Raw genomic sequence first — 52020 nt, forward strand, 5'->3', positions numbered from 1 at the left:
TCTCGTCTTTGTGTAGGAAAGGCGAGATTTTTTTGTGCGCGGGAAACATGACAAAAATGAGTTCATTACAAGGAGTGCATTGTGGCTGGAGGAGCGTTCACGGCAAAAACCCGCAAATATTTGTGGTCGTTGGATGCTGTCGATTCTGTAACTCAGACTCGAATTTCTTATTCAAACGCTTTTCGCGATGATTGCATGCGCCGTTACAATGCCGGTGAATCTCCCGCTGCGATCTTCCGTGAGGCCGGACTGGATCCCAAGATCATTGGATACAAACGAGTGGAGCGCTGCATTTCGCGTTGGAAGCAGGCTTGTGCGAACAAGGTAGCCCAGCCGGTGGCTGTGGAACAGTAGTCCAGACCAACCTGCGTTCCCAACTGCAGTACCAACAATAGAAACAGGGTCGGTGTTAGGTAATTCGCTTACGTAACACCGGTCCTGTTTTTGTATTTTCGATTGGCTACAGTGATGATCGGATACGCAAAGGAGAGCATATGAACTTACCGCTGAAAGCCGTGTTCTGGGACATGGACGGCACGTTGATCGATTCCGAACCGTTGTGGCATGCGGGAGAAATGAAAATCGCCGCGGATCATAGCGGATATTGGGATGAGGACTTGGCGTGGGCCGGTTCCGGCACTCCCGTTCCCGACGTAGCGCGCCGCATGATCGAACAAGGCTGCAAGCTTCCAGCCGAGGAAATTGGCGAACAGTTGATCCAGTATGTGACGGACGCGGAAATGCTGTCGCTGCCGTGGACTCCTGGCGTGCTCGATGTGCTTATTTCGTTGCGTGACGCGGGCGTTCCGTCCGTACTCGTCACGTCCTCTCCGCGCGAGCTCGCGGAAAATTTGATTGCGCAGGCGCCTACGGGCTGCTTCGTGGACTATGTGTGTGGCGACGACGAAGTGACGAAGAAGCCGGATCCGGAGCCGTATCAGTTGGCGGCGCGCAAGCTCGGGATTGATCCCGCCGACACGGACGCCATGGCGTCCACCGTGGCCATTGAAGATTCCATCAGCGGACTGCGTGCGGCGGCGGCTTCGGGCGCCACGACGATCTGCCAGACCGCGTTCATGCGCGAAGACCAGTCCGACGGCCCGCAGTTCGCCTCGATCGACGGCTATGACGGCGTGGACGCCATGCTGCTCGCCACCTTCGTGATGGCGCGCAAAAGCGGCAAGTAATTACTTTTTGTAAGGAACAAGCGTCCCGCGGGCACGATATTCCACGGGCGTGAATTCCACCGAACCCTTGGGGTAGGGTTTGCCTGACAGCACCTCGACCATGACTTCCACCGCGCGCCGGCAGGTGGCGTTGGGATTCATGGGCATCTCGTCGGGACGCAACCGGCCGGCCATGCTCGGATTGCCCGCGGCCGCGCACACCATAAGCGAGACGTCCTCGGGCACGCGAAGTCCACGTTCCGTCAATCCCATCGTGAGCGGTGAGGCCGTGGAAGCCGACGACTCCACAATCGCCAACGAAATCTTGGGATCGGCGGCGAACGCCTCGTCGAGCATGAGACGGATGTCGGCCATCGTGTCGCGTGCGGTAAACCCTACCGTCAGCTCAATGCCGAGTTCCTCGCAATAGTCGCGAATCGATTCGGCAATGCGAACAATGAAATTGGAGCCGTCCACGAAGGCCGGCGCGACCAAACCCGTGAGCAAAATATGGCGATGGCCCAACGCATAGGCCTTGTCAAGCATGTTGCGCGCCATGCCCTCGAAATCCGAATCCACCGAATATACGGCTTCGCGATTGACAGGAATGCCGATGCTGACCACGGGAATCGGCAGTGTCGCGTCAATGTGCTTGCGCCCTCGGCTGTGATCCATGATCGCGCCAACACTTTGAACTTGCCCGCGTTCCAAATTGAACTTACGGCTCCCGCCGAAGGTGTGATCCGCGTACGTGCCACGCATTGGGCCGGCGCCATTCCCGAGCCGGGATTCCCGCTCAACACTGATCCCCATGAAGGCAAGGGCCGCGATTATGTGACAGTTAGCGCTGAAGGCAATGGTGATGGCGAACTTGGCGAGCCGGGCGCCAGCGTCACGCTTGCGTCGGGCGGCCTGTCCGCAACGGTCGTCAAAGGATCGCCCTGGAATCTGACATTCCGCGGAGCGGATGGCCGCGAATTGACACGCTCGTTCGGCAAATCGCTGGCGCGTTTCGCACTGAACTCGCTATCCACGGTTGCCGCACAGCCTGTCGGAGAGTTCGGTGTCACGACCACGAGACTGGCGTACGACGAATCTGCGGTATTCACCTCGATCCAGCTGTCGCTGGGAGTGGGCGAGACCGTATACGGCATGGGGGAGCGGTTCGGCGCGTTTGTCAAGAACGGCCAGACTATCGACATCTGGAATGAGGACGGCGGTACCGCCTCCGAGCAGGGATACAAAGATATTCCGTTCTATATGACGTCGCGTGGCTACGGAGTGCTCGTCAACAACCGCGGCCATGTCTCGTTCGAAGTGGGCACGGAAAATACGGAAACTGTACAGTTCTCCGTTCCGGGAGAAGAGATCGATTTCTGTATTATTTACGGACCGACTCCGAAAGAAATTCTCAACCGCTACACGGCCCTGGTCGGGCGTCCCGCCGACGTTCCGGCATGGAGCTACGGACTGTGGCTTACGACGTCGTTCACTACTGAATATGATGACGCGACAGTCAACTCGTTTATTGAGGGCATGGAAGATCGTGGCATTCCGTTAAGCGCGTTCCATTACGACTGCTTCTGGATGCGCGGTTTCCGCTGGACCGATTTCGAATGGGATACGCGTTTCTTCGACGATGTGGAAGGAACGCTGGGCAAACTGCATTCCGATCATGGACTCCATGTGTGCGCATGGGTCAACCCCTACATTGCACAAGCCGGCACCATGTTCCGCGAGGGCAAGGAGCGCGGGTATTTGGTCAAGAAGGCCGACGGCGCGATTTGGCAGTCGGACTTGTGGCAAGCCGGCATGGCGCAGTCGTTGCGCGGCGGATTGTCGCTGACGTCTTCGGGATTCGGATTCTGAAGCCATGATATTGGCGGATTCGAGGGCGCGTTCCCGGATCCGGCCGTGTACAAGCGCTGGTTCGCGTTCGGCATGCTGGGTTCGCATTCGCGTCTGCATGGTTCGACTGCGTATCGCGTGCCCTGGCTATTCGACGAGGCCGACGAGGCCGCCGGCAACGAGCTGGTTCCCGGGCAGACGGCCGTGGATGTGGTGCGCCAGTTCACGCGCTTGAAACTGTCGTTGATGCCGTATCTGTATGAGGTGGGCTTGCTGCCGCACCGTACGGGCATTCCCGTAATGCGGTCGATGTTCATGGAATTCCCCGATGATCCGGCTTGCCGTACGCTAGACCGCCAGTACATGCTGGGTCCGTCGCTGCTTGTGGCGCCTGTGTTCACCTATTCAGGCGAGGTGGAGTATTATCTACCGGCCGGCCGCTGGACGAACTGGTTCACGGGTGAAGTAGTGGATACCGACGCCGGCTGTTGGCGCCATGAAACGCACGCGTTCGATTCGGTGCCGCTGTGGGTGCGGTCGGGATCGATTATCGTGACGAATCCGGAGGCCATGCATCCCGACTACGATTATGCGGACGATCCGCTTGTGCGCGTGTATCTGGACGAGAAAGCGGGTTCCGTGGCCGATGCGACGGTGACGCGCATGGATGGTACATCAGTGCGGTTCCATGCCGAGCGTCTCGCGGACGGTTCCGTGGATGTGACGCGTTCCGATGGGGCGCCCGTTCGCGTGGAGGCGTGCTGACAGTTCTTGACGCTTTACGCTCCGCTTTGGCTTCCCCTTCTGCATTTTGAGACGTGAACCGCGGCGTGTCTGTCTCATTTTGCAGAAGGGGAAGCCATTTTTGTGCTCTTGACCTTGTCTTTGGCTTGTTCCTCTGCATTTTGAGACGTGAACCGCGGCGTGTCCGTCGCAAAATGCAGAAGAAGAAATAAGGAATAAGGAAAGCGTAAGAAAAAGAAAAGGGCCACTGCGGTGGAATGAATGCAGTGGCCCCAAGTGGAGCTAAGGAGATTCGAACTCCTGACCCTCTCCATGCCATGGAGATGCGCTACCAGCTGCGCCATAGCCCCAAACTGTTTGTGATTATAGTCAACAGGTGTCGACTTCGTGGAGCTGATGGTAATCGAAACCACGACCTCTTCGATGCGAACGAAGCGCTCTACCAACTGAGCTACAGCCCCAAAGGTTTGGTTATCTTGCGACAACTCGACCTACACTAGTCCAACCTCTGCCCGAATGCAAATATGTGGCACACATAATTGCGTGTCGCGAACAAAAATTTTAATTTTCCTCTTCCTCAACTGCCGATTCGGCCGCCACATGCGCGCCGGTCGGCTTCTTTTTGCCCATTTTGGCCTTGACGAGACCGATAATCGTTGGCAGCAGCGAAATGACGAGGATGCCCACAATCACGAGCTCGAAATTGTCTTGCACGACGGGAATGTTGCCGAAGAAGTAGCCGAGCAGCGTGAACAGTGTGGACCAGCACAGGCCGCCAAGCACGGAGAATGGCGTGAATCGGCTCCAACGCATGCCCGTAATGCCCGAAATGAACGGCATGAACGTACGGATGAACGGGAAGAATCGGCCCAGGAACACGGCAAGCGGACCCCACCTGTTGATCATGCCCTCGGTTTTCGCCAGACGTTCCGGAGTCATGGCTTTTACTTTGCCCGATTCGACAATGCGGCGTCCGAAGAAGTGGCCGATGAAATAGTTGCACTGGTCGCCAATAATCGGAGCGAGCCAGACCACGGGAAGCAGCGCGGCAAGCGGCAGCGCGGACTTGCCGGTCACGGCGTCGGGCGCCGCGAAGAAACCGGCTGCGAACAGCAGCGAGTCGCCGGGCAGGAACGGGAAGAAGACGACACCGGTTTCCACGAATACGATCAAGAAAATGAATCCGAGTGTCGGGGCCACGCCCATGGCAATCCAACTGGCGATGGCGGTACGCGGATCTTTTAGCAATTCCGCAAGAAAATGAATGATTCCCATAAAAATCCCTCTACCACGTCGACCGCGCTATATATCAGTGAACCGCGGTACGTTGCGTGAAACTGATGTCACCTTACCAGCAGGCGTATCTATTTACCATGCAATGTACAAAAGGTAGAGGGATGAGGAGATGGATTGTTAAGTATTACCAGCCGGAATTCGCGTTGACGTAAGTCGGCTGCTCGATTTCGCCGTAGCCGCCATATTTTTTGAATCCCCAGAGCAAGACGAGCGATTTGGCGTACGCCACCCAAGCGAAACCGAAAATGAGCATGAGCACACGGATGAACGGTACGACCCACGCCAAGGTGAGGGACACCAAATCAATGCCGACCAAGGTGAGTGAGCGCGGGAACGCGCACCACGGCTGACAATATTGCCGCATATGTCAACCAGGGTGGCGTGTTCCTCACGGGATACATGACAGGCATGCATGACGAGAACGATCTGATAGTGACGGGCGGATATCCGGGATATTTGCGCGAATTGTGCGGCATATGGGTCGAGGAGATCGACGCATATGCGGACGGCGAGCGCATCCCCGTCACGTTTGCGGACGGAACCGGCGCCCACGGGCAGATGGTGGCCAGCATTGTCGAACTCGAAGGAGCGCGGTCGCTCGCACAGTACGGCGGCACATCGTTTTATGCGGGAACGCCGGCCGTGACCGTGCGCCACACGGGCCGCGGCGCCGCATATTATGTGGGCACCGCGCTCGACAACGCCGCGATGGGACATCTCGTCGACACGATAGCCCGCGAGTATCATATTGATACGGTCGAATCCGCCGAAGATGTGGAAATCGTGAGGCGCCATAGCGAAGATGGCGGCGAAATGTTTATCGTGCTCAACACATGCGCCGAACCGCGCACCATGGTGAACCCGTATACGGGCCAACCGCTTGCGTTGGACGCGTTCGACGTGCGCATATTGACGCGCCAGTAGTCGATAATGGTGTGATCACGGGGCGGATCCCCGTTTGCTCACATTGGATACGGGCTTGGGTGGCGCGCTGTTCCTTAACGGCAAGATTCGCCGTGGCCGTGTTCAATGTGGTCGTTACCGTCGATCCGCAGGCCGTGCTGATCGGCGGCAGCGTCAGCTGCGAGCCCGCGCTTATTCCGATGATCGAGGACGAGCTCAATAAAAACGAGAATTGGAAAGATTTCAAAACCGACATCAAGCGCTGCCGTTACAGTGCCAACGCCGGTCTGATCGGCGCGTATTACGCGTGGACGACGGAAGCGGTCGCGCGCTAAGTTCAGTTTGTCATGCTTTCGCGCTGCGAGAGCGTCAGATTGAACAGGCAGGCCGAATCGTCGCCTTCGCGTTCCGTCGGATCCCTGAATCCCGTCCATTCATGTTCGGGGAAAATGATCTGGGAGAAATTGATCCATTCCTCGATCGGATTGATGGAATCGTCCGCCAACCAGCGGTTTTCGATACCGTCCATCGCGCTTGTCACCAAGGTGTAGAGGTTGTAGAACTGTTCCTCGTTCACCGATGGCGGCACGATCCAGTTCATTGATCCGATCATTTCCCAGTTGCGCATGTGCCGTCCCGCGAAGAATTGGTGCGCGGGATGTTCGGGATTGAGCGCCTCGCCGCTGAGAACGCAATACAATTGTGTCAATTCCGGACGCTGCACGTCGTGCATGAGCATGTTGAGCATGTAGCGCGGGAAGAAATAGACGCAGTGCCCGTCACCGTCCACCAGTGACGCGTTCAATGCGTTGAATTCCGTCATTTCCGTAGTGTCGTAGCTTTCCGTGAGCACCATGTTGAGCAGATGCTCTTTGGAATCGATGTAATGGTATAGCGCCGGGTTCAATGCCGTTGACACCTTGCCACGCCGTCTCTGTAGTGCCCAAGGACAGGCCGTGGCCGCCCATGGGATACAGGTGCGCTTCCACGGGGACGCCGGCCGCATGGCATGCGGAGATAAGCATCAGTGAATTTTCCACGGGCACTGTGTCGTCGGTCATCGTATGCCATACAAATACGGGTGGCGTGTTCCCGTCGATATGTTCCTCAATGGACACGGCGCGCAATGCGCGGTCATCATTGCGGTCAGGACCGAGCAGATTGTCGAAACTGCCGCGATGCGCGAATTGGCCTGACGTGATGACGGGATAGGCGAGCATCAACGCATTCGGGCGTAATTGGGCGCTGTCGAAATGGTGGGCGGCGAGTGCATTGTCTCCGGCACTCGTGGCCATATTCGCCGCCAAATGGCCGCCCGCGGAGAAGCCGAGTATGGCGATACGGTCCGTGGCCACATGCCACTCCCGGGCATGCTCGTGAATAAGGCACAGCGAGGCCGCGACCTGCGTGAGAGCTTCCGGATAGACGGCCGGTGCGCATGAATAGCGCAATATGAACGCGTTATAGCCGGCGGCCACATATTGGAGTGCGATAGGCTCGGCTTCACGGTCGGAAGTCATCGTATAGCCGCCACCCGGAATAATGAGGATAGTCGAACGTGTACGGGCGAGATCCACTTCCTCGCTATTGTCCGGCACATATCCGAATAATGTCGCTTGCGCGCCCTGCGCGCCCGCAATGGTCCATTGAGAATACAGCATCGTTGCCTCATCCGTCGAAGTCATACAGGGAGTTCCATATTTCTCTATATCCACGACTGCAGCCACATATGGGACAGCCAGAAATGGTATGGAACGGGCATGGCCGTCCAGATCGGATAGAAGAACACGGACACGGCCGAGCAGACGATGATCAGGCAGGCGAGTGTCGTATTCCACAGCGCACGGTCGGCGGCGCGACGGATCTCGTTGAACACGTAACAGATCGCGAGAATCATCCACGGCAGGATCACCACGGAATAGAACGTGAATGTAGTGCGATGGATATACTGCGCCCACGGCAGCCATCCGCCGATCAGTCCGATCAGCACGGCCCAAATGCGCCAGTCGCCGCGCTTGATAATGGCGATAATAATGCCGAGAATTACGCACAATGATGCGAGCCACCAGATAAGCGGATTGCCAAGCGAGGTGACGGCCGCCACGCACTGCGAATCGGGAGAGAGGGCGCACAGTCCCGGATGTCCCGCCAATTTTTCCCAATAAAAACTCGTGGGACGGATTTGCAGCGGCCAAGTGAGCGGATTGGCCTTGTATGGATGCCATGAATCGAGCGTGGTGTGGAATCGCCACATTTGCGCATGGTATTGCACGAAGGAACGCAACCCTTCGGGAAGCCAGGTGACGCCTTCGCCCGGATGTGTCGCGGCCCAATTGTGCATATAGGAGTCGGAATGCATGAACCAGGACGTCCATCCGGCCACATAGGTGGCGAACCAAATGGGCACCATGTAGCAGGCTGTAAGCAGCGCCTGAACGAAACCGTTGGCGAACCAGCGCCCATAGCCGAACTCGCGCACGAGCAGCGCGTCCCAAACCACCGTAAGCACGCAGAACGCCGCCAAAAAGTAGATGCCCGACCATTTGACGCCCGTGGCCAAGCCCAGCAACACGGCCGCGCCCACGCGATACCGCGAGAACCAGAGTCGGGGAGGCTTGGGCGAAGCGGAAGCGTTGGCGGACGGGAGCATACTGGTGCGCATGAGCAGGCGCCGTGAACGGTCGCGATGAAGCAGCAGCAGCGCGAACGCGCCAAGCGCGAGCACCATGATGAAGTTGTCGAGCAGGCCCGTGCGGCTTAGCGTGATGCCCACGCCGTCTATGCTCATGAGCACGCCCGCGAGCACGGCGACGGAAAGGTTGTGGAACAGGCGCAACGTGACGCGCATGAGCAGCACAATGGCGATTGTGCCCGCAATGGCTACGGCGGCTCGCCACGCGAACGGATTTGACGCGCCTCCGAACAGTTTCAGTCCCAACGCGATAAACCATTTGCCCACGGGCGGATGCACCACGTATTCGGCCGAAGGCAGCCACTGGTTCGTGTCGCCTTGGGCAAACAGCTGGTCGGGCGTAAGGTCGCCGCCGGGCGCCGCTATGGATTCAGGCCAATTGCGCGGTTCGCCCGTCATGAGCATCGTCCACGCGTCCTTGACGTAATAGGTTTCGTCAAAAATTACGGCGTGCGGTTCGTCCAGCCGGAAGAACCTCAAGAATCCACCGAGCAGCGCCACCAGACAGGTGGCGATCCATGTGCGGTGATGACGCCAGAAGCGGGTCGGCGCGCTTTCGTGATTCGGGAGGCTCCTGTTGTCGTCTCCCGCATGTCCCCAGGAATTTCGCGCGGGCTTCGCGTGGCGCGGCTGGTACCGTGATGATGATGCGCGCATAGGCATTCCTTTTGACGTTCAACAGGTTCCTTGTACTACCTTACGATGCCGCCGCACCCGCCGGCCGGCGCTGCCGAGACGATTTTGTATGCTGGGCGTATGAGTGAAGCGAGTGAAGCGAACGTATTGGAAGACGTGGCGGCGAACGTTGAGGGGTCGGACAGCATCCATAGCGCGCCGCTCGTGCCTGCGGGCACGGTGGTGTTGGCGGCCACGCCGATCGGCAACGCGGCCGACGCGTCGGCGCGGCTGGTGGCGCTGCTTGAGCATGCGGATGTGGTGGCCGCGGAAGATACGCGCCGCCTGTATGCGTTGGCGAACCGCCTGGGCGTACATGTTGGGGGCCAAGTGGTGGCCAACCATGACCACAATGAGCATGGCAAGGCCGACAGCCTGCTTGACCGCGTGGAGCAGGGCGCTACGGTGCTTGTCGTTTCCGATGCGGGCATGCCCACCATCAACGATCCGGGGCTGGCCATTGTGCGCCGCGCGATTGAACGCGGTCTTCCCGTGACGTGCGCTCCGGGACCGTCCGCCGTGCTTGACGCGCTGGCCCTCTCGGGACTTCCTACTGACCGGTTCTGCTATGAAGGCTTCCTGCCGCGCAAGCATTCGGAACGCATGCAATACCTGCGTTCCATGAAAGGCGAGCGTCGCACCATCGTGTTCTATGAAACCTTGCACCGCATTGCCGATTCGATGGACGATTTGCTTGCCGCTTTCGGTCCCGACCGTCCCATGGCGCTGTGCCGCGAGCTGACGAAGGAATACGAGCAGATTCGTCGTGGCACGATTGGCGAGATTCATGAAAGCGTGGTCAACGATCCGCCGCGCGGCGAAATGGTGTTGGTTATTGGCGGCGCTTCCCAGGAGGAGGCGCAGCAGGCCGCGCCGCAGTCGCTGAGCGTGCAGGAGCTGGCGCAGTTGGCCAAGGAGCGTTCCGAAAGCGAGCATATGCGCATCAAGGACGCGATCGCGGCCGTGATCAGCGAGCATCCGCTTCCCGACGGTTCGCTGGCCAACAAGAAGGCCGTGTACGCGGCGGCGCTTGAGCTCAAGTAACTTGAGCTGAAGTAACAGAGGCCAGCGCTTTACCTCGCCTTACGTTCACTGTGCCGCGGTTCTTCTAAGACATCCAGCAGCATTTGCAACGCCTCTTTGACGCCCGGACCGCCTTGTTGCGAGATGTATTCGAGCAATAGCGGGGAAGCCGCCGTGTTCGCAACCACCCATTTGCGCAAGGTGGGCGCGTAGCGTGCGATATGCCAGAGGATTTCCTCGCTTGTTTCAGGGTCGCACGCCACAAGCGGTGTGAGGCGTATGGGCGCGGGCGGGGGATTGAGCCGCGCCTGCCGTTTGCGGGTGGCTTCATTACCTTCCGCACAGCCCTGCCGCGTCTGGTCGCCAGCCGTGGGATCCGTATGATTAAGGCGCGCCGCGACGGGATCTTCCTCGGCTTCCGTTTCGCTTTCCTGTTCGGTTGCATCTTCGTCTTCGTCCCGCTTCTCGCTGATACGGATATGCCGCAAACGACTCCATATGCGCAATCGTCCCATTATTATTCTTGCGCTCCTATCCCTGCTCTTGCTGTGCTCGCCGAGCCGGTTGCACGGCCAATTGGCGTGAAAGGCCGTTCTCGAGCGCGCTGGCTTCGCATGAAGCGTTGTGGAATCGTTCTCTGGCGGCCTGGGTGCGGTGTTCCAAAGATTCCATGCGCGCTTGATGCAGCTCATAATCTTGGAAAAATTCGAGAAGCGAACGCGCATGGTGACTGTTGTGCATGTATTGCAGTTCGTCGAGCATGGCGAGACACTGCCCGCTCGTGATGTTGTACTGGTGCATGAGCGCGTAGGCGGTTTCGGGCAGACCTTGGTTGGCGCGTTCGTCGAACGGCAGCAACGCCAAGTCGCACACGGTACGCAACGGTTTCGTGATGCGCAATTGGGCGAGCGTAATGATGTGGGCGGGCGCCACTTTGCGTGCGAACGCGCGGATCGGCCGGCCGTGGACGGCGGAACGGAAATGCGATTTCGAGAGCAGGTCGAAAGTGTCTGGGAAATCGCCACCTATCCACACCCATGCGGCCGCCGTACAGCATACTTGCGCTCCGAGCGGCAGCATGCGTGCCATAATCGCGGCCCTTCCATATAGTGACGCGCCATCTTCGCTACGGTAGGCCGACTGGGAGTCGAGTTCGCAAATCGCTCGCGTACGCTGCAGATAAGCGAAACTCAACGGTCCGGGAAGATCCTTTTTATGGATCAGTTGCGCCCCGTCCAAATCAGATTCGCGGATGGGCGGCGGATTTGGCTCGCACAGTCGGCTGTCGCGTTCCGTACGGGGAGCCGTGCCGGATTCCGGAGCGAACGAAAACAGTGTCGGTTGCGTATATGATTGCTGTTCCATGCGAGCAGCATAGAAACCGCGCATTCGCCTGTCCAGTACCAGCGCGCGGATTGTGGATTTGTGGATAATTACGTGCGGCCGCGCGAGTTTTCCACACCCCGCGCCCGGCCCGTGTGGATAACGTGCCGACTGTCCGCGCTGAGCCAGATAATCGGCCTATGAGTCATATTATGGTGAACGTTGCTTGGCCGTACGCAAACGGCCCGCGACACATTGGTCATGTTGCCGGATTTGGTGTTCCTTCCGACGTCTACGCACGCTATGAGCGCATGAAGGGCAATGACGTGCTTATGGTGTCTGGCACCGATGAACACGGCACGCCGATTCTCGTCGAAGCAGACAAAGAAGGCATTAGCCCGCAGGAACTTGCCAACCGTTACAACCGCGTCATCGCCAACGATTTGTGCAATCTGGGCCTGAGCTACGATCTGTTCACGCGCACCACCACGAAGAACCATGAACGCGTGGTGCAGGAAATGTTCCGCCAGTGCCTGGAGAACGGATACATCTACAAGGGCACGCAGAAGGTGGCCATCTCCCCGTCCACGGGCCGCACGCTGCCCGACCGCTATATTGAAGGCGAGTGCCCGATTTGTCACGCGCCGGGCGCACGCGGCGACCAGTGCGACAACTGCGGTAACGAACTCGACCCGGACGAACTGATCAACCCCGTTTCCAAGATCAACGGCGAAACGCCGATTTTTGAAGAAACCGAACACTTCTTCCTCGACCTGCCGGCGCTCGCCGCGGCCAACGAGGCTTGGCTGCGCACGCATGAGGATTGGCGCACGAACGTCATGAACTTCTCGCTGGGCCTGTTCAAGGAAGTCAAGCCGCGCGCCATTACGCGTGATATCGACTGGGGCATCCCGATTCCGGTGCCGGGCTGGATCGACAGCCCGAACAAGCGCCTGTACGTGTGGTTCGACGCCGTGATCGGCTACCTGTCCGCATCCATCGAATGGGCGCGCCGTTCAGGCGACCCGGAGGCATGGCGTGCATGGTGGAACGATCCGAAGACGCCGGGCTATTACTTCATGGGCAAGGACAACATCACGTTCCACTCCCAGATCTGGCCTTCGGAAATCCTCGCCTACAACGGCCAGGGCTCCAAGGGTGGCGAGCATGGCGAACTGGGCGAGCTCAACCTGCCCGAGCAGGTCGTGGCTTCCGAGTTCATGACGATGGAAGGCAAGAAGTTCAGCTCTTCGCGCGGCATCGTCATCTACGTGAAGGACATTCTGGCCAACTATCCTGTAGACGCCGTGCGCTACTACATTTCCGTGGCCGGTCCGGAAAGCTCCGACGCCGACTTCACGTGGAGCGAATTTGTGCGCCACAACAACGAAGAGCTTGCCGCTTCGTGGGGCAACCTCGTCAACCGCGTGGCTAACCTCATCCACAAGAACTTCGGCGAAATCCCGCCGATGGTCGAATCGGAAATGACCGACCAGGACCGTGAGCTGCTGGCCGAAGCCGAACGCGCATTCGACGAAGTGGGCGACCTGATCGAGAACCACCACCAGAAGAACGCGCTGAACACGGCCATGCGTCTGGTGGGCGACATCAACAAGTACATTTCCGCCACCGAACCGTGGAAGATCAAGGACAATCCCGAGCGCCTCGGCACCGTCCTGCACGTTGCCGCACAGGCTGTTTCCGACGCCAACCACCTGCTCGCGCCGTTCCTGCCGCACTCCGCGCAGAAGGTGTGGGAAGCGTTGGGCGGTACGGGCACGTTCTCTCCGCTGCCGCGCATCGAAGAAGTGACGGATCTGGACGATCCGAGCTTCCGTTACCCGGTTATTACGGGCGACTACGAACTCGGCAAGACCGTGCACCCGTGGCGCCGCGAGGACATCGTGGTCGGCACGCCTGTCGCCAAGCCGACGCCGATCTTCGCCAAGATTCCGCCGGAGAAGGTCCAGGAGGAACTCGACCGTTTCGACGAGCAGCTTGCCGCGCGCAAGCAGGCCGAAGCGGACCGTTTGGCCGCGGAAAAGGCGAAGCTGCAAGAAAAATAATGCAAATGGAGGGATGATCACAAACTTTTTACCATCCATCCAGCAATTTTTCAGAACAGAATATCGTTTCTCCAAGGGTAGTGAGGTTTCATAATGGTGTCAGCAAATACAGAAGCTGGCGAGGTTCCCTCATCGGAACCCCATAATTGAACCCTTCTTCTCTCTTCTCTCTCTCAGCCGGCAGCAATCCTGCCGGCTTTCTCTTTTTCTGAATCGTTTTCGTACCGCGGGCGGTACAAACGCTCAAGAATTCCCTTCAACTTCTGCATTTTGAGACAGACACGCCGCGGTTCATGTCTCAAAATGCAGAAAAGAATGCGGAAGAAAGGGCAATCTCGTATCGGTGGCGCGCAATTCAAAATGTTCTGCGCCGAAATGGAACATTGCTTGAGGCGCGCGGTAAGTTGCTGGTGGGATTCGGTGGGGGACTGGTATCCGGCGCCCGACCGTTTCGGTACCGTCCGGTTTGCAGGTCTTGTGCACGACATTCAGGCGCATGGCATGTAAGCGGGATTGTGGATCGAGCCCGAGTCCGTGGCGTTGCGGTCCCGGGCCGCCAAAGAGCTGCCAGAACACGCGTTCATGCACCGTCACGGCATGCGTATTCGCCGTACGGCACCAGAACCGCTAAACGGCAGTTTCCCGCCTGCTTCTACACTGGCAAACATGAGCAAACATCATCGCGACAGAAGCTGGGCTCCGGCGCCACCGCGCCTGCCCGAGGGCGTAAGCGTTATCGACAACCACACGCATGTGGCCTCCGTGGTGCCGTTTTCCAAGGCCATGAGCCATGAAGCGCAAGAAAAGGGGCAGGATCCCGTTCCCGTATACAGCGTGGGCGAGCTGCTCGACCAGGCCGCCGCCGTAGGCGTGGAAGGCGTTATCGACTCGGGCTGCGAGCTGCCGAATTTGCAGACGGCCATCGACATGGCGCGCGAGCATCCGGGACAAGTGCATGCGGCCATTGCAATCCACCCGAACGAATCCGTGCTGCACGGCCACCGCGGAGCTGCGGGTCCCGACGGGCTTCCCGTGCGCTATAAGCCATGGCATGACGTGAGTTTCGAGGACGCGCTCGCCGAAGTGCACCGCCTCGCCATGGCCTATCCCGACCAAGTGGTGGCCATCGGCGAGACGGGCATGGACCTGTTTAGAACGGGAGAAAGCGCCAAGGAGCTGCAGCGCGACGCGTTCCGTGCGCATATCGCGCTCGCCAAGGAACTGAACCTGCCCATGCAGATCCACGACCGTGACGCGCACCGCGAGGTCATCGAAACGTTGCTTGCGGACGGCGCTCCCGAGCGCACAGTCTTCCACAGCTATTCGGGAGACGCCGAAATGGCCCAAATTTGCAAGGAACAGGGCTGGTATTTGAGCATGTCGGGAACGAGCAGCTACAAAGGCAACGACGGCATCCGCGAATCGGCGCGCATTGTGGGGCTTGACCACGTCATGGTCGAAACGGATGCCCCCTACCTGACCCCCGTGCCGTACCGCGGGCGCACGAACGCCCCGTACATGATTCCATACACGTTGGCCGCACTTGCGCAATATTTGGAGCTGCCGCTCGAACAAGTCGCGCGCGCCACGCGTGAGACCACGCGTACCGTGTACGGCGTGTGACAGGGAATGTTCCGTAGGTCACAGATACAACGTTTTCGCTGACAAACAGCGGGTTTTTCGGCGTGTTGTGCGAAGCGAATTCGTCGTGCGGGGATTATACGGTAGCGTCTTGTTTTTTCTCACAATTTCCGAGCGATTACTCTCTAGGGCGATTTGCAAAGAAGTTGCAGAAAGTCTAGCGTGAGGTGTTGCAAATTCTTGCGGCGCTCGTGCTGCGCACAAGGCTTGGCGGTCTGGCAAGCCGGGATCCTTAAGTTCGTAACTTAGGTGGTGGCGTAGCGTGGCAATTTTGCCTTGAGCGGCCGGGAAAATGCGCGCATGTTTCGCGAGTGAAACCTTGCGTTTTGCTTATAGGAGGATCGTGATGTCTCAGCCGTTGAGTGCTGCAGGTGCCGCGCGCGCCATGGCCAGTACGAATGACTATACGAGTCAATCGGCCGCAGTCCACACGGTATTAACCCGTGAAGAACGAGAGGAAATGCTTAAGCAACAAGCAGATCCTCAAGACCCGGAAGGGCCTGACAAACGCCCGAAGCGTCCCATTTCCCGTTGGTGGCAGCGCCTCCAGTCGGGACCTGACAAATTTTCGGCCGCAATGGCCTTGGTGGCCCTCGGTGTGGTATATGGCGACATCGGTACGTCGCCGTTGTATGTTGCGCAAACCTTTTTAAGCGGTCAGGGCGGATTGGCCAACGCCAACTATGACGCCGTGACGGGCATGCTTTCGCTTGTGTTCTGGACCATTACGCTGATCACCACGATCGAATACGTGCTGATCTGCATGCGCGTGGACAACAAGGGCGAAGGCGGCATTTTCGCGTTGTACTCGCTGCTGCGCAAATATGGCGCATGGCTTGTCGTGCCGGCCATGATCGGCGGCAGCGCATTCCTGGCCGACTCCGTGCTGACGCCGGCCATGTCCATCAGCTCGGCCGTGGAAGGCCTGAAAACCTTGCCGGCGATCGAGCATGTGTTTGAGGAAAACACGAATCTGACGGTGATGATCACGATCATTATTTTGCTGGGCGTGTTCGCCGTGCAGTCGCGCGGTACGGAGCGTATCGGCAAAGTGTTCGGCTCCGTGGTGCTCGTATGGTTCGCGTTCCTCGCGGTGACGGGCTTCGTGAACCTTACGCAAAACTGGAGCGTGCTGGCCGCGCTCAACCCCATTCGCGGCGTGGAATTCCTGTTCAGCGGCGACAACAAGGCGGGCCTCGCCTTGATGGGCACGATCTTCCTGTCGATTACGGGCGCCGAAGCGCTGTATTCGGACATGGGACACGTGGGCCGCGGCAACATCTACTTCACGTGGCCGATCGTCAACATCGCGCTCGTGCTGTGCTATTTCGGCCAGGGCGCCTGGATGATCAACAACCAGCACAACCCGAAGTACGCCGAAACGCTGCCGAACCCGTTCTTCGCCATGATGACGCCCAACGTGCGCTATGTGGCCGTGGTGCTGTCCGTCATGGCCGGCATTATCGCCTCGCAGGCGCTTATTTCCGGCGCGTTCACGATCGTTTCCGAAGCGACGGGCCTCAACTGGATGCCGCATATGCAAGTGCGCTACCCGGCCCGTACGCGAGGCCAGCTGTATATTCCGACCGTCAATTTCGTGCTGGGCGCCGCCACGATCGTCGTGCTGCTGCTGTTCAAGGACTCCGAGCATATCGCGGCCGCATACGGTTTGGCGCTGACGATCACGATGATCATGACGTCCATTTTGGTGACGTTCTACCTGTGGCATTCGCACAAGCGCGTGGGCGCAGTGCTGTTCGGCATCCTGTTCCCGACGATCATGGTGCTATTCTTCCTGTCTTCGATGGCCAAGTTCCTGCATGGCGGCTGGTTCACGTTCCTGATTACCGTGGGCATTCTCATCGTCATGTACACGTGGAACGAAGGTACGAAGCTTGAAAGCCAGCAGCGCCGCCACATGCGTTCGGAAGACGCGATTCCGGCGCTGTGCCGCCTGCACGGCGACGACACGATCCCGCTGTACGCGGACAATATCGTGTATTTGACGTCTGATAAGGAAATGAAGCGCGTCGACACCGACATCTTCTTCTCCATTTTCGCCGACCAGCCCAAGCGCGCCCGCGCATGGTGGGGCGTGTCCGTGGAAACGGCCGACGAGCCGTTCACGCGCGAATATTCGGTAGAGAATTTCGGTACGGACTACCTGTTCCGCGTGCGCATCCGGCTGGGCTTCAAGCTGCCGCAATCAGTGCCCGCCTACCTGCACCAGATCATGCATGATCTGATCAAGTCGGGCGACCTGCCGATCCAGACGACGCGCTACCCGAAGGTGGACGCCGATCCGGATGTCGGTCCGATCAAATATGTGCTGATTCACAAGGCGCTTATGCCCGAATCGAAGATTTCGTCGCGCGGCGCGTGGGCGTTGCGTACGAAATATACGATCCGTCACGCGGTCGGTTCGCCGGCCCAGTGGTTCGGTGTCGCTCCGTACAATCCGTGCACGGAAGTGCAGCCGCTGTTCCTCAACACGACGCAGCCGCCGCGCTTGAAGCGCATCTATTTGCAACCGAAAAACACCAATCCGAAAAATAAGTAAACAATACTGACAATATGTAAACGGACCCTAGTAATGGGGTCCGTTTTGTTTTACAGTATGCCGGTATGTGCAGGTTACTCGGATACGCGGCGGCGGGAGGGGGAGCGAGTCTTGCGGACGTGCTGGGGCCGTCCGTCGCGTCGTTCCGGAATCTTAGCGAGATTCACAACGACGGATGGGGCGTGTCGATGCTGACCGAACCGAGCGTCGCTCCGCACATGTTGGACGGTGGCGAGCCGTCCCCGGAAATCGGCACGTCGCTGTATCGCAATACGCAGGCGGCGCGCCACGATCCGCTGTTTCCGGAATTCGCCGACATACCGGCGCGTAGCGCCTTGTGGCATCTGCGTCTGGCCAGTTCGCATCAACCGCTCATTATTGAAAACCAGCAGCCGTTCCATGCGGCCGGCACGAGTTTCATTCACAATGGCGACCTGTCGGACGAAACGGGCGTGAACGTGACGCGCAGCCATGTGGTGCCGATTAATCCGGCCGCCGTCGCCGCGACGGGAGGGCGTTCCGATTCGGCCGTCTATTTCGCCGCGATCCGCGAATATGTGGGGTTCGGATTCTCGCTGCCGCAGGCCGTGAGTCTCGCGATCCGTTATTTGCGGCATTACTATCCGCAAGCCAGCTACAATTGCATGATTCAAAGCGGCGACCTGTTCGTGGCCGCGCATGCGTGCGGAACGGAGCCGCAAGTCGAACGCGAAATACTCGATATTTACACGCGTTACGGCCGTGCCCAAGACGCGCCCGTCTACCGCGACATGCGCTACAAAACGGTGTTCGACGCATCGGGGACGCAAATCGGAGTAGTGGCGGCCTCTACGGGATTCGACGAGCCCGCGGCGGAGGGCTGGCATGAATTGGACAACAACCACATGATTATCGCGTCCAATCGCACGGGAAAATTCCGCGTCGCGCCGCTGTGACGGCGCTATGATGTGCCGTATGACTGGAAAAATTCCAACTATTGAAGACATTGATCGACTTCACCATGTGCTTGCGCCGTCGCAAGCCGCCTATGATCTCGTGCACACGCATTGCGTGATCGTCGCCGACATTACGCGCCGGCTCATCCACCGCCAGAACTCGCTGTTCACGCGCCGCTGCACGCTGCCCGACGACGCTCCCGAACGCAACGGCGAGTACGCAACGCGCGACGCGCTTATGCTGCCCACGGACGGCGTGCGCGGAGGCGTGGTCCCGCCGCGGTACCTGGATGTGCATATCGCCACGATCGGCGCGCTGGTGCACGACATTGGCGTATACAAGCTGCTGCTCGAGGACGGTTCCGACGGGCGCCCGCTCGTGTTTGACGGCCCGCGCTACATTGAGCACGGCCTGATCGGCTACAACATTTTGCTTGACGAAGGCTACGACGAATCCGTGGCCGAATTCGCGCGCAACCATACGGGAGTAGGCCTGACGCGCAAGCAGGTGGTGGACCAGGGCCTGCCGATTCCGCCCGACGACTATGTGCCGATCAATCTGGAGCAGGAAGTCGTGATGGTGGCCGACAAGTACAACAGCAAGTCCGTGCCGCCCAAGTTCCTTACGGCGCAAACTTACGCGGATAAGGCCGCGCGCTTCGGCGAGCAGAACGCACAGCGTTGGGAAGACCTCGTGGGCAAGTACGGCGTCCCCGATGTGGCCGCGCTCGCGCAAGAATACAACATGCGGTTGGTGTGAATTCGGGCGGCACTGTTTCGTATTGAGCGCTGACTACATTGGCTGGTAACACCACAAGCCGATGAAAGAAGGGATCATGACCGACAGGTCTGCCACGGCGCTCAATGCGAAGCATCTGGACGAATGCTCCGCGCAATTCCATCATGAGCGCGCCAACAAGGTCGCGGAAAACGCCGCCACCACGAACGGCGTGCTCAAGGCCGCCACGAGCTTCGAGGGCATGCGCGCGCTGCCGCGCAAGTTCGACATTGAACTCAAGGTGCCGTCCATCACGAACCAGCGCCATTCGGGCCGCTGCTGGATGTTCGCGGGCCTGAACATGCTCGGTTACGAACTCATCCACGCGTGGAACCTCACGGATTTCGAATTCTCGGAAACCTACCTGTACTTCTGGGAGACGCTGGAAAAGGCCAACTCTTACTTGGAGAAGGTCATCGCCACCGTGGACGAGTCCACGAACGACCGCCTGTTCCAGTTCATCAACGAGGCTCCGGGCGATGACGGTGGCTACTGGCAGCTGTTCGCCGATCTCGTCAGCAAGTACGGCCTCATGCCGAAGGACGCTTACCCGGAGTCCGCCAACTCGATGGATTCAGGCGCCTTCAAGCAGTACCTGGGCACGAAGCTGCGCATGTTCGCCGCCGATCTGCGCGAACACCATGCCAACGGCGCCAGCGAAGCCGAATTGCGCGCCATCAAGGAAGACGACATGGCCGTGATCTACCGCATGACCTGCATCTGCCTGGGCGAGCCGCCGAAGACGTTCGATGTCCTGCTGCGCACTGAAGAGAAGCCTGAGGACACGGACGGCAAGTCCGCCAATGCCGACAAGCCGCAGCACAAGCTCGGCGAGGCCTCCAACGGCACCGACAAGCGTCAGCAGATTGTGGAACACGGCATCACGCCGCTCGAGTTCGTCAAGAAGTACGTGCCCGTGGACGTGGCCGATTTCGTGACGCTGTGCAACAGCCCGATGGATTCCACGCCATACAACAAGCCGTATGTGCTCGAACACTCCCGCGACATTGCGGAAGCCGACGACTACACGTTCCTGAACGTGGATCTGGAAACCTTCCGCCGCGCCGCCGTCAAGCAGATCAAGGACGGCCACCCGCTGTACTTCTGCTGCGATTGCGAGCAGTTCGCACTGCGCAAGGAAGGCTACTTCAGCCGCAACGTGGTGCGCGTGGACGAACTGTTCGGCACCTCCTTCGACTACTCGAAAGCGTTCGGCCTGCAGTACTGCGAATCCGTGAGCAACCATGCCATGGAAATCACGGGCGTGGAACTCAACGAGGACGGCGAGCCCGTACGCTGGAAGGTGGAAAACAGCTGGGGCAAGGACAACGGCGACAACGGCTTCTACATTGGCGACGCCCAGTGGTTCGACGATTTCGTCAACGAACTCGTCATCAACAAGAAGTATCTGGAGGCCGCCACGCTTGAAGCGCTCAACGAGCAGCCCGTGGCCTTGCAGCCATGGGAGCCGCTGAGCCGCTCCATGCGCATGCGCTGAAATGAGCGCAATTACAGCTTGATGACGTTGCCGACCTTGCGTGCGACTTGAGGATCCTCCGTCACCACGATCACGGCGCGGCTCTTGTTGTGGCCGTGCGTCTGCGCTTTGAGCAGCTTGATCATGGTGTCGGAATCCTCGCCGCTTAGCGTGGCGCACGGCTCGTCCGCAATCACGATTTCCGGATCGCGGCTGATCGCGCGCGCCACGGACACGCGCATCATCTCAAGCGGCGGCAGCTTGCCGGCCTTCGTGCCGTTCGACGTGACGGCACTGTCGCTCGTGCCGAATCCGACCTTCTTGAGCAGGTCGCGCGCGATGACGGACTTCGTATTGAGGAAGTTGCGGTTCGATGCGTCCATCGCATACAGCAAGTTCTGTTCGGCCGTAAGATCGGCGCGAATCGGGAACTGCGGCATCACCAGACCGAGGCGGTATCCGCGGATTTCCGCGGGCGCCATTTCCGCGAAACTCGTCGACTTCGACAGCACGTGGCCGCTGCTCGGCAATGTGATGCCGCACATCACGCTCAGCAACATCGTGTGCATGAGCGGATTGTCGTCCGGTACGAGAATCGCGTACGCGCGGCCGGCCTGGCATTCGAAATTGACGCCGTCGAGCACGGCGGTGCCGCTTTTGCGCTCGACCAACGTGACATTCTGGAATGAATAGAGCGGGTACGACTTGAATACGGACTCGCGCACGTCACGTTTTTCCGCTTCCATCTCATGGTCAAGACGGCTCGCGGCCTGCGCGCTCGTATCATTGTCCGACATGTCCGGAGTTTCCGAAATTTCCGTGATTTCCGTATGTTCGGCTGGAATGGCCGTGTCCGGATCGTCGTCAAACGTCACTTCATAATCGATCGATTCGGCAATCTGGTCTTTCGAATCGTCAGTATGGTTCGTGGTATCCGTCATTTTCAGTGCTCCGATTCTGCCGTGAATTCGTGACGATGCTCGTGTTCCAGCGGATCGCGCTCGAACGGGGAAACGAACAGTTCGTTCGTATTGAAGAACGCCACGCGCAACATGGCGATAATGGCCATGAGCAGCGTGAATCCAAGTCCGATCCACACCACCTTCCACATCACTGCGCCGTTCGTGCGCATGGAGTAGGAAGCGAGCGCCGAGCACGCGCTGTGGGCCGTGGTGCCGCCAATGATCAGGCCGAGACCCCAGCCGATGAGTAGCGGGTAGAAGACTTCGAGCATGAACTGCCATCCGAGGCGCGCCTTGGTGACGCCCAACAGCAGCGCGTTGCCGATTTCATCGCGGCGCGGGCACGAGCCCATAAGCACCATGATCAACAGCAACAGGCCGCCGATGGACCAGACAAGCACGAGCATGATGAGCATGTTGCGGCTGGAGGCGACGAGCGGCGCGATGGACTTTTCATATTTGATGATGGTCGGGGAGGAGATCAGGTATCCGTCCGGCACGACCTTGGCCTTGCGCAGTTCCTTGACGAAAGTGTCGTACCCGGCCGGGTTGGGCGTGGTGAACACGATGTTCAGGTCCGGAATGCCCCAGCCTTTGCCGTCCGTGGTGTCCAGACCGTTTGTGGCGAACGTGAAGTAGGTGCAGTACAGCACGTTGTCGCGGTTGTCTTTGGCGGCTTTCGCGTCGGCACCGAATCCGGTGGGAGCGGCGTCCGTGTACTCGTAGATGCCCGAGACCTTGACCTTGAAGGTTTCGGAGGCCTTCTGCGGGTTGCCGAGCGTGATTTCGCTGCCGACCTTCAGACCGTTCTTGTTGGCCAGTTCGCGCGAGACGAGCACGCTTGTCTCTTCGTTGCTTTCGAAGTTGAGGTCTTTGCCCTCGACGACTTTGATGGTGCCGTACTCGTTGGCATCCATCGCCTGGTCGGTGTAGAAGCTTTGCAGCGTCAGGTTGCCGCCCGTCTTGTTTTCGTTCGTGTCCGCGTCGGCTGTGGTGATGGCCTTGACCGAGTCGGATTGGCGCACGGGCACGGATTCGGCAATCGTGTAGCCGATCTGGGAATCCTTGCTGGCCGTCGCCTGGTAGATCTTGTTGTAGTCTTCCCAAGATAGGTAGTGCTTCGTCCACGCGGAATCGCTGGCGGAACGGTCTTTAAGCGTTGCGGCGGTGGGACGGATGACGGCGGCGGGGGTGAGGGCGTCGTAGCTCTGGTGTTCGGCGTAATCCTTTTGATGGATCACGGTGCATCCGTAAATGGATCCCACGGTTACGAGCAATGCCACCAGACACATGAGCACGGCTCGCACTTTGTGGCGGCCGAGCGCGGCCCATGAGTTTCTCAGAACAAACATAACGTATCCCCACTTGTCTTCTGCCGGCGAGCGCGGCTTGCCGGCCGTTTCATGTCACGGTGTCAGTTTAGGTAATGGCGGTTACGTTGCGTAATCTCGCATGGAATCCTTGCAGAAAGCTGAAAGTGGTTAAGAAATGGATATTCCTTCTGCATTTTGAGACGTGAACTGCGGCGTGTCTGTCGCAAAATGCAGAAGTTGGCGCAGATGTGGAAAACGCTGCCCTGTTTCCACAACACCACCGATGCGTAACCCCGGTTTTCCACACGGCTGCTTGGCGCTATCGCTTACACGCCATCGCATGCCAGCCTTGAATCGAAGACACCCCAAAACGTGCGCGTCAAAAAGATGCAAAGCAAAACGGGCATAAAGGTACTGGCGGGAGGGAGCGAACCCATGCGTTTACAGCTTGATACGCGAGAATTTTTACAGGCGCTTAAACAATTGCAACGCGCGCTTCAAGCGCGCATCACTGCATGCGGCCCGATTGACGTGCGCAATCAGGCGCTGGAACTGTTCGCGGCTACAGGACTGGCGGGGCTGTGTACCGCGGCGGCCCATGGCGGCGAGCGCACCCTTCTCGCCCAATGCCAGTCTCATCTCGCGCGTATCGCAACGGTTATCCGCCATGCCGGTCTCGGCGCATGGTTGGTGGACACCATGGAAAACGCCATCATCTCGCAGAGTACGGGCCGCGTATGCCAAGATCTGGCAACCGCTCACGCCTATACGGACATGTATCTGCAATGGCGGCCGTTCAGCAGGCTCGTCGCGGACCACTATGTGTCCGACAGCATTCGTCTTGCCGCGCATTCGCTGTTGAAATGGGCGCCCAATGATCCTCGCGCGGCGCATATCGCTTTGTTGCTGTTAAGCCATACGGGCATGGGCATGGAAAAACTGCAACGTGTGGAAAAGGGTCGCTCATGGGACGCGGATCTCGCCCGTCACTATGAAATGCTCGAAATATATGGCAATACGCTGCAGATCAACAGCGATATCGGATATGCAGCGTGGCTTCATGAATCGAATATTGACATGGAACGCGAAGCCGAATGGAGCGATCAGGCCATGCGCCGGCGCTACCTCTATGATGCCAAATGGCTTGTCAAATCCTATATCGGCCTATGGCGGCGCACCAATGTCCCAACGGCCGACGAACTCGCCGCAGGTCTTGAAGATGGTGAAGATAGCGTGATCGAGCGCAAAAGAGCATGGGGAGATCAATGGGAAGACAAGCGCAGGAAAGAAAACGAAAGCCAATATCCTTGGAACAATCCGATTTTTCTGCGCAGCGTGGCGCACTCGCTGCTTGCGGACGGCAGCTGCCTGACACAAGCGTTCGAACGCCGCGACCGGGACACCTTCCGCAAAGCGTGCGCCATATTGCAACGCTATTGCGATGTGGTGCATGGCGAAGGGCTTGCCGCGCTGCCGCTGACAGCATGCGACTACACGGTATTCCCAACCGACTGCATGGACTCCATGGCCGCGCTTATGCTCGCGCGCGTTCCCGAAGAACACAAGGCGCGCCATATGGCGCTCATGCTGCTCGAAGACCGCGCCCAAACCATGTATGACCAGGCTCAACGCCGCAACGCGAGTGCCGCGATGGTGGCATGGTGATCAGGCGAGGGAGGCGGCAAATGGACGGTAATCTTGATCTTCCACTAGCATGCGTCGGGGTGGTCGTCCTATCATCAAGACCGTTACTGAATGCCTCACAGGAAGTCATATACGTATGCGCCAGCGGATTCGATTCTTCGATATTGCTAAGGGCATCGGCATTATTTGCGTAGTACTGGGTCACTCCGCGATGGAAGCAGTGATGACCTCGCCTACGGCGCTCGCCAACGCGTTGATGACGTTCTGTTTTTCGTTCCATATGCCGCTGTTCTTCCTTTTGGCCGGATATTTCATGCATCCCGAACGCAAATTCCAATGGCGCAAAGAGGCCCGTCAGCTCGTGTATACCTATATTCTTACGGCGTTGGTCGTGATTGTCGGCGCCACATTGGTGGCTGTCTGCTTGCGATATAACGTGTGGGCGACCTTGCGTTCCTGGATTGAGGCGGCCTGGTACGGCAGCGGTGACATCTCCGACAAGACCATATGGCAGGTTTCTGGCCGTATTGGCGCCATCTGGTTCTTGTTGGCGATGTTCTGGGCTCGTATGTTCATGCATCTGTTCGCGCGTTTGCCTTGGACGCCCGTATGGGTCGCGGCGAGTTTTATTGCGGGCTATTTCCTGTCGCGTTACGTATGGTTGCCGTGGAGTTTGCAGTCGGGCATGTGCGCGGTGGCGTTCGTATATTTGGGATATTTGGCGCGCGAGTGCAACGTGTTGGAGATCGTGCGCAAGTATCCGTGGATATGGGCCGTGGCCGCAGCGATTTGGGCCGCTTCCATGTATTGGTTCACGGGATTCAGCATGGCGATGAACCAGTACGGCTTGCGTCCGAGTTTGGCTGTGGCCGGCAGCATCGCCGGCACATTGTGCATAGTCGGAATCTCTCAATGGCTTGATCATGTGCCGTACGCGGGCACGGCGCTCAGCAAGGCGGGCGTCGCGTCGCTTGCCATTTTGTGTGCGCATTTGGTGGATGAGGACGTGCTGCCGTGGATGAGTATGTTGCGTCGCCTGCAACCGTATGTGGGCGATGTTTCGCTAGTCTTTATCAGCTTTGGCATTCATATGGTCATTGGATTGGCCGGCGCATGGCTGCTGTATTACATTCCGAAGATTAATACGTGGTTCTATCCAGTGCTGGCCAAAAAGACGGCTATCGCGAAAGAAGAGAAGAAGTAGGGCCGCGGATACCCTAAAGAAGAATCCGCATATTCACAAGCAATCTGTATGTGGATAACAAAAAAGGGTTTCGAATCAATCGAAACCCTGATGGCGGAGGATGCGAGATTCGAACTCGCGAGGCTGTTACACCAACACGCTTTCCAAGCGTGCGCCATAGGCCACTAGGCGAATCCTCCAAAATGTTCCCTCAAAGAGACAACTCGTATAAACTACCGCGCATTTGAAAAGTTCGCAAACTACCGCGTGTCGCGTTTCGCCACAAGGCTTCGTGGAGATTCACCGTAGGTACGACTATGATTGCGTAAGATTAATGAGCGTATTGGGAGAGAAACAATGGCAGCGAATGTAACAACGGCAGTGTTGATTCCATGTCTTAATGAGGAACAGACTATTGCGAAGGTGGTCACCGATTTCCGTCGCGAACTGCCGGATGCGGACATTTACGTGTACGACAACCGCAGTACGGACCGCACTTCCGAAGAAGCTGAGCGTGCCGGCGCTATCGTTCGTTTCTCTCCTGAGCGCGGCAAGGGCAACGTGTTGCGCCGCATGTTGCGTGATATTGACGCCGACCGTTACGTGCTGGTCGACGGCGACGACACGTATCCGGCCGAAGATGTGCACCAATTGTTGGCAACCTTGGACAACGGCTGGGACATGGTGGTTGGCGACCGTCTTTCTTCCACGTACTTTACGGAAAACAAGAGGCCGTTCCATAATGTCGGCAACCGTTTGGTCCGATTCTTCATCAACCACACGTTCCATGCCGATATTCACGACGTGATGACGGGCTACCGTACGTTCAACCGTCTATTCGCCAAGTCGTACGCGGTACTTTCCGACGGATTCGAGATCGAGACGGAAATGACCGTTCATGCGCTCGACCACAAGATGCGCGTCACTGAAGTTCCCGTACAGTATCGAGACCGTCCCGAGGGCAGCGAAAGCAAGTTGTCCACGTTCTCCGACGGTTTCAAGGTGCTGTCGCTGATTTTCCGTTTGGCCTACGAGAACCGCCCGCTGCCGTTCTTCGGCATTATCGGCCTGCTTACGGGCGGTACGGGTCTGGGCCTGGCCATCTGGCTGTGCATCGTCTTCTGGCAGACGGGCGAGGTAACGCGATTCCCCACTTTGATCGGCGCGACGATGCTGATGCTGTTCGGCATCATTTCCTGGTTCACGGGCCTTATTTTGCAGGTTAACGCGCATAAGGGCCGCGCCCAGTTCATGTTCAACGCGAACATTTTCCTGTCGACCGTGCATTCCGATTACGGCAAGACCGGAAGCAAGGAAGTCCCGAGCGGCGCGGAACAATCCGCTGACCGTAGAAACAGCGCTCAGTAGGTAAGACTATGATTGCTGAGGACACAACGATGAATCAAGCGTCGATGAGGATTGAGAGACCATGCCGTCAATGAAATTCGCCAACGTTTTGTTGGAAACCAACCCGCGATCTGTAAGCTATCCGTCTTTGTACTGCGCGTCTGACCAGCCGGTGATCTTTGATGCGAAGTCCGGCAATGGCGTCATGACCGCAAAGGGTGAATACGATTTCACCACGTACTTCAACTCGCTGTCCGTGCGCAAGCTGGCCGAATACACCACGGCCACCGCGTACACGCTGCATCTGGAACTCAAGGGCGCCGCATGCGAGATTCAGCAGACGATGGGGGATACGTTTGCTGCCCACCCGATTCTCGTGGAAGGCACCGAGCGTCACTTGGATGCGAGCCGCAGCTGGCAGACGCTGGACATTCCGCTGGTCGTCAATGACGAGATGGTTCTCGTCGGCTTCAAGATCGTGACCGAAGGCAAAGTGGAGATCCGCAACAGCTACTACGAGCTGGAGCTCAGCGAGGAACAGCGTCCGGTGGAACTCGTGCTGTCCACCACGACCTTCAAGAAGGAAAGCTTCATCATCAACAATGTGAACCTCATCAAGTCTCACATTGTCGATTCCAAGGACGATATCGCCAACCACTTCCACATGTACGTGATGGACAACGGCCGCACGCTTGACGCCGAAGCGCTGAGCAGCGAACGCATCACCGTGGTCCCGAACGACAACGTCGGTGGTGCCGGCGGCTTCACGCGCGGCATGATCACCGCCATGGAACAGACGCCGAAGGCGACGAACATCCTGCTGATGGACGACGACGTGGCCGTGTCCCCGGAATCCATCAAGCGCACGTACAACCTGTTGCGCATCCTCAAGCCGGAGCACCAGGACGCCATGATCAGCGGCGCCATGCTCAACTACGAGGTCGGCGAGGACCAGTGGGAAGACACGGGCTTCATGACCAAGGAAGGCACGTTCGCCCCGTGCAAGCCGGGCCTGCGCCTGACGCAGTTCGAAGACATCATCTTCAACGAGATCTACCGTCCTCTCAAGTTCATGGACGGCAACCGTTACGCCGCTTGGTGGTACTGCTGCATCCCGATTTCCGTGATTGAGAAGAACGGCCTGCCGCTGCCATTCTTCGTGCGTTGCGACGACGCCGAGTACGGCGTGCGTTGCGGTACCGAATTCATCACCATGAACAGCCTGTGCGTCTGGCACATGAGCTTCCACGAACGTTACAACGCCGCCGTGGAGCGTTACCAGACCACGCGTAACACGATGATCGCCAAGGCGACGATGGACTTCGCCATGGACTCGGATTTCATGGCCGAGCTGCACCGCAACGTACGCCTGGAACTCAAGAAGTTCGGCTACGAAAACGCCGAGCTGTGCCTCGACGCTTTCGAGGACTTCCTGAAGGGACCGAGCTTCATCGCTCGTCCGGGACAGGCCGAGGAAAGCTTCATGGCCGCCAACAAGCACAAGGAACAGCTCGTCAACTTTAAAGAGCTGCAGGAAATGGCTTCCAAGGACCCGCAGCTGGCCGGTTTCAACATTGAAGACATCGACCGCCAGCTTATCGATTCCGACAAGCCGCGTACGATCGCCGAACGCCTCAACGACCTGCTTACCGACAACGGCCAGCGCTTCATCAAGACCGAAGGCGAAGGCTACGTGGTGATCCCCGCGCTCGGCTGGGTATATCCGGCGGGCGTGCTGCACGGCAAGAACAAGATCATCGTGATCGACTGGTACAACCGCAAGGGCGCCATCCGCACGAAGGATGTCAAGCGTTACGCCGCCATCAAGAAGCGTTACGCGCGCGACCTGAAGTACTACAAGGCGAACATCGACCGTCTGGACAAGGAATACAAGGCTGCTGCTCCGATGCTCACGTCCGTGAAGTTCTGGAAGCACTACCTGAAGATGGACTGACGTGATCGTCACAGTGATTCATATGCAATGAATCGTTTGAACCGTAGGAATGGCATGGTGGCATGGCGTTCCTACGGTTTTTCATGAGTAAGATGTCACGGCCGTGGCGTGGCGGCGCAAGAAAGCGGGGGATCAGTGGCGGAGTCTACGAAATCGTTGACCGATGCGCGACTATTGCAGGATATCCATAAACATACGTTCCATAAGGGTGCCGTATGGCTGGCGATCTATAGCCTGCTGGTGGGTTGCGGCGTCACCTACAGTATGTTCACTCCGTACCATACAGCTAGCGGATTGACACGTGGAGCCTGGATGTCCGTATCGCAAGGCGCCATGGAAGTGGGCGTCTTCAATGCGACGTGGACTGCCCTTGTGGCGCTGCTGGTGGCGGCCGTGAACGTTCCAGCCACGTTGGCATGGTTGCGTTCCACGGCACGGTTGCGCGTGTATTCCTGCATTGGCGGCGTACTGCTCAGCTGGTCCGTTACGTTTGCGGGAGCCGGCAAGATCCTGACAGGCGCCGAGTTCGTGGATCCCGTGCCGCGATATTGGGTCAATTATTTCGTATATCAATCGTGCCGCTGGATTCCCGTACTACTGTTCTTCTCGGCGTTGGTGGCATGGCTGTTTTCCGCGGTCATCTTGCTGTTGCAGGGCAAGCGCCAATCTTCTCGCAATACGCATGATGACGACCAGACGTTGACCGCGCGAACGATGGGGAAGCGTTTCTCGCAAGCATGGTGGCATGCGTGGCGGTGGGCGCGCCCATTGTTCAATTCGTTCCGTGCCCGCAACGTGTTCCTCGTGGCGCTGGCCGTGTTCGTGCTGTGGCTTCCGTGGGGATTCCTGATGTGGCCCGCGAATATTGGTCCCGATACAATCGCCCAGCTCGTGTGGTACCGCACGGGTCATGCGTGGGATCCTTCTTCGCGCCAATATTTGCCTTCGCAATACGCCATGAGCGACCACCATCCGTGGCTCACCACATTGTTGTACGGATGGTTCGATTCGTTCGGCGTCCAGATTGGCAATGAGGCCCTGGGCCTGTGGCTGCTCGCCGCATTGCACATGGTGCTGTTGGCGATCGCTTTCGGCATCATGATCACCTACTGCTCAAGCAGGCCTGGATTGAGCTGGAAATTCGGCGTAGTGGCCACGCTGTTCTGCATGCTCGTGCCGATTTACGGCCGCTTGGCCATGAGCGTGGTCAAAGACCTCACGTTCTTGCCGTTCTTTATCACCTGGTCGGTAATGTATGTGGAATATATCCGCCGCGTGCGAATGGGCAACAAGCTGGGATTCTGGTTCCTGGCCGGTTTCTATGCGTTGGCCATTGTGTGCGGGCTGACCAAGAAGGTCGGTATCTATGTGATCGCCGCTTCCTTGGTGTTGCTCGTGATTTTCTTGCGTCGCCGGGTGGTGACGGGCATTGTGCTGGTGCTGGTTATGGCCACATCTTTCGCCATCCCGAAAGTGGCATATCCGCTGCTGCACATTTATCCGGGCGGCAAGCAGGAAATGATGGCCATTCCGCTGCAACAGTCCGCCGCGGTCCTGATCCGTTTCGGAAATTCGATGGATGCCCAGGACAAGCGTGCGATTGAGGCCGTATATAGCTGCTCTCCTGAGGAGCTGCGCGACCGCTTCACTACGGGCACTTCGGACGACAGCAAGGATTGCTTCAACCATGAGGCCACGGGCGAGCAGGTGGGCGCGTTCTTCAAGGCGTGGATCCATGAAGGTCTCGAACATCCGGGCACGTATTTCGACGCCGTGCCATGGGTATATGCGCCGTTCTTGGTCAATGGCGTCTACGACGAAGGCTTCTTTGTCCATTGGGGCTGGCCAGACAAGGGCGGCGACATGATCCTGCCGCAATACCGTGAGCATGAACTGTCAAGCCAGCAGGAGACGGGTGAAGAAACCTACTATGTGATGCGCGGCACCCCCGTGCTGTCGCTGTTCATGTCCGAGGGATTCTACGCGTTGTGGCTGCCCGTGCTCGCCATATTGCTCTGCCTGGCGCTGCGTAGATACCACAATTTGCTGTATTTGCTGCCGACTATGATAACGATGGGTTCGATGATCATTCAGCCCATGCACCAATTCAGATATACATGGCCGTTGGCGTTCGAGGCGGTGCTTGTTGCCGCTACGGCATTCATGGTTCTCACACGGCGTACACGGGACGCCAAACAATAGGCTGAGTGCCCGAAATAGAGAAAAAGGCTTTGCATAGTCATAGGATTTATCATTATGAGTGAATCAACGGTAAAAACGGAATCGCATACCTCGCTCGGGGAACGACTCCATCAGCGTTATGGTTACGCGATGACCGTGTTGCGCGGACTCGTGAAAACCGACTTCAAGATGCGATACCAAGGTTCGTTCCTTGGTGTGGCATGGTCGGTGCTCAAGCCGCTGATGCTGTTCGTCGTGATGTATGTCGTGTTCGCGAAGTTCCTGCGCATGAGCGACGGTACGCCCACATACCCGGTGGTGTTGTTGCTGGGTATCTCGTCTTGGCAGCTTGTGACGGAAACGGTCGGCATCGGTTTGCGGTCCATTGTGGACAGGGGCGATTTGCTGCGCAAGGTGCATTTCCCCAATTACATCGTGGTGGTTTCCGCCTCCATTGGTTCCCTGATTTCGTTGGCCATCAACTATGTGGTGGTGCTGATCTTCGCGTTGTTCAGCCACGTGCACTTCACTTGGCGCGTGTTGCTGGTGCCGTTCAACGTATTGGAACTGTATGTGGTGTCGCTGTCGCTTGCATTGATTTTCGCCACCATGTACGCGTACTTCCGCGATATTTCCCATATTTGGGAAGTGCTTCAGCAGATCATCTTCTATGGCATGCCAATTATTTACCCGTTGTCCTATGTCGTGGACAGGGGCGGCATGTATGCGGATTTGGCCAAGCTGGAACTGCTGAACCCGCTTGCGCAGTCCATCCAGGACATTCGCCATAACCTCATCGCTCCGGAAACGCAGCCGACCATTTGGAACACGTTCCACGCATGGTGGATCAAGGCGATTCCGTTTGTGATTACCGTAGCGTTGCTGTGGTTCGGTATTTATATCTTCCGCAGGAACAGCCGTAAGTTCGCGGAGGTTATGTAATGAGCGAGCAGAACGTGGAAAAAATTGACGTGGTGACGGGCAAGAACTATAAGGACCAGCCCGTCGTGCTCAAGGCCGACCATGTGGAGAAGTGGTTCAAGCTTCCCACGGAGCAGGCCACGGGCTTGAAGCAGGCTTTTATCAACTGGACCCGCGGCATCAAGGGCTATAAGGAACAGAAGGTGCTGCGCGATGTGTCTTTCGAGGTGCATCAGGGCGAGTTCTTCGGCATCGTCGGTCGTAACGGCGGTGGCAAGTCCACACTGCTCAAGATCATTTCCCAGATTTACTACCCGAATTCCGGTTCCATCGAGGTACATGGCCGTTTGGTGCCGTTCATTGAACTTGGTGTGGGCTTCAATCCGGAACTTACGGGCCGTGAAAACGTCTATTTGAACGGTGCGCTGCTGGGCTTCACCAAGGATCAGGTGGACGCGATGTATGACGACATCGTGGAGTTCGCCGAACTTGAAGAGTTCATGGATCAGAAGCTCAAGAACTACTCGAGCGGTATGCAGGTGCGTCTGGCGTTCTCCGTGGCCATCAAGGCCCAAGGCGACATCCTTGTGCTCGACGAAGTGCTCGCCGTGGGTGACGAGGCGTTCCAGCGCAAGTGCGACGACTACTTCAACAAGGTTCGTGACGATCCGACCAAGACCGTGATCCTCGTGACGCACGATATGGGCGCCGTCAAGCGCTACTGCTCGCGCGCCATGTTCATTCAGGACGGCGAAGTCGCGGCCATGGGCGATCCGGAAACCGTGGCCGAGAGCTATACGCTCGCCAACCTGGAAGTGCAGCGCAAGGAAGAGGCCGCCCACGCCAAGGAATTGGCCGAAGGCCAGGCATATCCCAACGGCTTGAACGCGCGTTGCCCGATTCTGCGCACCTATGGCGTTTCGCCATTGCTGCTCAAGAGTTCGGACACGTTCCGCTTCGCCGTGGAATACCAGTACGACGAGCCGGGCGACTTCTACCTGGCCATCGCCATGCACGATATTCGTCGTGGCGGCATTACGTATGATTCGGGTCCGCGCGTGTTCAAGATGAAGGAACACGGCCATCGCACCGTGTATTTTGAACTGCCATTGAACTTGTTCAACAATGGCGAGTTCCGCTTGATCACCTCGCTTCGTACTCCGACGCCGGGCAACCCGAAGATGACGGACGCCGTTGGCGTGGCCATCGACGACAATTCCTGCACGTTCGTGATCCGTGACAAGCGCAACGGCAATTACGCGCTGCTGTCCGATCGCGCTCTGGAATTCACGGAAATTTCCAAGAAGGAAGCCGAGGAGGGCGCCGCACTCCAGCGTGAGGCCCGCAAGAAGGAAGACCAAGCCGAACTGGAACACGCAGGCGACGAAAACGTCTGACAGGAGCTGAGCTGACATGGGATTACGCAACATTATTAAAAACCATCTGCCCGTTTCGAGCCGTTCCTTCCATTCCGATGCGGAATACATGAAGGAAATGCTGGAACGCATGATGCATGAGAATGCGCAATTGCAACGTCAGCTCGGCGCCATGAGCGCCGAATTGGCGCAATCGCGCCACGAAATGGTCGATCTCGTGATCAACGAGCATCGGCACAAGAAGGTGCATTACCTGATCGGTGAAGCGGGATTCCCCAATTACGGCGATGAGCTCATTACGCGCGAATGGCTCAAATACCTCGCCCATGTGGATCCCGAGACGCCTGTGGTGCTCGACTGCATGCGTCCGGGTCCGGCCACGGCGTTGCTGCGTCCGTATCATCCGCATTTTCAGGCCACAGATACCGTGGCCCGCATGACGGTGGAAAATTCGTTCGTGGAACAAGCTGAAGTGCACCGCGATATTCCCGTACAAGACATCGCCAACCATGTGACGGGTTCCCTGGATGAAGAGGGCCGCGCCGCGCGCGTTGCGGCCGGGATCCGTCTCATCCGCAACAATGTGGCCACCATGCACGCCATTGGTGGCGGATATATGAACAGCAAGTGGGTGGCGAATCTCGCTCGTTTGGCCGCGCCATTGTGGGCGCAGCGCCACGGTATGCCGTCCATCGCCACGGGTGCAGGCCTTGTGCCGCTTAAGGACGAGGATCTGCATTTCGTACGTGAAGTGGCCCAGACATTGGAAGCGTTCACCTGCCGTGACGAACATAGCCTGGAGGCCGTCAATAATGGCGAGGACGGCCCGGCCAAACTCGCCGCCGACGACTGCTTTGTCAACGGATTGGAAGGCGTGTATGCCGATCCGGCCGGTTTGCCGGACATTATGCTGTGCATTCAGGAAGACATGGTGGAAGGCCGTGAGCCGCTGTTCGAACACGTGCGCCGCATTCTAGAGGCGTGGAACGTGGCGCCGGATGCGGAAATCGGCGTGGTCGAATGTATTCCTTACGAATGTGGTCCGCTGCTTGATATGCTCACGCAAGCCGGCTACCGTCCGCGCCTGTTCCCGATGCAAATCATTTTTGAAGAGGGCTTCCCGGCTCGCGAAGGCCAACGTTGGCTGTCCACGCGATACCATCCGCATTTGTTGGCGGCGGCCAAGGGATGTGAAGGCACCTATGTGGTAGTGGAGCCCGGCTATTACGACGTGAAGCATGAGGCCGTGCTGCGCATGGGTTCGCGTTGGACGCAGAGTGCGGTGGGCGATACCGATATTCCGCAGCCTGGTCCGGGATTCAAGGATCCGTCCGTCCGCTTCACGTACCGTGACGAAATCCGTAAGACGGCAAGTGTGCTGTATCCCATGCGTCCGTAACAGCCAGAAATGTACATAATGCGTGGAAGATGGTGAAAACCGCTATCTTCCGCGCGTTTTTATATATATCATTCGTTCGGGTGCCCGTCCGTTTCGCGGTCTCAAGAAATGGCGAAATGCATATAGTTCTTGAAAATCCATTGATCAAACAGTTAGACTGGCACTCTAATGCTTTGCAATAAAGAGAGGAACCTCATGGGACAAGTACGCCGTTTACGAGGCATATGGTGCCTGTTGTCCGTATTGTTGGTCTCGGCGCTCACACTGGGGTGGATGCCGGCCACGGCGATGGCGGATGATGCGACACCTCCCAATCCGCAGCACATGTGGACGCAGGGGGCACAGGAAGAAGCGGGAGAGACGCAACCGAACGATTCGGGAATCCAACTGTATTCCGCAACAACTTGGCCATATTGGACCACGAATTCTGACGGATCGAAGGCGTTCTTCGACGGCGAGCGCACAGCGTTCGCGAACCCGGCCATGAAAGTCATCGATGTCTCCGAACATCAGGGCAGCATCAACTGGTCCCAGGTCAAGGCGAGCGGCGTGGACGCCGCGATTATTCGTGTGGGCTACGGCTATGGCAATGTGGACAAATATTTTGCGCAGAACTTGCGCGGGGCCACGCAGGCGGGACTGCATGTGGGCATCTATCTTTACAGCTACGCATATGACGCGAACTTTGCCCTAAACGAGGCGAATTTCGTGGCGGATATGGCCAACCAGTATGGTCTGGGCAATATGACGCTGCCAATTTTCTACGATCTGGAAAAATGGAGTTGGACGGGCTATACCTGCCCGAGCACGCCGGCGCAATATACGCCCATCGTCAACACGTTCATGAACCAAATGAGGAACCGCGGATATACCAACGTAAGTATTTATACGTACCGCGACTATGCGAACACGGCTCTGAACACGGCAGCCATGCGCTCTAGGATCTCGTGGATCGCCGAATATAATCCGACCACCATCTACACGTTCCCCGGATATTCGGGCGGCCAAGGTTGGCAGTACACATCTACGGAACGTGTCAACGGCATTAACGGCAACGTGGACATGAGCGGATTCGACGAGTATCTATTCAAGGACACGAACTCGCGTTCCACTCCGCACTATGCGGATGTCAAATGGCTCAAGCAGACGGGCATTACCACGGGCTACACGGACAATACGTACCGCGGAGGCGACGTGGTGCAGCGTCAGGATATGGCCGCGTTCCTGCGCAGGCTCGTGAGCACGGCGAACAAGTCGTTCAATTTGAAGGCCGCGTTGAACTTCAGTGATGTGAACAGCGCGACTCCGCACTATGCGGATATCGAGTGGCTGTCTCGTACGGGTATCAGCAACGGTTGGGCCATGCCGAACGGTACTAAGGAATTCCGTCCGAGCACGGGAGTGCTACGTCAGGATATGGCGGCGTTCTTGTATAGGACGGCGGGTTCCCCGGCATATACGCCATCCGCCGCGGACAAGGCGAAGTTCGTGGATGTCAACGACTCCACGCCGCACGCCAAGGAAATCTGGTGGTGCGCGTCCAAGGGCATTACGCAAGGCTGGAATGTCAACGGCCGCACGGAGTTCCGTCCGGGCAATGTGGTGATCCGTCAGGATATGGCGACGTTCCTGCACTCGACATATAACGTGATGAAATAGTCGATTGCGTTCGTAGTGGCGGGCTGTGAGATGGTGTCTCACGGCCCGTTTTTTATGTCCAGATACGGAGTGGCCGCCCATTCGTTATGCGGGACAATCTTGTGGCGGATGTGGGGATTTGCCAATAATTATTCTGACAGTGAACGTTACTGTCGTTCTTGGGCCCAGAGGGAGGGCCGAAAAGGGGGGGGGAAAGTGATAATTATGGCAAGAAAGTATGCCGCGTTGCGCAAAAGGGGTATGACCGTTTCTGTGGTGCGATACGGACTATTCCACCGATGGGAAATGCCATTTGCAGCCGCCCAAGGATCTGGGCACCATTCGCCTTGGAGAAACCTATAGCGGGTATTACAAGCCAAATGGATACTTAGGCGGGGAAGACTACAGAGTAGAGAAAAATCCCAATTATGGCCTGACCATTCAGACGTATCAAGCCAGATTGGAACCAGGCCATTATGGTTATTTGACGGTAAGCAATGATGGCGAATCGGGTCATGACGCGCCATTGATCCAAACTGAGTTCTCTGAAGCGGATGACCATTCAGATTCATTCTATTTAACGTGGATTGGTTATCTAGGTCTCGAAGCCATCTACAATTCTTAAACATCCACGTCCAGTTTGAAAAATTGGTTATTAACTGAAAACCGGCGCACTTGATGGTGAGGTTTATCTTAACGGAGACGAGACTTTTCTCAAGCATGTCCGTTTCGGGAGTGCTATGGGAGGTGCGGTTTTGGGATCTCGCGAATCCGATCAAGATTGCACTTATTTGTGGGTGAATGCTGAAGATAGTCCTAGCACCGTTTGGTATTTGATTGCATCGGCAGAACTTAGTGCTCCTAGGGGTAGATACCATGTGACATTTGTGAATAGTCCCACCAAGCTTCCGGAAGATGTGCGCTCTTTCACCCCGCATGTCACCGATATCGCTTGGCTGAAGGATCAGGCATTACCCAAGCTTCCCGGACGGTACCTACCGTGGCATGAGTTCGGTGGTGCGCCAGGACATGGCCGCGTTCCTGCACCGGCTTGATACGCATATTGCGAAGTGACGCGAAAGGAATGATCCAACCAAAGCCAATCGATCAGTGACCGAGTACGCAATGGGCTGCCGCATGCAGCCCATTGCGTATTTATGGGGGTGCGCCGCCAGGCCGGCGATACGATACGGAGAGATCGTATTCGTCGGCGGATCGGGAAGGTTCAATTCATGGCAACAGCGCAACTTCCGCAACACCATAGCAGCCGCTCGACCACCGCACTGATTGTGGTGCTGTTGGCCAGCAATGTGCTGGCTTCCATTGACCAGTCCATGATGAATGTCGCGCTTGACGCCACGGCCACCCATTTCCATGTGGAACTGGCCATGGCCAACTGGACGGTACTCGGATTCTCGATTATCGCAGGTACCGTGATCATGGCCGCAGCCGCGCTGCTGGCCCATTTCGGATTGCGCCGCATTATTATGGGCGGCCTTATTTTCTCGGCGTGCGGATCGTTATTGGGTCTGCTGTCCTGGAATTTCGGTTCGATGCTCGCCGCACGTTTCCTGCAGGCCATCACTTCCGGCCTGTTTTTCCCCGTTATTTCCGCGGCTTTGCTACTCGTGGCGCCCGCGGGCAAGAAAGCCACGCTTATTTCGCTCAATAGCGCCGTAATTGGTGCGGGACTCGCGTTTTCTCCCGTAATTTCCGGCGTATTGCTGACGTATTTGGGATTGCGATGGATGTTCGTGGTCCCGCTCTTGCTTTCCGTTGCGTTGATTATTGCCGGTCCGTTCACGCTGTTCGATGTTGAAGCGCGTGAGAACCGTCCTGTTGACATGATCAGCGTGATTTTGGGATTTATTGGTCTGTTCGCCTTCATGTACGGACTGAACGACATCACCAAGAACCTGTGGCATGGCGTTATTGGCATGGGATTGGGCGCTGTGATATTGGCGGGTTTCCTGTACCGCCAAAATCATATTGCCCATCCGTTGCTCGACCTCAAACCGTTCCGCTATCTTGAATTCAACTGGGGTGAAGCCGTGGCGATGCTTTGCTTCATGAGTTCGCTGTATATGAGCCTGCTGGCGCCGCTCTATTTGGAAGGAACGGCCGGATTTACGCCATTCGTGGCGGGCTGCTGGCTTGTGGTGCCTATTCTGCTTTATGCGGGTTCCACCTATATTGGCGGCCGTATTGAAGACGCCCATGGCATTTGGCCTTTGGTGCCCAGCGGTATCGCATGCGTGGTGATCGGTCTTACGGGTATGGCGTTCGCGTCTCCTGCGCGCAGCGTGGTGTTCTTCGTAATCTGCTGCGGCTTGACATACTTCGGTATCGGTTTTGTGTATGCGCCTATGAAGTCGCGCGACTTGGAACTCGTGCCCGAAACCATGAGCTCCAGTGCCTCGTCGATCCATTCCACGCTTGCGCAGGTCGTCACCTCGGTCGCTTCCGCACTGTTCGTGGGCCTTATGTCTTCGGATTCGGTGCGGCTCATGAGCCAAGGCGTATCCAAGGCCGACGCCTATGCCCAGGGATTCTCGCATACGCTGTTTATCGATCTGGGCATAGCCGTGGTCGCTTTGGTGCTGTCGCTGGGGCTTGTGCTTCACCTTGGGCGTCAGCATGAATTGAAGTGAAATAAACAGATAAAAAATGGTGGGCTGCGAATTTCGTAACCCACCATTATTCATCGTCTTCAGCTCGGCGCCCGATTACTTGTTGTAATTGAGTGACGTGAACTTCATGTCTCCCAAATAATTCTTGCCCACGGCCATGTCGTATTGGACGAGCTTGTAGTCCTCGAGCAACTGCTTGGCGTGGTCGGACAGTGAGGATTCGGGAATCACATTGCCGTGCGCATCCACAATCGTGGTGGAGCTGTTCGCCGTCCAACCGCTTCCCAATGAATTGCCGAATCGGGCCATGGCCGGAACTTCGGCGTGCAGCTGGGACAGCAACGTCAAGAACGGGGAGACCTTGGCGTTAAGCTGTTCGGCGGCCTGAGCCATGAAGAAGTTCGCGGACGAATAGCCGCTGTTCGATTCGGGCAACTTGTTGACATCACGGGACGCCTGGTTCGACCAGATGAAATAGTTCGTCTCATGCAGTCCCACATTGTTGTCTGGATTGGCCATGGCCGTGGGATAGATTCCCGGCAAATGGTCTCCATAGAACACCACGCTGATGGGGCGGTCCATTTGGTTGAGCTCGTTCAGGAACTGCTGCGTCGCTTCGTCGGTAATGTAGGCGCCCTTGGCATAGGTTTCTATGTCACGACGTTCCGCATCCGTGAGATTTTCGGAGGTGTCGCCAGCGTCCTTGAACTGGTTGCCCGCATACCAGTCGTTGTACGGCAAATGGTTCTGCATCGTAATGAGCTGGACGAACATGTTCCTGGACTGCTCGGCTGAAGAGTTCAGCCCGTCAATCACGTCCTGGTACGACTGCTCATCCTGTACCAAACCGGAATTCGGATTCGTGCGCTGATCAACTAGCGGGTCCTTTACGGAGTCCAGCGTGCGGAAGTTCGAGAACTTGAACTTCACATAGTTGAAAGCGCGCATATACAAATTCTTGAAATACGGATGGTAGGCGATGGAGCACTGTTCGGGCTCGGAGCCGCCACAAGCTTCATTCCACATCTGGTTGAACGTAAAGACGTTGGAGCGGTTAGGAATGAGCTGCTGGTATGGGGAGAGCAGTGAATCATTGAAATTCGCCATGCTCATGCCCGTCAGCTGTTGATATTCGATGTTGGCCGTACCGCCGCCGTAGCTCGGCGAAATCATAAGGCCCGTAGAGGCCTGTGGGGACTCGCTGAGCGAACGCACGAACGGGATCGGGTCGGAGGTGAAAGAGACACCGGGCACTCGAGTCGGATCCGAGAACGATTCAGACAACACGAAAATAACCGTGCTGTTGGTGAGACTCTGGGCCCGCTGCGCATTGACAATGTCAGCTTCTTTGGCATATTTATCCGCAATCGCCTGCATGGCCTTGCGTGAATAGTCCTTGGGCTCGTTCATGGCTTTCACTTTGGTGAGAGACAGGAACGTGGTCAGTGAGCCGGATTGCTGTGCGTCAATGGAGGTGTTCCATAGAGCCGGGGAATAGCCAAGATTGTTCGCGAAATTCCTGACGGCCGACTTTGGTTCGGAAAGGTTGACAGAATAAGTGATCAGCAGGCACACGGAAAGAACGGCTGCAAGAATGCGTCCCAACGTACCCGCAATATTTTTGGCATTGCGCAGCGGGTGCTTCCACGAGCAGTAAATAAATGCGCGGCGCTTATCAATAAATTGCAGAAGAATGCACAGAATAATAAAAGCGACAATGCGTTTAATAGACACGTATACCAACGCATGCATGTCCGGCGGGATAAAGGAAACGATACTTTCGCCGGCGCCTCCGGAAATAAAGGTGAGATCCGAAGGAATAATCGTTTCGTTGCGCAACGTAATTTTGATCTTGTTGGCGACAGCAAATACGGACACCAATGTGGTGAACGCCGCCGTGGCCACCCAGAAACGGTTGATAATCGTGACACATGCCGCATAAATAAGGGCGAGCGCAATGAAATTGAGAATGAACGCGGTGCCTGCCGCATTTCTCCAACATGCGTTCCAGATTTGCGTAATCAGGCCGATGTGAGCTAGAGGATCGTATTGGGTGTCTTTATTGACGCTCCAAATCTGGAAAAGGTCGGTCCACCAGCATAGGAACAAGAATGTCAACGCATAGAACGCATACGAGAATTTGATGCGTTTGTCCCAGATTTTATAGAACTTCGTCTGCTGGTATTTGTGATATGCGGTACGAATTTTTCCGGGTTGCTTCTTGTTTTTCTTGGTGTTCCTGGCTTTTTTTCCGTCACCGGTAGTTGCGTCGCCTGCATGGTCTTCAGCGGCCCGCTCAGATTCCTGAGCATCCTTGGAAGTGGCGGCTGAAGACACTGCAGAAGACTGCTCAGCGGAATTGGTTTGGGCGGCTACTGGTTCTGCTGCGGGTTCAGTAGCCGCATGATCAAAAGGGCGTTGTGCTCCTTCATCGGCCGGGCTGTACGGCTGGTTGTTGCTGGAGGATCCTTCCACCTTTTCGGTGGCCTTGTTCGGATCGTCGCTTTCCGTGAACGGCCAGATCGTGCCTTCACCGCGGCCCGAGATGGTGGTCTTTACACCGCCGACAAACGGCTTGTCGTTTTCCGGAACGGTAGCGGAGTCGTCGGAACGCAGCGCCGCCTTGTCCACGGCGACATCTTCCGGCTGTTCGCCGGCCAGCGTCTTCTCGTTTTCAATATTCTGCGTCTCTTCTTCGGATTCGCCTACGAAATCCTCGGCGAGCTCGCCGCGGTGAATATCGAGATTGTCTGGCGTGCGGTTCTCGGGGTTGAGCTGTGCTTCCAGATTTTCGGTATCGTGGATGCCGCTTTCCTCAGCGAGAAGCGTAGCGTCATCATTGGTGGCGATAGTCTTATCGATCGCTTCTTCATCGCGATTGTTAGCTGCCATGAGCACTCACTTCTTTCTATTGACTGGTGGACCGTGCCACAAGGAACAATTCTCTTGTTACGGTTGCACGGTTCGCTAGAACGTAACGTTACCGTATTGCTCATAATTGCGACGCTGTGTAAGCGTAATGAATTTGCGGTGAGCAAAGTCGTAGCTGTAAATAATTGTAATCCAGCCATCCATTGCGACCCGGCGGCCGCCGCAAAGCCGCTGTGAGGCGCCTTGAATGCGTGGTGTCGCTTAGGTTCCCGGTTCCGTGCAAGCGCGGAACTATACTGTGCCTTATGTCTACAAGAGCTTCTCAAACTTCGGCGAAACGCAAGCCGAAAGCGCAACAATCCAAGCGTTCCACGCCGTCCCCGTCCACGGACCCGTCATGGGAGATGGTCAACCGTGTGGTGTTCCCCGTCCAGGACCAGGACCTTATCATGCCGCTGTACGCGATTGAATGGACGCGTCCGCGCCTGACGGACGCGGTGCAGGATCCGCGCGTGGATATGCAGCGCATCGATTTCAACGCGCTGAACAAAAGCTCTTTCCACCACTTGATCAACGAGGGGCTCAACACCCACTCCAACACGTCTTCCGCGGACATTTTCACGGTGAACTCGCGCCGTTCGCTTACCGTTCGCGAAGGCAAGCACGTTTCGCTATGCACGTTCTTCAACGCGTTCCCCGCGAGCTATTGGAAGCGTTGGACGAAGGTGTCCGCCGTACGGTTCACGGCCACGGTTCAGGGCGTTGGCGAGCTGATCGTGGTGCGTTCCACGGGCCGCGGCCTGTTTTCCCCGGCCGCCACGATCGCCGTGAACAGCCCTGACGAACCCACGCAGGTGAGCGCCGAACTCGACATGCACGGCCTGATCGACGGCGGCTACTTCTGGTTCGACGCGAAGGCCGACCAGCATCATGACCTTATTATTAGCGACGCGGGCTGGTCGGTGCCACGCGCCGACAAGACTACGCAGAACCCCGACGAGCAAACCACGCTGTCCATCGCGATCACCACGTTCAACCGTCCGAGCTACTGTCATCGCCAGTTGAAGACGATTGCGGCGGAACAAAGCGTGCGCGAGCGTCTCGACACGATTTATGTGACGGACCAAGGCACCGATCTGGTCAAGAACCAGCCGGGCTTTGACGAGACCGCCGCGGAGCTGGGCAAGCAGCTGACCTATATTCGCCAGGCCAATTTTGGTGGTTCGGGCGGCTTCTCGCGCGGCATGTATGAAACGTTGAAGGCTGGCACCAGCACTTACACGCTGCTGCTCGACGACGACGCGATTTCCGAACCCGAGGCGATTGTGCGCGCCGTGCAGTTCGCGGACTACTGCTCGAATCCCACGATTGTGGGCGGCGGCATGCTGCATTTGGACAACCGCACGGTGCTGTATACGGAAGGCGAGCGTTTCGACCGCAAGAGTGTGTGGACGAAGCCGAGCGGCGGCCTGCCGTACAATCACGATTTCGCGGCGTTCCCGCTGCGTGATTCGCCCAAGCTGCACCAGCGTATCGATTCCGATTTCAACGGTTGGTGGATGTGTCTGATCCCGACCGTGATCATGAAGGAAATCGGTTTGTCGTTGCCCGTGTTCATCAAGTTTGACGATACGGAGTACGCGTTGCGCGCGCTGGAGCACGGCTACCATACCGTGTGCCTGCCGGGCGTGGCCGTCTGGCACCAGGCGTGGCACGACAAGGATCCGGCCCGCACGTGGGAAGAGTACTTCTTCCAGCGCAACCGCTGGATTTGCGGATTGCTGCACTGCCCGAAGCCGAGCCCGCGCTTCGCTTACGAAATGCTGTACGGCGATGTGAACGTGGGATTGAAGTTCGTATATTCCGCACTCAAGCTGCGCCACATGGGATTGCGCGACATTATGCGCGGCCCCGAATATATCGCCGCTTCGATGCCTGGCAAGATGGCCGAAGTACGTGCCGCGCGCGCCGGTTTCGCGGATACCGAGGACAAGCCGTCGCTCAGCGATTTCCCGGAGCCGAAGGCCGAATTCGTGGCCGACGCCACGCCGCAGGATCCGCGCACGATCAAGAAGGAAGGCTTGCGTGCCATTGTGCAGGCGCTCACGAGCCGCGGCAACGGTACGCGCGACGTGCGCCCGGATATTGCGATTCCCGCGAAGGACGCCATTTGGCGTTCGTTCAAGGGCGTGAATTCCGCGCTCGTCACGTCCCCGAACGGCAGTTCGGTGGCATGGTGCCGCCGCGATTCCGCGCTGTTCCGCAAGGAAATCAAGCTGGGCCTGCGCATGTCCAAAACGCTGATGAAGCGTTGGGAGCAGCTTTCCGCACAGTACCGCGCCTACAATTTGGGTGGTATTGACGTGTGGCAGAAGATTTTCGAATCCGACGCCGCCAAGCCGCAAGACTGATTGTTTCCTTAATTTCCCACGCCAGCCCAGCCCATATAACCGTTACGAAAGAGATGCATGCAGCTAGCTTCCTGGAATAGTGTGATTTGGCCTATCGTCGCCATTCTCGGCGCCTTGTATATTCCGGGCGCGATTGGCGTGCGCATGCTCACTGTCCGCGGACCGGAGCGGCATGGCGACTGCGCGTATCCCGTGTTGCGCACGCTGGCGTGGGCGCCGCTGTTGTCCGTAGTGGTAGCGGCGGCCTCCGGCACGGCGGTCTATCCGTTACATATCCGATGGAATTGGGCCACCTACCTCGTGTGCTATGCCATCGTGCTGGTCGTGATCGCGGCCATCCGCATGGCCGTGCTTGCCCATGAGCGCAGGAAGAATCCCCATATCCCGCGGCACAAACGGACGTATGCCTTGACATATTTGCGTGAGAAAGTGCGCAATAGGCGCGGCACACCAGCGGCGCCGGAACCGCATGGTGCGTTCGCACGTGTATTGCCATCCGTGTTCGGTGTGCTGACAGCCGCCGTGCTTATTGTGGCACGGCTTGTCCGCCATGTTCCGTCCCCCGACCAGATTACGCAAAATTACGATACGGTGTTCCACACGAATGTGGTGGCCAATATTGTGATCAACGGCCAAGCCTCTTCCTTGCACGCGCTGTCGCCCGTGCGAGAAACCTATCCGATTGCGTTCCAACAGTTCGCGGCGCTCGGCAATCTCGCCGCGCCATCGATTACGGTTCCGGCCGCCACCATGGCGTGCTGGATCGCATTCGCCGCCATCGTCTATCCGATTTCGATGCTGTATTTGGTGCGCGTCATCTGCGGACGCCACATGCTTACCGATTTCGCGGCGCCCGCGTTGGCGGCCGTGGCCGGTGGCATGCCGTATCTGCTGCTCGACTGGGGCACGCTCTATTCCATGGGAACGGGCCAAATGCTTATGCCCGTCCTATTCGCGGCCGCATGGCGCTGGTTCACCGTCACATGGAACAGGGGAGCGCGCGCCTGCTGGGCCGGCATCGGATGGATGCTGCTCGGCACAGCCGCCGTTTCGTTTGCGCATTTCCGCGTCATGATGACGTTCCTGCTGCTTGTCATTCCCGTATTCCTGTACTGGTGCGTGCAATTCGGCAAGTACATCCGCCACCGCTATGGCAAACGTGCGCTGCGCATTACGCTCTCATGCGTGGTGCTCGCGATTGTGCTCGTGTTCCTCGCAGGACTGGCCGTATTCGCGCGCATGTATCTCGTGAACAATACGCGCCCGATTTCCAGCCACCTCAACGGTGGACAGGCGCAAGTCACCGATACCTGGGGTTCGGCGATCATGCGGTTCCTTACAGGAACGCCGATCAATTCGCTCGGGCAGCACATGCCCGTCGACTGGATCCTCGCCGTGCTGCTCGCCATAGCCATAGTGAGCATTGTGGCGTTGCGTACTCCATGGCGCAGGTGGGGACTGCTGTTCCTCGGCTCCTATGTATTGCTCGGCATTATCTGCGTGGCCAGCGCCGCCACGATGGCCGACTGGGCCAAAATCATTACGGCGCTCTGGTACAAAGACCAGCGCCGGCCATTCTCCGCTTGGGCCATGGTCGCCATACCGCTCGTCTGCATAGGACTTATCGCGTTCACGGACTGGTGGGACACGCGTATGCGTACGCGCAAATCCGTAGTTCGCGCCATACCGCGCACACTGTTCTGTGTGTTGACCGTGCTCTGCGTACTCGTTAGCCCGCAAGCCAACGCCATGGCCGCATCCGTGGGCACCACAATGCAATTCGCGCAAGACGGTCAAGACGCGCCCATGCTCACGCAAGACGAATACCTGCTGCTCAAACGACTCGCCAAAGACGTGCCTGCACAAGACACAATCGTGGCGGATCCGTGGAATGGCAGCGGATTTGCGCTCGCCGTAGGGGATAGGTCGCTGTTCTATCCGCATTTGGCGATGGTATGGGACGAAGACCACGCCTATCTGGCCTCCCATCTCGACCAGATTGAAACGGATCCGCGCGTATGCCAGATCCTCGACCAATACCATTTGCGCTGGTATCTCGACATGGGCGGCTCGTTTATGCCAAGCCCGCAGCACGCGGTGTTCGAAGGCATGGATAACGTGCCGCATAGCGCTTTGAAGCTCGTGGATTCGCAAGGCCGCGCCGCCTTGTATGAAATCACGGCCTGTCCCGTGCACTGAACCCGTACGCCAAACAGGCCAAACGGTTACCGTCCACGCTTATGGCGCACCGCCGGCAGGTATGATGGACATCATGCAATGCCAAGTTACCGCAGTAGTCGTGTCGTATAACCGTGAGCAGCTGCTCCAAGAGTGCCTTGACGGCCTGTATGCGCAAACGCGCCGCCCCGATCATGTGATCGTGGTGGACAACGCCAGTACCGACCATGCGGTGCAAGTGGCGAAAAATCATCCCATTCATGCTCAAGTCGTATGTTTGCGCCGCAATGTTGGCGGTGCCGGCGGTTTCTGTGCGGGTATCGCCGAAGCCGTGGCGCCCATCATGGCCGATTACACGCCTTCCGGACTCAATATGACCGACGAGGCGCACTATGTCTGGCTTATGGACGACGACACCATCCCGCTGCCAAGCGCGCTTAAGGAACTGCTCGTCGCTGTCAACGACTCCATTCGCGCCAACGGCATGCTGCCCACGGTGCTGGGATCAAAGGCGCTCTGGACGAACGGCCAGGAGCATCGCATGAACAAGCCGCGTCCGCGCACGTTCGTGCAAAAAGGTGAGCCGACGCTGTTCGGCGATGACGGCACGTTCCAGGCGCGGTCCATGTCGTTCGTCTCATGCCTCATCAATGCGGGCGCCATCATTGGGCTCGCACGCCTGCCGCGCGCCGCGTATTTCCTGTGGAACGACGATTTCGAATTCACCACGGCCCTGCTGAAAACGGGACTCGGCTATTACGTGCCGAACAGCGTGGTCATGCATAAAACGAAAGTGTTCGGCTCGTCCGACGCCGATCCGGGCGCACGTTTCTACAATGAGGTGCGCAATAAAATTTGGATGTTGCGTTTCTCGCGCGACATTTTCCAGCCGGCCGAACTTGGGGAATTCATATTGAAGACCCTGCGCCGCTGGTCGTTGACCATGATGCGCGCGCACGATCGCAGTCAAATCAAAGATTGTTTCCGTCGCGGCTGGCACGACGGATGGCATACCGATCCGCCCACGAACCGTCAGATTTTCTCCGACAATCCGACGGTTTACGCGGCCGTACGCCGTATCGAAGGCTGATTAATAATTACTAATTTTTAATCGTCCTCAATATTTTGGTTCCGCCGCGCCACAACGCTGCGGTACACTTTCGCGCGCAGTTTCGTGGGGACCAAGCGGTACACGGAACGCATCGTGACGTTGCGGAAATACTGCATGGGCGTGATGAAACCGTCCTTGCGGAACTGGCGCTGCAACTGCACTTCGTCGCGCGACATTTGCGACCCGCCGCGGCGCTCATACGCCTGCTCGTCCGCACGATACAGGACCAGCGGCTGCGGCAGGTTCATGAAACGCGCGTTATGCATCATGAGCCGTTCCCACAACAAATAATCCTCGAAGCGGCCCGCATCTTCCGGATATCCGCCGACTTCCAGCACGGCGGACTTGCGGTAGATGACGGCCGGATGGTGCACGGGGGACTGTAGGCGCGCATAAGTGTCGAGTTCCTCGCCACCTGCCGGGAGCAATCGGATCTGGCCCGGTTCCTCCTCTTCGTCGGCAAATTCCTGAATCGCACATCCCAATACGGTGACGGGACGCGGATCGCCTTCCGGAACGCCCACAAAATATGGCATCATCGTGGCGAAACGTTCGGGAAGCGAAATGTCGTCTGCATCGGCGCGCGCCACAATATCGTAATTGCAGTATCCCAAACCCTTGTTCAACGCGTGCGCGAGGCCGGCGTTCTCTTCAAGCGGCACAATCGTGACCTCGGGAACGGGCGTATCGGGCTCGGCAATCGAGAACCATACGTCGATCGTGGAGGCCAGCGTATCCAAAAATTCTTGAATCTTGGGGCCCACCGGACCATCCCGCACAATGACAATCTGGCTGGGAGGAAGCGTCTGTTCAATCGTGCCGGATTGGACGGCACGCTCGAACTCGTGAAATGTGTTCCCCTCGTACACACTCATCAATAAAGAAAAAGGCGGCAAATCAATCTGTTCCTGCGAATTCGTCACGGTTGTATCGTAGCCCGAGCCGTACGACGAATCGGCCTGTTCTCTGCCGGCAATCTGGTATGGAACGTATTATGGAACGCGATTGTACATATTCGGCCGCGAATCGGGCACAAAGGCCATGAATCTTGCGGTGAACGAAAGGAACAGGGAATGACTGAGGGGAACGTATCGTACCCGGATCTCGTCATTGTTGGCGCCGGTCTTTTTGGCCTGACCGTGGCTCAGCAAGCTGTGGAACGCTTGGGTGTAAGCGTTGAAATCATTGATATTCGCGACCATATCGGCGGCAACGCCTACTCCTACTTCGACGAGGAGACGGGCGCCGAAATCCACAAGTACGGCGCTCATTTGTTCCACACGTCCAACAAGCGCGTGTGGGATTACGTGAACCGTTTCACGAACTTCACGGATTACGTGCACCGCGTGTACGCCACGCACGACGGCGAAGTCTACCCGCTGCCGACCAACCTCGGCACGATCAACCAGTTCTTCCGCGCGCACTACACGCCGGACGAGGCTAAGAAGCTCATCGAGGAGCAGGCCGGCGAATTCGCGGGCAAGGATCCGCAGAACCTTAACGACAAGGGCATCTCGCTGATCGGCCGTCCGCTGTATGAAGCGTTCATCAAGAACTACACGGCCAAGCAGTGGCAGACCGACCCGAGCGAACTGCCGGCGTCGATCATCAACCGCCTGCCTGTGCGCTTCAACTACGACAACCGCTACTTCAAGGACACTTGGGAAGGCCTGCCGGCCGACGGCTACACGGCCTGGTTCGAGCGCATGATCGACGATCCGCGCATCCACGTGTCGCTGAACACGGACTTCTTCGACGAGTCCCAGCCGTTCAACAAGAAGGCGCTGATCGCCGCCGGTGTGCCGATTGTGTACACGGGTCCGGTGGATCGCTACTTCGATTACGAGCTTGGCGACCTTAAGTGGCGCACGGTGGACTTCAAGGAAGTCCGCTACGACGAGGGCGACCACTTCGGCATCCCGGTCATGAACTTCTCCGACGCCGACGTGCCGTACACGCGCGCCATCGAGTTCAAGAACTTCAACCCGGAGCGCAAGGACCAGCAGAACCCGAACAAGACCGTGGTGTGGGAAGAGTACTCCCGTTTCGCAACGCGCGACGACGAGCCGTACTACCCGATCAACACGGAAGAGGACAAGGCCCTGTACGCGAAGTACGCCGAAAAGGCCGCGCAGGAACCGAAGGTCGTGTTCGGTGGACGTCTCGGCACGTACAAGTACTACGACATGCACAACGTGATCGACACCGCTCTGACCGCATACGACGAGCAGATCGAGCCGCTGCTGAAGGCCGAACAGCGTGACGCCGACGTCCTTTCGGGCGACAAGCACTGATTGCGTTGAGGAGCTGAATTTTCAGCGCCTCTTTTTCTGATGCTTCTTCTGCATTTTGAGACATGAACCTCGGCGTGTCTGTCTCAAAATGCAGAAGGAGATCCCAAAAGTGGGGATGCAAAGAATCCGTGCACAATAATTAAATAATCAGTGGCCCTGCGCCGCGTAACTGGTTTCGGTGGCGTCTTTGTCCGGCTCCCACCAATCCCTGTGGTCCGCGTACCAGCGCACCACGTTCTTCAATTCCGCAGCAAAATCGGTATGCTGCGGCCGCCATCCAAGCTCGCGTTCAATTTTGGAGGCGTCAAGCGCATATTTGCGGTCCACTCCCGGACGGTTGCGTACATGGTCAAAATCGTTTTCGGGCAATCCCATGCTCGTAAGAATGTCGTGCAGCACCTCAATGTTGGACCGACATCCGTCGGCACCTACCAAATATGTTTCACCGAGTGTTCCACGCGTGAGGATTTGCATGACGGCCGCGCAATGGTCCTCTACATGGATCCAATCGCGCACTTCCTCGCCGTCGCCATACAATTTCGCGCGCCGACCGCTCAAAATATTGGTGATCTGTCGCGGAATGAACTTCTCTACATGCTGCCACGGCCCGTAATTGTTGCCGCAATTGGAAATCGTTGTGCGCACTCCATACGTGCGGTGCCAGGCGCGCACCAAATGGTCGCTCGCCGCTTTGGACGCGGAGTAGGGGCTTGACGGATGGTACGGACTCGATTCCGTGAATTTTTCCGGACTGTCGACAGGAAGATCGCCATAGACCTCGTCCGTCGACATGTGATGGAACCGCAGATCATATTTGCGTGCGGCTTCCAGCAATACATACGTGCCGTCCACATTCGTGCGCAAAAATGGGGCGGCGTTCATAATCGAATTGTCATTGTGTGACTCGGCCGCGCAATGAATGATTGCGTCGATCGGCGGCAACGAATGGCCATCCTGCGCAACGGAACTGCTGTTATGCACCGATTCGGGTGAGCAGATCGCGTCGACGCGCGGAGCGTCGCAAATGTCGCCGTGAATAAAACGGAACCGGTCCGCCGGCATCGCGTCGAGATTGCTGCGGTTTCCCGCGTATGTGAGTGCGTCGAGCACGGTGATGGCCGTGGTGGGGAAGTGTTCGGCCACATAGTAGGCCAGATTTGTTCCGATGAATCCGGCACCTCCCGTAATGAGGACGTGTTGAGGGATCCATTCATCTGGATGATCATGGTGCTGATTGCTTTGCTCATTGCCGCTCATATGTCTGATGGTAAATGAGCCCGTACATTTCGGTTGCTTTGGCTTCTTCTTCTGCATTTTGAGACCGACACGCCGGGGTTGGTGTCTCAAAATGCAGAAGCTGGTCGTTTTTCTCCAAGTTTGCTGGGTTTTTGGTGCGGGTTTGCTGTGTGCGACACGCCGGTGGAGTGTTGGTTTTGCAAGGGGTTTGTTCGGGGCGGGTTGCGTTGCGTGGTCGTTCGGG

40 protein-coding genes, 3 tRNA genes and 1 pseudogene are annotated in these 52020 nt (G+C 57.5%); 27 read left to right on the plus strand and 17 right to left on the minus strand.

Annotated elements, in window-relative coordinates:
- The first annotated feature begins 81 nt into the window (after window positions 1-81).
- Together BMAGN_RS07215 and BMAGN_RS07220 are read left to right on the plus strand one after the other, a co-directional pair.
- Window positions 82-354 carry a hypothetical protein gene (locus BMAGN_RS07215; RefSeq protein ID WP_022860154.1) on the plus strand — a complete coding sequence of 91 codons (273 nt, stop codon included), beginning with the start codon at window positions 82-84 and terminating at the stop codon, window positions 352-354.
- A gap of 140 nt (window positions 355-494) precedes the next feature.
- A complete protein-coding gene (locus tag BMAGN_RS07220; protein ID WP_022860155.1) occupies window positions 495-1187 on the plus strand; it encodes an HAD family hydrolase in 693 nt (230 codons plus the stop codon).
- Here BMAGN_RS07220 and BMAGN_RS07225 read toward each other — a convergent pair whose 3' ends face one another.
- Window positions 1188-1928 (minus strand): substrate-binding domain-containing protein, encoded by a 741-nt coding sequence (locus BMAGN_RS07225; protein ID WP_152593289.1) that lies wholly within the window; start codon window positions 1926-1928, stop codon window positions 1188-1190.
- On the opposite strand from BMAGN_RS07225, the pseudogene BMAGN_RS08185 reads away from it, so the two are divergent.
- Window positions 1809-3779: pseudogene (locus BMAGN_RS08185) on the plus strand (TIM-barrel domain-containing protein); the annotation flags it as partial. The gene BMAGN_RS07225 and the pseudogene BMAGN_RS08185 overlap by 120 nt on opposite strands.
- A gap of 256 nt (window positions 3780-4035) precedes the next feature.
- Here the strand turns inward: BMAGN_RS08185 and BMAGN_RS07235 are convergent.
- From BMAGN_RS07235 to BMAGN_RS08365, 4 genes are all read right to left on the minus strand, one after another.
- Window positions 4036-4108: transfer RNA gene (locus BMAGN_RS07235), tRNA-Ala, on the minus strand.
- 38 nt (window positions 4109-4146) lie between these two features.
- Window positions 4147-4219, minus strand: a tRNA-Ala gene (locus BMAGN_RS07240).
- Window positions 4220-4319: 100 nt separating this feature from the next.
- Window positions 4320-5033: a DedA family protein gene (locus tag BMAGN_RS07245; protein ID WP_022860157.1), complete on the minus strand. Its 714-nt coding sequence runs from the start codon at window positions 5031-5033 to the stop codon at window positions 4320-4322.
- A gap of 145 nt (window positions 5034-5178) precedes the next feature.
- Entirely contained in the window at window positions 5179-5340 is a 162-nt protein-coding gene (locus BMAGN_RS08365; RefSeq protein ID WP_155802538.1) for a hypothetical protein, read from the minus strand.
- A gap of 35 nt (window positions 5341-5375) precedes the next feature.
- On the opposite strand from BMAGN_RS08365, the gene BMAGN_RS07250 reads away from it, so the two are divergent.
- On the plus strand, window positions 5376-5978 hold the full coding sequence (locus tag BMAGN_RS07250) for a beta-galactosidase trimerization domain-containing protein (RefSeq protein ID WP_022860159.1): 603 nt from the start codon (window positions 5376-5378) through the stop codon (window positions 5976-5978).
- Window positions 5888-6292 (plus strand): ROK family protein, encoded by a 405-nt coding sequence (locus BMAGN_RS08615; RefSeq protein WP_152593288.1) that lies wholly within the window; start codon window positions 5888-5890, stop codon window positions 6290-6292. The genes BMAGN_RS07250 and BMAGN_RS08615 overlap by 91 nt, the downstream gene beginning before the upstream one ends.
- A 2-nt stretch (window positions 6293-6294) precedes the next feature.
- Here BMAGN_RS08615 and BMAGN_RS08440 read toward each other — a convergent pair whose 3' ends face one another.
- The 3 genes from BMAGN_RS08440 to BMAGN_RS07270 are packed head-to-tail and all read right to left on the minus strand — an operon-like array spanning window position 6295 to window position 9306.
- Window positions 6295-6780, minus strand: coding sequence for a hypothetical protein (locus BMAGN_RS08440; protein ID WP_051126655.1), 486 nt, complete (start codon window positions 6778-6780; stop codon window positions 6295-6297).
- Window positions 6737-7618 carry an alpha/beta hydrolase gene (locus BMAGN_RS07265; protein ID WP_152593290.1) on the minus strand — a complete coding sequence of 294 codons (882 nt, stop codon included), beginning with the start codon at window positions 7616-7618 and terminating at the stop codon, window positions 6737-6739. The genes BMAGN_RS08440 and BMAGN_RS07265 overlap by 44 nt, the downstream gene beginning before the upstream one ends.
- A 44-nt stretch (window positions 7619-7662) precedes the next feature.
- On the minus strand, window positions 7663-9306 hold the full coding sequence (locus BMAGN_RS07270; protein WP_022860163.1) for a dolichyl-phosphate-mannose--protein mannosyltransferase: 1644 nt from the start codon (window positions 9304-9306) through the stop codon (window positions 7663-7665).
- A 99-nt stretch (window positions 9307-9405) separates the two neighbouring features.
- Between BMAGN_RS07270 and rsmI the strand changes: the two genes are divergently transcribed.
- Window positions 9406-10368 carry a 16S rRNA (cytidine(1402)-2'-O)-methyltransferase gene (gene rsmI / locus BMAGN_RS07275; RefSeq protein WP_026502100.1) on the plus strand — a complete coding sequence of 321 codons (963 nt, stop codon included), beginning with the start codon at window positions 9406-9408 and terminating at the stop codon, window positions 10366-10368.
- Window positions 10369-10397: 29 nt separating this feature from the next.
- Here the strand turns inward: rsmI and BMAGN_RS08575 are convergent, their stop codons facing one another.
- Complete coding sequence (locus BMAGN_RS08575; protein ID WP_022860165.1) at window positions 10398-10835, minus strand: variant leucine-rich repeat-containing protein; 438 nt, start codon at window positions 10833-10835, stop codon at window positions 10398-10400.
- Window positions 10836-10878: 43 nt separating this feature from the next.
- Window positions 10879-11712 (minus strand): hypothetical protein, encoded by an 834-nt coding sequence (locus BMAGN_RS07960; RefSeq protein WP_022860166.1) that lies wholly within the window; start codon window positions 11710-11712, stop codon window positions 10879-10881.
- A 158-nt stretch (window positions 11713-11870) separates the two neighbouring features.
- Here BMAGN_RS07960 and metG point away from each other — a divergent pair, with 158 nt between their 5' ends.
- The 6 genes from metG (at window position 11871) to BMAGN_RS07320 (ending at window position 21148) form a co-directional block, all read left to right on the plus strand.
- Window positions 11871-13736, plus strand: a complete 1866-nt coding sequence (metG, locus tag BMAGN_RS07290; RefSeq protein WP_026502102.1) for a methionine--tRNA ligase — start codon at window positions 11871-11873, stop codon at window positions 13734-13736.
- A 666-nt stretch (window positions 13737-14402) separates the two neighbouring features.
- Window positions 14403-15359 (plus strand): TatD family hydrolase, encoded by a 957-nt coding sequence (locus BMAGN_RS07300; protein ID WP_022860169.1) that lies wholly within the window; start codon window positions 14403-14405, stop codon window positions 15357-15359.
- Between the two features lie 403 nt (window positions 15360-15762).
- Window positions 15763-17937, plus strand: a complete 2175-nt coding sequence (locus BMAGN_RS07305; protein ID WP_051126658.1) for a KUP/HAK/KT family potassium transporter — start codon at window positions 15763-15765, stop codon at window positions 17935-17937.
- A gap of 65 nt (window positions 17938-18002) precedes the next feature.
- Window positions 18003-18872 carry a class II glutamine amidotransferase gene (locus BMAGN_RS07310; protein WP_022860171.1) on the plus strand — a complete coding sequence of 290 codons (870 nt, stop codon included), beginning with the start codon at window positions 18003-18005 and terminating at the stop codon, window positions 18870-18872.
- 19 nt (window positions 18873-18891) lie between these two features.
- Window positions 18892-19632, plus strand: a complete 741-nt coding sequence (locus BMAGN_RS07315; RefSeq protein WP_026502103.1) for an HD domain-containing protein — start codon at window positions 18892-18894, stop codon at window positions 19630-19632.
- Window positions 19633-19708: 76 nt separating this feature from the next.
- A complete protein-coding gene (locus BMAGN_RS07320; RefSeq protein WP_022860173.1) occupies window positions 19709-21148 on the plus strand; it encodes a C1 family peptidase in 1440 nt (479 codons plus the stop codon).
- A gap of 11 nt (window positions 21149-21159) precedes the next feature.
- Here BMAGN_RS07320 and BMAGN_RS07325 read toward each other — a convergent pair whose 3' ends face one another.
- Window positions 21160-22068, minus strand: coding sequence for an ATP-binding cassette domain-containing protein (locus tag BMAGN_RS07325; protein WP_022860174.1), 909 nt, complete (start codon window positions 22066-22068; stop codon window positions 21160-21162).
- Window positions 22069-22070: 2 nt separating this feature from the next.
- Window positions 22071-23441, minus strand: coding sequence for an ABC transporter permease (locus BMAGN_RS07330; RefSeq protein WP_022860175.1), 1371 nt, complete (start codon window positions 23439-23441; stop codon window positions 22071-22073).
- A gap of 396 nt (window positions 23442-23837) precedes the next feature.
- Here BMAGN_RS07330 and BMAGN_RS07335 point away from each other — a divergent pair, with 396 nt between their 5' ends.
- Together BMAGN_RS07335 and BMAGN_RS07340 are read left to right on the plus strand one after the other, a co-directional pair.
- A complete protein-coding gene (locus BMAGN_RS07335) occupies window positions 23838-25067 on the plus strand; it encodes a hypothetical protein (protein WP_152593294.1) in 1230 nt (409 codons plus the stop codon).
- Between the two features lie 115 nt (window positions 25068-25182).
- Entirely contained in the window at window positions 25183-26250 is a 1068-nt protein-coding gene (locus BMAGN_RS07340) for an acyltransferase family protein (protein WP_022860177.1), read from the plus strand.
- A gap of 91 nt (window positions 26251-26341) precedes the next feature.
- Here the strand turns inward: BMAGN_RS07340 and BMAGN_RS07345 are convergent.
- Window positions 26342-26429, minus strand: a tRNA-Ser gene (locus tag BMAGN_RS07345).
- 157 nt (window positions 26430-26586) lie between these two features.
- Here BMAGN_RS07345 and BMAGN_RS07350 point away from each other — a divergent pair.
- From BMAGN_RS07350 to BMAGN_RS07385, 9 genes are all read left to right on the plus strand, one after another.
- Window positions 26587-27597 carry a glycosyltransferase family 2 protein gene (locus BMAGN_RS07350; protein ID WP_081640916.1) on the plus strand — a complete coding sequence of 337 codons (1011 nt, stop codon included), beginning with the start codon at window positions 26587-26589 and terminating at the stop codon, window positions 27595-27597.
- 61 nt (window positions 27598-27658) lie between these two features.
- Complete coding sequence (locus tag BMAGN_RS07355; RefSeq protein ID WP_022860179.1) at window positions 27659-29530, plus strand: glycosyltransferase family protein; 1872 nt, start codon at window positions 27659-27661, stop codon at window positions 29528-29530.
- Between the two features lie 312 nt (window positions 29531-29842).
- Window positions 29843-31732 (plus strand): DUF6020 family protein, encoded by a 1890-nt coding sequence (locus BMAGN_RS07360; RefSeq protein WP_022860180.1) that lies wholly within the window; start codon window positions 29843-29845, stop codon window positions 31730-31732.
- 54 nt (window positions 31733-31786) lie between these two features.
- On the plus strand, window positions 31787-32653 hold the full coding sequence (locus BMAGN_RS07365) for an ABC transporter permease (protein WP_280510015.1): 867 nt from the start codon (window positions 31787-31789) through the stop codon (window positions 32651-32653).
- Complete coding sequence (locus BMAGN_RS07370; protein WP_022860182.1) at window positions 32653-34029, plus strand: ABC transporter ATP-binding protein; 1377 nt, start codon at window positions 32653-32655, stop codon at window positions 34027-34029. The genes BMAGN_RS07365 and BMAGN_RS07370 overlap by 1 nt, the downstream gene beginning before the upstream one ends.
- Before the next feature lie 16 nt (window positions 34030-34045).
- On the plus strand, window positions 34046-35407 hold the full coding sequence (locus tag BMAGN_RS07375; RefSeq protein ID WP_022860183.1) for a polysaccharide pyruvyl transferase family protein: 1362 nt from the start codon (window positions 34046-34048) through the stop codon (window positions 35405-35407).
- 195 nt (window positions 35408-35602) lie between these two features.
- Window positions 35603-37066 carry a GH25 family lysozyme gene (locus BMAGN_RS07380; RefSeq protein WP_160257214.1) on the plus strand — a complete coding sequence of 488 codons (1464 nt, stop codon included), beginning with the start codon at window positions 35603-35605 and terminating at the stop codon, window positions 37064-37066.
- Between the two features lie 292 nt (window positions 37067-37358).
- Entirely contained in the window at window positions 37359-37670 is a 312-nt protein-coding gene (locus tag BMAGN_RS08380; RefSeq protein ID WP_152593293.1) for a hypothetical protein, read from the plus strand.
- Between the two features lie 607 nt (window positions 37671-38277).
- Window positions 38278-39696: an MFS transporter gene (locus BMAGN_RS07385; RefSeq protein WP_022860187.1), complete on the plus strand. Its 1419-nt coding sequence runs from the start codon at window positions 38278-38280 to the stop codon at window positions 39694-39696.
- A gap of 75 nt (window positions 39697-39771) precedes the next feature.
- Here the strand turns inward: BMAGN_RS07385 and BMAGN_RS07390 are convergent, their stop codons facing one another.
- Complete coding sequence (locus BMAGN_RS07390) at window positions 39772-42567, minus strand: LTA synthase family protein (protein WP_022860188.1); 2796 nt, start codon at window positions 42565-42567, stop codon at window positions 39772-39774.
- A 284-nt stretch (window positions 42568-42851) separates the two neighbouring features.
- Between BMAGN_RS07390 and BMAGN_RS07395 the strand changes: the two genes are divergently transcribed.
- The 3 genes from BMAGN_RS07395 (at window position 42852) to BMAGN_RS07405 (ending at window position 48225) form a co-directional block, all read left to right on the plus strand.
- Window positions 42852-44957 carry a glycosyltransferase gene (locus BMAGN_RS07395; protein ID WP_022860189.1) on the plus strand — a complete coding sequence of 702 codons (2106 nt, stop codon included), beginning with the start codon at window positions 42852-42854 and terminating at the stop codon, window positions 44955-44957.
- A gap of 81 nt (window positions 44958-45038) precedes the next feature.
- Entirely contained in the window at window positions 45039-47156 is a 2118-nt protein-coding gene (locus tag BMAGN_RS07400) for a DUF6541 family protein (RefSeq protein ID WP_022860190.1), read from the plus strand.
- 64 nt (window positions 47157-47220) lie between these two features.
- Window positions 47221-48225 (plus strand): glycosyltransferase, encoded by a 1005-nt coding sequence (locus BMAGN_RS07405; protein WP_026502104.1) that lies wholly within the window; start codon window positions 47221-47223, stop codon window positions 48223-48225.
- A 17-nt stretch (window positions 48226-48242) separates the two neighbouring features.
- Here BMAGN_RS07405 and BMAGN_RS07410 read toward each other — a convergent pair whose 3' ends face one another.
- Window positions 48243-49121: a glycosyltransferase gene (locus BMAGN_RS07410; protein WP_022860192.1), complete on the minus strand. Its 879-nt coding sequence runs from the start codon at window positions 49119-49121 to the stop codon at window positions 48243-48245.
- A 198-nt stretch (window positions 49122-49319) separates the two neighbouring features.
- Between BMAGN_RS07410 and glf the strand changes: the two genes are divergently transcribed.
- Window positions 49320-50540, plus strand: coding sequence for a UDP-galactopyranose mutase (glf, locus tag BMAGN_RS07415; protein WP_022860193.1), 1221 nt, complete (start codon window positions 49320-49322; stop codon window positions 50538-50540).
- 147 nt (window positions 50541-50687) lie between these two features.
- Here glf and rfbB read toward each other — a convergent pair whose 3' ends face one another.
- Window positions 50688-51797 (minus strand): dTDP-glucose 4,6-dehydratase, encoded by a 1110-nt coding sequence (rfbB, locus tag BMAGN_RS07420; protein WP_022860194.1) that lies wholly within the window; start codon window positions 51795-51797, stop codon window positions 50688-50690.
- Window positions 51784-52020 (minus strand): hypothetical protein (locus BMAGN_RS08580; RefSeq protein WP_238548780.1); only part of this gene is annotated, 237 nt, incomplete at its 5' end. The genes BMAGN_RS08580 and rfbB, both read right to left, overlap by 14 nt.

This window comes from Bifidobacterium magnum (assembly GCF_000741255.1).
Classification (GTDB): Bacteria; Actinomycetota; Actinomycetes; order Actinomycetales; family Bifidobacteriaceae; genus Bifidobacterium; species Bifidobacterium magnum.

Excerpts from the sequence above, each read along its gene's own strand:
- BMAGN_RS07270 (WP_022860163.1), bottom strand. The coding sequence starts at position 9,306 with ATGCGCGCATCATCATCACGGTACCAGCCGCGCCACGCGAAGCCCGCG.
- BMAGN_RS07330 (WP_022860175.1), bottom strand. The coding sequence starts at position 23,441 with ATGTTTGTTCTGAGAAACTCATGGGCCGCGCTCGGCCGCCACAAAGTG.
- BMAGN_RS08440 (WP_051126655.1), bottom strand. The coding sequence starts at position 6,780 with ATGACGGAATTCAACGCATTGAACGCGTCACTGGTGGACGGTGACGGG.
- BMAGN_RS07335 (WP_152593294.1), top strand. The coding sequence starts at position 23,838 with ATGCGTTTACAGCTTGATACGCGAGAATTTTTACAGGCGCTTAAACAA.
- BMAGN_RS07380 (WP_160257214.1), top strand. The coding sequence starts at position 35,603 with ATGGGACAAGTACGCCGTTTACGAGGCATATGGTGCCTGTTGTCCGTA.
- BMAGN_RS07305 (WP_051126658.1), top strand. The coding sequence starts at position 15,763 with ATGGCCAGTACGAATGACTATACGAGTCAATCGGCCGCAGTCCACACG.
- BMAGN_RS07360 (WP_022860180.1), top strand. The coding sequence starts at position 29,843 with ATGTCCGTATCGCAAGGCGCCATGGAAGTGGGCGTCTTCAATGCGACG.
- BMAGN_RS07960 (WP_022860166.1), bottom strand. The coding sequence starts at position 11,712 with ATGGAACAGCAATCATATACGCAACCGACACTGTTTTCGTTCGCTCCG.
- BMAGN_RS07220 (WP_022860155.1), top strand. The coding sequence starts at position 495 with ATGAACTTACCGCTGAAAGCCGTGTTCTGGGACATGGACGGCACGTTG.
- BMAGN_RS07350 (WP_081640916.1), top strand. The coding sequence starts at position 26,587 with ATGGCAGCGAATGTAACAACGGCAGTGTTGATTCCATGTCTTAATGAG.
- glf (WP_022860193.1), top strand. The coding sequence starts at position 49,320 with ATGACTGAGGGGAACGTATCGTACCCGGATCTCGTCATTGTTGGCGCC.
- BMAGN_RS07265 (WP_152593290.1), bottom strand. The coding sequence starts at position 7,618 with ATGCTGTATTCTCAATGGACCATTGCGGGCGCGCAGGGCGCGCAAGCG.
- BMAGN_RS07355 (WP_022860179.1), top strand. The coding sequence starts at position 27,659 with ATGCCGTCAATGAAATTCGCCAACGTTTTGTTGGAAACCAACCCGCGA.
- BMAGN_RS07310 (WP_022860171.1), top strand. The coding sequence starts at position 18,003 with ATGTGCAGGTTACTCGGATACGCGGCGGCGGGAGGGGGAGCGAGTCTT.
- BMAGN_RS07410 (WP_022860192.1), bottom strand. The coding sequence starts at position 49,121 with ATGAGTGTGTACGAGGGGAACACATTTCACGAGTTCGAGCGTGCCGTC.
- BMAGN_RS08615 (WP_152593288.1), top strand. The coding sequence starts at position 5,888 with ATGCGCCGAACCGCGCACCATGGTGAACCCGTATACGGGCCAACCGCT.
- rsmI (WP_026502100.1), top strand. The coding sequence starts at position 9,406 with ATGAGTGAAGCGAGTGAAGCGAACGTATTGGAAGACGTGGCGGCGAAC.
- BMAGN_RS07365 (WP_280510015.1), top strand. The coding sequence starts at position 31,787 with ATGAGTGAATCAACGGTAAAAACGGAATCGCATACCTCGCTCGGGGAA.
- BMAGN_RS07325 (WP_022860174.1), bottom strand. The coding sequence starts at position 22,068 with ATGACGGATACCACGAACCATACTGACGATTCGAAAGACCAGATTGCC.
- BMAGN_RS07385 (WP_022860187.1), top strand. The coding sequence starts at position 38,278 with ATGGCAACAGCGCAACTTCCGCAACACCATAGCAGCCGCTCGACCACC.
- BMAGN_RS07300 (WP_022860169.1), top strand. The coding sequence starts at position 14,403 with ATGAGCAAACATCATCGCGACAGAAGCTGGGCTCCGGCGCCACCGCGC.
- BMAGN_RS07370 (WP_022860182.1), top strand. The coding sequence starts at position 32,653 with ATGAGCGAGCAGAACGTGGAAAAAATTGACGTGGTGACGGGCAAGAAC.
- BMAGN_RS07375 (WP_022860183.1), top strand. The coding sequence starts at position 34,046 with ATGGGATTACGCAACATTATTAAAAACCATCTGCCCGTTTCGAGCCGT.
- BMAGN_RS07390 (WP_022860188.1), bottom strand. The coding sequence starts at position 42,567 with ATGGCAGCTAACAATCGCGATGAAGAAGCGATCGATAAGACTATCGCC.
- BMAGN_RS07405 (WP_026502104.1), top strand. The coding sequence starts at position 47,221 with ATGGACATCATGCAATGCCAAGTTACCGCAGTAGTCGTGTCGTATAAC.
- BMAGN_RS07315 (WP_026502103.1), top strand. The coding sequence starts at position 18,892 with ATGACTGGAAAAATTCCAACTATTGAAGACATTGATCGACTTCACCAT.
- BMAGN_RS07225 (WP_152593289.1), bottom strand. The coding sequence starts at position 1,928 with ATGCGTGGCACGTACGCGGATCACACCTTCGGCGGGAGCCGTAAGTTC.
- BMAGN_RS07340 (WP_022860177.1), top strand. The coding sequence starts at position 25,183 with ATGCGCCAGCGGATTCGATTCTTCGATATTGCTAAGGGCATCGGCATT.
- BMAGN_RS07395 (WP_022860189.1), top strand. The coding sequence starts at position 42,852 with ATGTCTACAAGAGCTTCTCAAACTTCGGCGAAACGCAAGCCGAAAGCG.
- metG (WP_026502102.1), top strand. The coding sequence starts at position 11,871 with ATGAGTCATATTATGGTGAACGTTGCTTGGCCGTACGCAAACGGCCCG.
- BMAGN_RS07320 (WP_022860173.1), top strand. The coding sequence starts at position 19,709 with ATGACCGACAGGTCTGCCACGGCGCTCAATGCGAAGCATCTGGACGAA.
- rfbB (WP_022860194.1), bottom strand. The coding sequence starts at position 51,797 with ATGAGCGGCAATGAGCAAAGCAATCAGCACCATGATCATCCAGATGAA.
- BMAGN_RS07245 (WP_022860157.1), bottom strand. The coding sequence starts at position 5,033 with ATGGGAATCATTCATTTTCTTGCGGAATTGCTAAAAGATCCGCGTACC.